This window comes from Streptomyces rishiriensis (genome assembly GCF_003112535.1).
GTDB lineage: Bacteria > Actinomycetota > Actinomycetes > Streptomycetales > Streptomycetaceae > Streptomyces > Streptomyces rishiriensis.
The window spans coordinates 1-44,680 of sequence record NZ_BEWA01000034.1 but is presented as its reverse complement, the minus strand read 5'-3'; the positions used below and the strand labels follow the sequence as shown (position 1 = coordinate 44,680).

Sequence of the window (44,680 nt, the reverse complement as noted above, 5' to 3'; positions counted from 1 at the left end):
AACCCGACGCCACCCACTCACCCGCGACACCCACCGACCGGCACTCGAACACCGACCGCGACCGCCACAACGACCACGCCACATCCACCGCGTCGACGGAGCCGGCCTCGGCGGCGAACTTCGTGAGCCGGGCCTCCTGCTCCGCGAGGGCGGACGGAGTGCGGGCAGAGACGAGCCAGGGCAGCGCGACCTCACGGGCACGCGGGCCCGCGACCGAGTGAGCCGGCTCCGTCACGGCCGGTTCGGTGAGGGCCGGTTCGGTCACAGCCGGTTCGGTCACGGCTTCGAGGACGACGTGGGCGTTGGTGCCGCTGATGCCGAACGACGACACCGCCGCCCGCCGCGGCCGGCCGTCGGTCTCCTCCCACGCACGGGCCTGCGCCAGCAGCTCCACCGCACCCGACGACCAGTCGACCAGCGGCGAGGGGGTCTCGGCGTGCAGGGACTTCGGCAGAACCGCCGCCCTCATGGCCTGCACCATCTTGATCACGCCGCCGACGCCGGCCGCCGCCTGTGCGTGGCCGATGTTCGACTTGAGGGATCCGAGCCACAACGGGCGGTCGCCGTCGCGCTCCTGGCCATAGGTCGCCAGCAGCGCCTGCGCCTCGATCGGGTCACCGAGCTTCGTCCCCGTGCCGTGCGCCTCCACCACGTCCACATCGGCCGCCGACAGACCCGCGTCCGCCAGCGCCGCACGGATCACCCGCTGCTGCGCAAGACCGTTCGGCGCCGTCAACCCGTTCGACGCGCCGTCCTGGTTGATCGCCGAACCCCGCACCACCGCCAGCACCTCATGCCCCAGCGCCCGCGCGTCCGACAACCGCTCCAGCAGCAGCACACCCACGCCCTCGGCCCAGTTGGTGCCGTCGGCGCCGGCCGCGAAGGGCTTGCAGCGGCCGTCGGCGGCCAGGCCGCGCTGACGGCTGAACTCGACGAACATGCCGGGGCCGGACATCACGGTGGCGCCGGCGGCGAGGGCCAGTGAGCACTCTCCGGAGCGCAGCGCGCGCACGGCCAGGTGCAGGGCGACCAGCGAGGAGGAGCAGGCCGTGTCGACGGTGACCGCCGGGCCCTCCAGACCCAGGGCGTAGGCGATGCGCCCGGACGCCACACTGGCCGTCGTGCCCGTGAGGAGGTGGCCTTCGACGGCTTCGCCCGCTTCGTGGAGGCGGGGGCCGTACTCGGGCGCGGTGACTCCGACGAAGACGCCGGTGGCGGTGGCGTGCAGGGCGCGGGGGTCGAGTCCTGCCCGTTCGACCGTCTCCCAGGCGGTTTCCAGGAGGAGCCGCTGCTGGGGGTCCATCGCGGTCGCCTCACGCGGGGAGATCCCGAAGAAGGCGGCGTCGAACTCGGCCGCGCCCGCCAGGAACCCGCCCTCGCGAACGTAGGTGGTGCCGGTGCGGTCGGGGTCGGGGTCGTAGAGGGCGTCGACGTCCCAGCCACGATCGGTGGGGAACGCGGTGACGGCGTCGGTCTCGTCGCGGACCAGGCGCCACAGGTCCTCGGGGGCGCGGACGCCGCCCGGGAAGCGGCAGCCCATCGACACGATCGCGATCGGCTCGTCGGCGGCCGCGTGGCGATCGCGTGAGGCGACTTCGGTGGAGGCGGAGGCGGAGGCGCTCAGGCTCGCGGCGAGCCGGGCGGGCGTGGGGTACTCGTAGACGGCGGTCGCCGCAAGGGTGAGACCGCCGACGGAGTTGAGCCGGTCGCGCAGCTCGACGGCGGTGACGGAGTCGATGCCGAGCTCTTTGAAGGTCCGCTGGGGGTCGACCTGGGCCTGGTCCGGGTAGCCGAGGACGACCGCGGTGCAGTCGCGGACGAGGCGGAGCGCGTCGTCGCTGCCGAGTCCGGCGCCCGTCCCTTCGTCGGAGGCCGTCGCGGTGGCGGTCGCGGGGACGGTCGCCGTGGCGGTCTCTGGGGCGTCGACGGCGGCGGCCGTCGCGGTGGGCATCGGCGCGTTCGCGGCGTCGTCCGAGGGGCCGGTGACCCAGTGGCGTCGGCGCTGGAAGGCGTAGGTGGGCAGATCGCAACGCCGTGGGGCCAGACCGGTGAAGACGGGGGCCCAGTCGACGTCGGCGCCGTGGCTCCACAGGGTTCCGAGGGAGGTCTGGAACCGGGTGGCTCCGCCCTGGCCCCTGCGCAGGGTTCCGGTGACGACCGCCTGCCGGGGGCCGGTCGCGGCCTCGACGGTCTCCTTGACCGGGGCGATGAGCACGGGATGCGGGCTGACCTCGACGAAGGCGCCGTGACCCGCGAGCGCCAGAGCACGCACGGCCGGTTCCAGGAGGACGGGGTTGCGGAGGTTGTCGTACCAGTACCGGGCGTCGGTGACAGCGCCTTCGAGCCAGTCTCCGGTGACGGTGGACAGGAAGGGCACCTTCGGCCGGCGCGGGGTGATTCCCGCGAGGAGGCCGAGCATCTGCTCGCGCACCGGGTCCACGTGCGGGGAATGGGAGGCGTAGTCGATTCCGACGCGGCGGGCGCGGACGTTCTCGCGCTCCGCGGTGGCGAGGATGTCGTCGACGGTCTCGATGTCGGCGGAGACGACGGTGGAGGCGGGGCCGTTGAGGGCGGCGACGGTGACGCGATCGTCCCATTTCCGCGTGAACCGGCGGGCGGCGTCCTCGGGGAGGGCGAGCGCGACCATTCCGCTGCGGCCCTCGAGCGGTACGAGGATCTTGCTGCGCAGAGCGACGACCAGGGCGGCGTCCTCCAGGCTGAGGGCTCCGGCCACGCAGGCGGCGGCGATCTCGCCCTGTGAGTGTCCGACGACGGCCGCGGGCCGGATCCCGTACGACTGCCACAGGGCGGCCAGGGACACCATGACGGCCCAGAGCACGGGCTGCACGACGTCGGACCGGTCCAGGGGCGGAGCGTCGGCGTCGCCGCGCAGCACGGCGGCGAGATCCCATGTGACGTGCGGAGCCAGCGCCTGGCCGCACTCGGTGAGGCGTGCTGCGAAGACGGGTGAGGACGCGAGGAGTTCGGCGGCCATGCCGGCCCACTGGCTGCCCTGGCCGGGGAAGACGAACACGGGCCGGTGGACGTCGCCGTCGACGGGGTGGGACGGGGCCGCCGCGGTGATGCCGCTGAGCAGACCGGCGGTGTCCGAGCCCACGGCGAAGGCCCGGTGCACGAGTGGGGTGCGGGTCGTCAGCAGGGACCACGCGGTGTCGACGGGGTCGGCGCCGGTGTCGCGGACGTGTGCGGTGAGGCGGTCCGTCTGGAGGCGGAGCGCGCCAGGGGTGGCGGCGGACAGCAGCCAGGGCACGGTGGCGGGGGTGGAGCGCGGCGGCCGCGGGTCCTTTTCGGCCGCGGGAGCTTCTTCGAGGACGAGGTGGACGTTGGTGCCGCCCATGCCGAAGGAGGAGACTCCGGCGCGCAGCGGGTCGCCGGGGACGGCCGGGGCCCAGACGGTGGTGTCGCGGTGGACGCGCAGGCCGAGGCCGTCGAGGTCGATGGCGGGGTTGGGCTCGTCGTGGTTCAGGCTGGGCACGAGTCGACGGTGGGACAGGCACAGCACCGTCTTGAGCAGTCCCGCGATGCCGGCGGCGCCTTCGAGGTGGCCGATGTTGGTCTTCACGGAGCCGACGGCCAGCGGGGCGCGCCGCCCCTCGGCGGTGCCGAGCACCGCGCCGAGGGCGGCGGCCTCGACGGGGTCGCCGACGCGGGTGCCGGTGCCGTGGAGTTCGACGTATCCGATGTCGGCCGGGTCGATCCCGGCGCGCAGGCACGCGGCGCGCAGGACGGCCGCCTGGGCGTCGGTGTCCGGGGTGGTGATGCTGGTTCCGGCGCCGTCGTTGTTGAGGGCGCCGCCGCGGATGACGGCGTGGATGTGGTCGCCGTCGGCGACGGCGCGTGAGAGCAGCTTCAACACGACGACGCCGCCGCCTTCGCCGCGTACGTAGCCGTTGGCGCGGGCGTCGAAGGTGTGGCAGGCGCCGTCCGGGGAGAGCGCCCCGAACTGGGCCGCGGCCAGGGAGCTTCGCGGGCTGAGGTTGAGGTGCACTCCGCCGGCGAGTGCCAGGTCGCAGTCACCGAGCCGGAGGCTGTCGCAGGCGAGCTGGACCGCGACCAGGGAGGACGACTGAGCGCTGTCGACGGTCACGCTGGGGCCGCTGACGCCGAGCGCGTAGGACAGCCGGTTGGCGATGAGGGAGCGGTGGAGGCCGGTGAGGGTGTGGTGTCCGGTTCCCTGTCCTGCGTCGCGGACGACGTCGGCGTAATCGCACACGTCGACGCCCAGGTAGACCGCGACGGCGCGCAGGGCGGCGGTGACCGGGACACCGGCGTGCTCCAGGGCCTCCCAGCCCAGTTCGAGGGCGAGGCGGGCCTGCGGGTCCATGGCGTCGGCCTCGCGCGGCGAGATGCCGAAGAACGCGGCGTCGAAGTCGGCGGGTGCGCTGATGTAGCCGCCACGCAGGGGTGCGGTGCCACCGTGCGGGGTGGGCCAGCCCTGCGCGGGTACGCCCGTGCGCCGGTCCTGCGGAGTGTCGGTGACGGCGCTGCGGCCCGCGGCCAACAGCTCCCAGTAGGCGGCCGGATCGTCGGCGCCCGGGAGCCGGCACGCGAGGCCGACCACGGCCACGGGCTCGTGACCCGGAGCGGAGTTCCGGACGGCGGTGGGCACCGGCTGGTTCATCGATGGCACTCCAAAACCGGGGGCGGGAGGCTGGGGGTGGCTCACACATTCGCACGCGGACAGGGGCCGTCCGGTGATCCGGGGAAACGCTCTAGGGGAATCTCTAGGCACGTCGGTGGGCCTTGCCCGGGCGGTCGCCCCGGCCGGCCGCGGCCACCGCCGCCGGACGCGGCGGCGCGCCATAGCCAGTGGCGGGGCCTGCCGCAAGGGGCGGCGGTCTAGGCGAATGCTCGAATGCGAACGGGCACCCTGTGGGGGCGGATTCGGCTGCGCGTCCTTCGGCGCGGGTGCGCGCGCGCTGGTGCGCTCGCCCTGGTCGATCACGCGCACGGTCGCACCCCCCCGGTCGAGAGAAGGGCTGATTGATGACTCCGACAGTCGCGCCTGCGGTGTCGCACGGCGAGGAGGCCCACACGTTGGCAGCGCTGGCGGCCTCCGCGGCGACCGTCGACGGCGGTGTGCTGAGCGACGTGGAACTCGCGGCGTGGCTGGAGGACAGGCGTCACGCGCAGCCGCAGAAGGTGGAACGGGTGCCGTTCGCGGGCCTGTCAGGCTGGCGGTTCGAGGAGGGGACCGGCGATCTGCGGCACGCGAGCGGCGGCTTCTTCTCGGTGCACGGGCTGCGGGTCCACTCGGACTTCGGTCCGGTGTCCGCGTGGGAGCAGCCGATCGTCGATCAGCCCGAGATCGGGATCCTGGGGATCGCCATGCGGGACTTCGGGGGAATACCTCACCTGCTGATGCAGGCGAAGTCGGAGCCGGGCAACGTGAACGGGATGCAGTTGTCGCCGACCGTCCAGGCGACGAAGAGCAACTACCGGCGGGTGCACGGAGGTTCGGCCGTCCGGTACCTGGAGTGTTTCCGCAGTCCCGCCCCGGGTGCGGTGGTGGCCGACGTCCTCCAGTCGGAGCAGGGTTCGTGGTTCTTCCGCAAGAGGAACCGCAACATGATCGTGCGGGTCGGTCCGGACGTGGAGGCGGGCGAGGACTTCGCCTGGCTGACTCTGCGCCAGGTGAACATGCTGCTCAAGCAGGACAACGTCGTGAACATGGACGCACGGACGGTCCTGTCGTGCCTGCCCGACTGGCGGGCGGACGCCTCCGCCCTGGCCGCGTCGCTGCACCCGGACGCCGAGATACGCAGTTGGATCACCCGGCGACGGGCGGAGCACGACGTGAGCGTGTCTCCGATCGGGCTCGCGGACACACAGGGCTGGCGGCATGATCCGCACGCCGTGTCCCACGTCCACGGCCACCACTTCAGCGTGGTGGCCGTGGACGTCGTCTCGGGCCGCCGTGAGGTGGCGGCGTGGTCGCAGCCGCTCATCGAGCCGCACGGGACGGGCATCGCGGCCCTGTTCGTACGCCGGGTCGAAGGCGTACGGCACGTGCTGCTGCGGGCGCGCGCCGAGGCCGGCTTCCTGACGGTGGTCGAGCTGGGGCCGACGGTGCAGTGCACGGTCCGGAACTACTCGCACCTGCCGCGCGCATCGTGGCCGCCCTACCTGGACGAGGTGCAGAAGCGGCGCGGCAGGGCCGTGTACGACGTGCTGCTGTCGGAGGAGGGCGGGCGGTTCCTCAACGCCCAGAGCCACTACGTCATCATCGAGGTCGAGGACGACATGCCTCTGGAATCGGAGGAGTTCCGCTGGGTGTCGCTGCGCCAGGTCGACGAACTGCTGCGCTACAGCCACAACTTGAGTGTCCAGGCACGTACGCTGATCACCGCGCTGAGGTCGCTGTGACGGCCCCGGCGGCGCGGCCGCTGCGCCTGGGAGCGATCGGCACCTCGTCGATGGCCGAGCGGCGGGTCCTGCCGACGGTGACCCGCATGCCGGAGTGGGAGCTGGTGGCCGTCGCCGGACGCGCGGCGAAGAAGGCGGCCCGCTTCGCGGAACAGTTCGGCTGCGCGGCCGAGGAGGACGCCGAGGCACTGCTGGAGCGAACGGACGTGGACGCGGTGTACGTGTCGACCCCGACGGCCCTGCACCGTCACTGGGCCGAGCGGGCGCTGCGGGCGGGCAAGCACGTGCTGGTGGAGAAGCCGATCGGGGTCGACGCCGCCGAAGCGCGTTCCCTGTGCGCGCTGGCAGCGGAACGCGGGCTGGCGCTGCGGGAGAACTTCATGTTCCTGCACCACCCGCAGCACGCCAGGGTGCGGGAGCTGATGGCCGACGGCCGTGTGGGCCGGCCGGCCTCCTTCCGTGCCGCGTTCTGCATTCCGCCCCTGCAACAGGACGACATCCGCTACGACACGCGGCTGGGCGGCGGCGCGCTGCTCGACGTCGGCGTGTACCCGCTGAGGGCCGCCGTGCACCTGCTCGGGCCGGAACTGGAGGTGGCCGGGGCGACGTTGCGCACCCGCGCCTCGGACGGCCTCGATCTGTCGGGTCAGGTACTGCTCACCTCACCGTCAGGGGTGCTGGCCGAGCTGGCGTTCGGCTTCGAGCACGCCTATGCGTCGACGTACACGGTGTGGGGCGATCGGGCCCGGCTGACGGTGACCCGGGCGTTCACTCCGCCGGCCGCCCATCAGCCGCTGCTCGTCATCGAGGAACAGGACCGCGAGGAGCGGCTGGTTCTGCCCGCCGCCGACCAGCTGGCGCTCCTGCTGGCGGAGTTCGCGTGCGCGGGCCGCTCGGGCGGCGGCGACACCCGCCGGCTCATGGACTCGATCGCCACGATGGACCTCGTCGACGCCGTCCGCAGGACGGCTCGACGGACGCCGGTGTGCTGACTGCCGGCCGCCCACGGCTGCCGGACCGACGGAGCCGGAGAAGGGCCCGCGGGGGACGGGGGGAGAGATATCTCAACGAGGCAACGAACCTCCGGACTCTAGGAAAATCACGATCAAGACCCGGTTAATCTGAGGTCATGACGGCCAGAACAGCCAAGGCGCACACCAGGACTTTCACGCAGAATGCGCGGCGGGCGCAGATAGTACAGGCGGCTATCGAGACACTCGCCGAATCCGGCTACACAAAGGCGTCGTTCAGCAGAATCTCGCAGCAGGCCGAACTCTGCAGTACGGGGATGATCTCGTACCACTTCTCCGGCAAGCCCGAGCTTTTCGCGGAAGCCGCCCGCGTCATCGTCGAAAAGGCCGAAAAGGTGGCCGGAAAGCGCATGGGCGACGAGCGGACGTACCGCGGCAAGCTGAGCGCGTACATCACGTCGAACTTCGACTTCATCGCGCGCTATCCGATGCACACCCAGGCGCTCACCGAGATCGTCAAAATGATCCGGGACCGGCAGATCACCGGCCTGGAGGACGTCGAACGCAGCATCATGTCCGTGGACCGGCTTGCCGACCTGCTCGAACAGGGCTGTGAGGCAGGGGAGTTCGGCAGCTTCGACTGCCTCACCATGGCCCTGGCCATCCGTGGCGCGATCGATGCCGTCCTGCGCCGTCATCTGTCCCTGGCGGAGGTGGACCTGGACCGGTGCGCTCGCGAACTGACGGTCGCGTTCGACCGCTGCACGACGCCCGTGTGAGACCACGTTCGGCCGGCATGCCCAAGGCCACCACTCTGGAGCACATTCCATGACCTCCCCCACACCCCGCCCCGAGTCCACGACGCCCGCGTCCGCACATTCCGCGACGGCATCCACCAACGCATCCGAGAGCCCCTCTTCACCCTGGGCTTTCGCGATCACCGTCGTCTGCGACATCGTGCTTCCCGTCGGGCTCTATTACCTGCTACGTGCGGGCGGAGTGGGTGAGATCACCGCTCTGCTGCTCAGCGGTTCCGCGCCCGCTCTGCACACGCTCCACTCCGCGATACGTCATCGAAGGCTGGACGCGATCGGGGCATTCACCCTCGTACTGCTCGCGGTGAGCGCGGTGGCCTCGCTGGTGACCGCGGAACCGCGCATCGCTCTCGCCCGCAACGGCCTGTTCACCGCACTGGCCGGAATCTGGCTGCTGGTCACCCTGTTCACCGGGCGCCCGTTCACCTACCAGGCGCTGCGCAGTCTCCTGCCCGGGAAGACTCCGACCCTGGAGCGGTTGTGGGAGTCCGACGCGTCGTTCCGGCGTGTGTGGCGCGGCTTGACGGTGCTGTGGGGCGTTGGTCTGCTGTGCGACGCCCTGCTGCGGATCGTCATGGCCTTCGCCCTGCCCGTCGACAGCGTCCCCGCGCTGGACGGCGTCCTGTACGCGGTCTCGTGGATCTTGCTCCAGGTGATCACTCAGGTCGTGCTGGTCCGCACCCGCACACTCGTCAAGATCTTCGGCAACCGCGGACCCGGCCGCGCCTTCGCGGGGACGTCCCAGCAGGACGAGGCGAACGACTGAGCGGACACGTAACACGATCACGCAGGTGACGGGGCTCCGGTGCGCGGGCCCCCGGGGCTCACCCCGGTTCTGGCCGCTTTCCGGAGCGGGCGTCAGCGGGACCACGATGGCCTCGGGACCGGACGCGTCGCGGCACGCTGTCGGACGCAAGGGTGACGCGCGGGCCTTCAGCGCATACAAGCGGCGCGTCGCGGGATAGGTATGCAGTCGCGCCAGGCGGTGTCCGGACGGTGCTTCGGGAGGGGCCCTCACCCGGCCTCTGCTCGCTGCCCGGACGGTCGGCCCGGGGCACTGCCGCTCAGCCCAGCCCGACCGGAAGGCAGCGACTTGAGGATCAACATCGTCGGCCCTGGCAACATGGGCCGGGCCATCGCCGTCCGCGCACTCACCGGCGGCCACGGCGTGTGCCTCGTCCACCCCGACGCCGACCGGGGCCGAGCGGCGGCCGCCGAGCTCGAGCAGCGCTTCCCGGAGGGCGAAACAGACTCGGCCACCGCAGCGCAGGCGGCCGACATGACCGTGCTGGCCCTGCCCTATGACGCGGCGCTGGAGGCCGCCCGATCCGCCCGTGCCACGCTGTCCGGGCAGGTCCTGGTGTGGACATCTGCAATCCCGTCGACTTCTCCACCATGGACGCGCGGGTGACCCCCGCCGACACGTCGGCGGCCGAGCAGATCCAGCAGATCGTCGGCACGGACACGAAGGTCGTGAAGGCGTTCAACACCACGTTCGCCGGGCTGCTCACGACAGGTGAGGGCCACGGCTTCCCGCTCGACGTGCTGATCGCCGGAGACGACTCCGCCGCCAAGGCCAAGGTCGCGGAGCTGGTCTCCTCCGGCGCGATGCGTCCCCGGGACGTCGGTCCGCTGCGCCGCGCCCGGGAGCTGGAGGCGCTGGGTTTCCTGCACATCTCCCTCCAGCAGCCCCTGGAGCTGAACTGGCAGAGCGCCATCAAGATCCTCCCCTGAGGGAGCCGGACGGGCCGGTGGGGCGGCCGGCCATCGAACGGGCGAGGTGACGACATCGGTCAGGAATCGAGAAGCCCCGGCCGCGCTGCAGCCCCTAGCGTGGAGGCCATGGCAACCACCGCATCCATCCCGTCCCTGGTGTCCGTCGCGTCCGTCACCCTGGAGGTGGCCGACGTCGAGGCCGCCCGCCGCTTCTACACCGCCTTCGGAGTGGACACGCACATACGCCTGCGGGCGTCCGAGGCGCCCTCCACCGGATTCCGCGGCTTCACCATGGCGCTCACGGTGTCCGGGCCGGCCACCGTCGACGGCTTCGTCGCCGCCGCCGTGGAGGCAGGCGCCGCGGTGCTGAAGCCCGCCGCGAAATCGCTGTGGGGCTACGGCGGCGTCGTCCAGGCCCCGGACGGGACGATCTGGAAGATCGCGACCTCGGCGAAGAAGGACACCGGCCCCGCCACCCGCGAGATCGACGAGGTCGTCCTGCTGCTCGGGGTCGAGGACGTGAAGGCCACCAAGCAGTTCTACGTAGGCAGGGGGCTGACCGTGGCCAAGAGTTTCGGCGGCAAGTACGCCGAGTTCGCCCCCGGTCAGGCGGGCCTCGTCAAGCTGGCGCTGTACAAGCGCCGCGGCCTGGCCAAGGACCTCGGCGTGCCCGCCGACGGCACCGGCTCGCACCGCCTCGTGCTCGGCAGCACCGCCGACGCCTTCACCGACCCCGACGGATTCGCCTGGGAGGCCGCCGCACCGCTCACTCCCGCGCCGTCCACGACGCCTGCACAGTCGTGACCCCCAGCCCCGCCCCTCAGCGCTGAGCCCGGCCCTGCGCCCCGACCTCGTCCGTCGCCATCTCCTGCACCAGAGGAAAACGAGTCCCGCGTGCGCTGTCAGGCACGCGCTCGGTTGTCGGACAGGGCGATGCGGGCCGTGATGCGCTTGCCGACCGGCTCCCGCTCGACGACCAGGGCCTCGCTGACGGCCTGGACGATCTCCAGGCCGTGGTGCCCGACCCGTCGGGGATCGGCAGCCCGGGCGGCAGGCACGAGGGGGTCGCTGTCCCACACGACGACGTCCACGGCATGGGTGTTGATGCCCAGTTCCACGAGAACCGGGCCCGGGGCGTACTTGCAGGCGTTGGTGACCAGCTCGCTGACCACGAGCTGGGTCAGGTCCCTCGTGCGGGTGGGCACCGACAGGGGGTAGTCCGCTTCGGCCTGGTCGAGGAATGCGAGGGCGCACCGACGGGCGTCGGCGATGCGGCCGTCGTCTGCGCCGAGGGTGTACCCGGCGCGGATGAAGTGGTCATCAGGTCCGCTGCGGCCGTCAGCTCTGGACCGAGACACCGTGGATGCCGCCCTCATTCTGCCTTCACAAGTGCGCCTCTACCCGCCATCTCGGCCTCCATGCCCGGGGCCTGTCGCCCGGCACAGCCGCCGTCCGGCCGGCCGGGCCGCGGTGCAGGCCCCGGCCGGCCGCAGGGCCGGTGACGAGATCCCCCCTTGCCTGCACCGCAGCGATGCCGCCGAGCTCAGCGGACGGCGATCCAGCGCCGGACGGCGTCGTTGACGGTGTCGTCGAGGGCGCTCAAGGCGTCCACCGCGTGCAGATCTCCGGCCTCGGGCGCGACTCCCGCTCGGATCAGTGCCGCCTGCAGCTCCAGACGCCGCCGGTCGGCCGCGGCCATCGGCATCGGCATCGGCATCGGCATCGGCATCGGGAGCCGACCGCTCGGGTCAGGTGCAGGCCACAGCGGCTCTTCCTCGGCCGCCCTCGCTTGAGGCGGCACTCGCCAGTCCTCGTCCCCCCACTGCTCCCCCGACTCCGGCCCGTCCAGAGTCGGCCGCGCGTCGAAACCGCAGCGGTAGGGGTCCAGGACCAGCTCGGGCACCGTCACGGCGGTCGGTGAGTACTGCCACTTCTGCATACAACCTCCAGCACTCGGCGTTCGCTCGGTGTCCAGGAGGCCGCCGGCCCGGCCGACAGTTGCAGGACCGGCGACGAACCACCCGAACGCTCCCAAACCCATCTCGTCACACCACCGCATCAACCTCGGGCGGGCGCGCCATACTTTGCATGCGGGCACCGTCCCGTGGTGGCCTGACAACGGGAGAGGCAGCAATCCGGTGAGCAGCGGCGGCAACGGGCTGGGCAAGGTCGAGGTGCGACTGAAGTGGGACCCGAGCCCTCTGGGTCAGCCACCTCATCATCTCGACATCATCGCCGCGACCTACTCGGCGGACGCCCCTTACGGCCGGCCGGTGTACATCGTCCACTTCGACAGCCGCTCGCCGGACGGCACCATCAACATGAGCCGGCACAGCCAGACCGGTCAGGGCTTCGGTTACGTCGAGGCGATGACCTTCGAACTCGACCGCTTGGCCGCCTCCTTCGCCCGGGTGGTCGTGGGGGTGGCGATCCACCAGAACACCGGACCCAAGGTTTTCGGGGATCTGTCGAACGCCGGAGTGCTGGTCGTCGACGGCTATACGGAGCTGTTGAAGGACGACTTCGCGCAGATCGCCGACTCCACCGCCGGGACGGTCGCGGAGTTCACCAAGGACGCGTCCGGAACGTGGGAGTTCCACGAGATGGTCCGGGGATTCGACAGCGAACCGGTCTTCTTCAGCGCGGAGATGGGCTCGGCCCCGCAACTCTGAGGGGAGCTGCGCTCGTCCTGTTGCGCGGTCCCGGGCCCGTGATCACTCGATGTGGCCGGACGAACCCGCAGAGACAAGTCAGCAGAGAATTGACGCCGGTTGCGGAAGGTGGCGAGAATGCAGCTCACCTCGCTGCTCCTGCGGTAAGCGGAACGGTCGCAGCGCGCGATCTCGCCTGCCTCGCCGCCGGGCCGTCTTCTCGGTGAACCCCTCCCCACCCCTCACGTTGAATCACAGAGGCTCCCTTTGTCGCGTTCACAACACCTCAGATCTCTGGCGCCGTTGGCTGCAAGCGCGTTCTTCGCAGCGGCCCTCCCCGTACTCGGAGCGGGAACGGCCTACGCCGGGACGGACAGCGCCTGCCAGTCGGCCACGGTCCAGTACCGGATCGTCGGCGCCGACGGAAACGTCGTAGGCGCCGACTGGACGTCCCAGGGCGGCTTCCACGCCTGGGACACGGTGCCCGCCGCCGTGGAGGTGCGGCTCGCACCTCGTCAGACCGTCGCAGAGGGCTGCACCTATCCGGTCTCGCTCGCCGAGTACACCACCGAGGGACCCAACTGGTTCGTCTCGGGGCACCAGACCCTGATCGACAAAGCCACCGTCCAGCTCACCGCGGCGGACGTCGCCGGGAGCGACGACGCCAAGCGCACCTGGCAGAAGCTCATCGTCCAACCGCCCACCTGCTACGGCCAGATCGACCTGTACGGCGATGACGTCAGCTACGACGGGAAGGAAGGGGACGGGCACGGCCCCGCCCCCTACGAGCCGGACAACATCGTCACCCCTTACCACCTCATAGCGGCGTGGAACGGCGGGGACCAGCCGTGCGCTCCCGGAGCGCCGGAGTCGCCGTCCCAGCCGACGCCGTCCGCCCCGGCGACGCCCTCCCAGCCGGGGGGCGGCGCGCCGCCGTCGAGCAGCCCGACGCCGCCGGAGACTCCCCAGCCTTCCACCACGCCTCCCACCACCTCGAAGGTGCCGCCGGCGCCGTCCACGCCGACGACGCCGGCTACGCCGTCCGACTCTCCTGAGCCGTCGCCCAGCGGCAGCAAGCCGCCCCTCGCCGAGACGGGGACCTCCGCGCCGGTCGGCCTGATCGCAGGGTGCGCGGCCGTCGTGGTCGCCCTGGGAGCGGGCTTCACCTTCACGGCCGGCCGGGCGCGTCGTAGCCGACGAGGCTGAACCGCTCGGGACGGCCCTCGCCACCGGCCGACGACAGGCGCCCGCTTCGCAGGAAGCGGGCGCCCTCACTGGATCCGGGACCGGTGACGAGCCGGTGGTCGACTCGCCGGACCCCTCGGGGACCGGTCATCTAGGCTGGCTCGGTGACTGATGAGCAGGAGCGGGTGCAGCCGTCGGGAGTGTGGGCCACGGCGGTGGGCGTGGCCAAGGTGCGGGCGCTGGAGACCGAGCGGGAGAACGCGCTGTTCCGCGACCCGCTGGCACGGGCCTTCGCCACCGCCGGCGGCCTGGGGCCCTCCTCAGCGCCGCAACCCGGTGACGAGGCCGCCCGACTCCGTCGGCTGGGCATCGCGTTCTCCATCGTCATCAGGACGAAGTTCCTCGACGACCTGTTGCAGCAGGCCTCCGCGTCCGGGGTCCGGCAGGTCGTGCTGCTCGGCGCCGGTATGGACAGCCGGGCCTTCCGGATGGACTGGCCCGAGGGCACCCGGCTGTTCGAGGTCGACACCGCCGCGCCACTGGACTTCAAGGCTTCGGTGCTGCGCCAGGAGCGGGCCGTCGCACGCTGCGAACGGATCACCGTCGCGGTGGATCTGCGCGAGGACTGGCCGGGCGCGCTGGCCGCCGCCGGGCACGACCCGACGGCGCCGACCGTGTGGATCGCCGAAGGACTGCTGATCTATCTGCCCGAGGACGCGGTGGAGCTGCTGCTGGCCCGGATCAGCGCGCGGTCGGCGGCGGGCAGCCGGATGGGGCTGACGCTGGGCTCACGCGGCGTGATCGAGCGCTTCGGCGCGGACGCCGTGCCGGGATCGGCAGCGTCCATGTGGGTCTCGGAGATGCCCGACGACCCGGTGGGCTGGCTGGCCGGGCACGGCTGGGAGGCCGACAGCCACACCCTGCGCGAGCGCGCAGCCGCCTACGGCCGCCCGGTCAGCACCCCGCCGCAGCGCGAGGAGGGGCCCGGCGGACTGATCTCGGCGGTCCGCCGCTAGCGCGTTCCCGCTTCGACCCGCGGCCCGGGCACGGCAGTCCACGGCGCAGGATCGCGGCCCGTCCGAGCGGGGGCGGACGCGCGGGCGTCCGTCCCGCGGGCCGCGGGGCTCCACCGGATCGGGCCGGCCGCGTGGAGTCCGAAGATCTTTCGGCAACCTTTTCGCCGCGGGCGGCCACTGAGCAGTGCACATCGGCCCGATCTTGCGAACGGACAGGCAATGAAGACAACGAGGCAGCTCGCGCGGCAGCGCAGGCAAAGGCGCAGACTCGTGCTGGGCGCGGGTGCGGCGCTGACCGCCGCGGGCGTTCTCGCCTACCTGGTCATGGCGTTGCTCCCCGGCCACGAGACCGACGCGGGGCCCGCCGCGGCCGCGCCCCTCGTCACCGCCCAGCCGAAGGCCGCAGGCGCCGCCGGGACGGGCTCCCCGGCCGTGACGGCGAGCCCGACGGCGAGCGCGAGCCCGAGCCCGACCGGCTCTGCCGGACCGAAGACCGCGACGCCCTCCGCGACACCGCGTCCGTCGTCCACGGGCGTCCCGCGGCCCCCGCGAGAGGCGTCCGGCACGACCTCGCTTTCGGGACGGATCCGGCCCGGCGCCTCCTACCAAGGCGTCGCCACCGCCTACGAGGCCGGCGTCGGGGACGGTGCCTGTCTGTTCGGGCCGAGCCCCGATCTCATGATCGCGGCGATGAACACCACCGACTACGAGACCTCCAGGGCGTGCGGCGCGTACGTGCACGTCCGCGCCGCCAACGGCAAGTCCCTCACCGTGCGGATCACCAACGAGTGCCCCCTGCCCTGTGCGCCCGGGCAACTCGACCTCAGCCAGCAGGCCTTCGCCGAACTCGCCGACCTCAAGGTCGGCCGGCTCCCCATCACCTGGAGCCTGGTGAGCCCCGGCTCGGTCGGGACGATGTCCATCAGGTACAAGACCGGGTCCAGCCCCTACTGGTGCGGCATCCAGGTGATCGGCCACCGGAATCCGGTGGCGCGGCTGGAGGTCAGCACCGCGGGCGGCTGGCGGCAGTTGTCCCGCACCGCCTACAACTACTTCCTGTCGCCCGACGGAAGCGGCTGCGGCAAGGCGATCAGGGTGACGGACATCTACGGCGAGCGGCTGACCGTCAACGGAATCGCGGTGCGGCCGAACGTGGTCCAGCCGACACAGGTCCAGTTCGCCCGGCACTGATCCCCCGGGGGCCCGGGGGCCGTTCGGGGTGACCCGGCGACGTCGGTACGACGGTCGGGGACGAACACCGGGGACAAACACCGGGGACGTCCCGACGGCGGGGGCGGTCTGTACGGCTTCACGCGGACCGGCCCCGGCGCTCGGCGCCGAGCCGGGCGAAGTGCTCGATCAGATGGGGGGCGTCCAGCGTGGCGGGGTTGACGACCTGTTCGACCGCGGCGCCCTGGAGGAGACGTTTGACGGGGACTTCGAGCTTCTTGCCGGTACGGGTGTGCGGGATGCCCGGCACCACGAGGATCTCGTCCGGGACATGGCGGGGTGAGGCGCCGCTCCGGATCGCTTCCCTGATCTTCTCGCGGAGGGCGTCGTCCAGGGCCGCCCCGGCGGCAAGGACGACGAACAGCGGCATCCAGTAGCCGCCGTCGGGCTCCTCCGCGCCGATGACCAGCGCTTCGGCTATCTCCGGAAGCCGTTCGACGGCGTCGTGGATGTCGGCGCTGCCCAGGCGTACGCCGTTGCGGTTGAGCGTGCTGTCGGAGCGGCCGTGCACGATCACCGAGCCGTGGGAGGTGAGGGTGATCCAGTCGCCGTGCCGCCACATGCCGGGGTAGGAGGAGAAGTAGGCGTCGTGGTAGCGGCTGCCGTCGGGGTCGTTCCAGAAGTACAGCGGCATGGAGGGCATCGGGCGGGTGACGACCAGTTCGCCGACCCGGTCGATGACCGGGAAGCCCTCGGCGTCGAACGCGGCCAGGGCCACGCCCAACTGCGGCGCTGACAACTCTCCCGCCCACACGGGGGTGTTGGGGGCGCTGCCCGCGAAGCCCGACACGACGTCCGTGCCGCCGCTGATCGACGCCAGCAGCACGCCGTCGCCGACGTGGTCGCGGACCCACGGGTAGGCGGAGGCCGGCAGGGCGGAGCCGGTGCAGCCGACGACGCGGATCGACGACAGGTCGTGGACGGACGGGTCGACGCGCAACTTGGCCATGCCGAGGAGGTACTGGGGGCTGGTGCCGAAGACGGTCACCCGGTGGCGGGCGGCCAGCTCCCACAGGATGTCGGGTTTGGCGAGGGGCGCCGGGCTGCCGTCGTACGTGCAGGTCGTGGCGCCGGTCAGCAGCGTCGAGGCGACCAGGTTCCACATCATCCAGAGCGTGGTCGTGTACCACAGCAGGCGGTCGCCCGGGCCGAGGTCGGAGTGCAGGCCGAGGATCTTCAGATGCTCCAGCAGCACGCCGCCGTGGCCGTGGACGATGCCCTTGGGCAGGCCGGTGGTGCCGGAGGAGAACACCACCCACAGCGGATGGTCGAACGGCACGGGCGCGCAGATGAGTTCCTCGCTGCGGGTGGCCGCGTCCCCCCACGGCAGTACCGGCGACGGGTACGCCTGCCGCGGCCACGGCAGACCCACGTGGTCCACCAGCAGCGTCGCCTTCACCGTCGGCAGCGCGTGGGCCAGTTCGAGGGCGGCGTCGCGGCGGTCGTGGACGGTGCCGTCGAAGAGGTAGCCGTCGGCGGCGATCAGCACGGTGGGTTCGAGCTGGGCGAAGCGGTCGGCGGCGGCCTTGGGCGCGTAATCCTGCCCGCACACCGACCACACGGCGCCCAGGCTCGCGGCGGCGAGGAACGCGACGATGGCGTGCGGGGTGTTGGGCAGGTAGCCGACCACCCGGTCGCCCCGCCCCACGCCGAGCTCGCGCAGGGTGGCGGCGACGGAGGCGACCTGGGAGCGCAGTCGGCCGGCGGTCACCTCATAGCAGGAGCCTGTCTCGTCGAGGGCGATGACCGCCACGTCGCCGGCGGCGAGGTTGCGCAGGGCGTGGTGGGCGTAGTTGAGGGTGGCGCCGGGAAACCAGCGGGCGCCGGGCATCCGCTCGTCGCCGAGGACGTGCTCGTACGGCGTGTCGGCGTCGATGTCGAAGTAGTCCCAGACCGCGCCCCAGAAGCCTTCCAGGTCGGTGACCGACCAGCGGTGCAGGGCCGCGTAGTCGGATCCGGCCCGCCCGGCATGCCGGGCGAAGTCCGTGATGTGGCCGGCCGCGACGGCCTTCGGGTCAGGTGTCGCGAAGGGTTCGGGCACGGTCATCGTGTGGCGCTCCTCAACAGGCGGTCGTCGGCGGTCCGTCGGGGCGGGAGGGGGCTGCGCGTGGTGTGCAGGAGGGACGCCCAGGCGGCGGTGCCGGTGAAGTCGTTCCCCCCGGCCGGGACGACGTCCATGACGACGCGGTCGGGGCGCAGCAGTACGGCGGCCGCCCGGCCCGCGCGCAGCCAGGCGGCGAGCGTGCCGTCGTCGCCCAGGTCGCTCACGGGGACCGCCCGGACGCCGAGCGCCTGGGCGAGGGCGTGCAGCGACGGCGGGGGTTCGGCGGCGGTCAGGACGGTGAAGGAGTCGCCGAGGACCTCGTCGAGGCGGGTGCGCCGCCCGTCGGCGGTGATCCACGGCTGCGGGCAGTGCGTGCCCGCCAGCCCCCCGCGCAGGCGGCGCCGTACGAGGGGGCCGGCGGTCAGGGCCGGGCTGAGGTCGCGGCCGGCCGCCGCGGTCAGCCCGGGGATGCGGCAGACCGCCGCCAGCAGCCTGCGGCGCAGTGTGGCGGCGCCGTCCTGGCCGCCGGTCATGGCCCAGCCCATGGCGACCGCGAGCCGGACGACATGCCGGGCGTGCGGCTTGCGCTCGCTCTCGTAGGTGTCCAGCAACCGCTCGTCGCCGCCCTGTCGCAGGACGCGGGCGAGTTTCCAGGTGAGGTTGTAGGCGTCCCTCAGGCCCGAGCACAGGCCCTGTCCGACGAACGGCGGGGTGAGGTGGGCGGCGTCGCCGAGGAGGAAGACCCGGCCGCCGCGCCAGCGGTCGGCGAGGCGTGCCCGGAAGGTGTACCGCGTCAAGCGGACGACTTCGAAGTCGTCGACGAAGGAGGACGGCAGCCACGGGGCGACCAGCTCGCGGACCGACTCGCCGTCGCCGTCGCCGCCCGTGGCGTCCGGGAGCCGGAACTCCCAGCGGTAGCGGTCCTCTCCGACGCGCATGAAGGTCGCCGGCCGGTGCGGGTCGCAGACCTGGTCGACGCCGTCCCAGCAGCGCACGTCGGCGGTGGTGCGAACGTCGACGACCGTCCAGCTCTCCTCGAAGCGCAGGTCCTCCCATACGGCGCCGATGGCGTCACGGGTGAGACTGTTCGCGCCGTCGCAGCCGAGGACGGCCTCGGCCCACACCTCGTGCTCGCCGTCGTCGTCGCGGTAGGTCACGCGCACGGGGCCCGCGGTGTCCGGGCCGACGCCGGTGACCTCCGCTCCGCCCCGCAGTGCGCACTCCGGGTGCCGGGCGAGGGCGTCGCGCAGCAGTCGTTCCAGCTCGGGCTGGTCGAACATGCTGGTCTGGGGGTAGCCGTGCCGGCCGTGTCCGGTGCGGCGGAACTCGGCCATCACCCGGTGGCGGGCGTCGAGCAGCCGTAGTCCGTTGGCCGGGCGGGCGATCGCGGTGAACTCCTCCCCCACGCCCGCGGCCTGGAGGATCCGGCGGACCTCGTCGTCGGTGGCGACGGCGCGCGGGAGGGGGTAGACGTCCTCGTGGCGTTCCAGGACGAGGGTGCGGACTCCGCGCCGGGCGAGGAGGAGGGCGGCGGTCACGCCCACCGGTCCGGCGCCGATGATCACTACCGGGACGTGCGGTGCGGAGTCCGGCCGTGCGGGCTGGTCTGCGGTCATGTGCGGCTCACCTCGGGTCCTGCTGCGCGTCCGTGACGGGCGTGCGCTGCTCGCCGAGGTCGATCCGGCCGTCCGGGGTCGCGATGGTCGCCGTGATCACGTCACCCGCGTGCAGGTAGTGCGGGTTCTTGGCCTGGGACGTGAAGAACGCCTTCCATTTCACGGTGGGCGGCAGCAGCGCGCCGATCTTCTCGACCGGCTTCGGCGGAGCCTTGAGGGCCGTGCCGCCGGGCGTGCCGGTGAGCAGCAGGTCGCCCGGGTCGAGGGTCTGGAACCGGGCCAGCAGGGTCAGGGCCTGCGCCGGACGGACGATCATGTCGGCGAGGGTGCGGTCCTGACGCGGCTCGCCGTTGACCGACAGCTTCAGCCGCAGGTCGGGGAGACGGTCGAAGTCCGCCGGCTCCAGCAGGGCCAGGTACGGGCCGGTCGGGGTGAAGGTCGGATACGACTTGCTCTCGTAGAACTGCGTCTTCGTCAGCTGGACGTCGCGCGCGCTGACGTCATCGGTGATCACCAGGCCGGCGACGTACGAAGCCAGGTCCCGCTCCTCGACCACCGTACCGACGGGCAGGGATGCCCCCATGACGAGCCCGAGCTCGACCTCGTAGTCGAGGAACCGCACATGCGAGGGCCGTATGACGGCGTCGCCGGGACCACTGACCGAGCCGGACGCCTTACGGAAGAAGGCGGGCGGAATGTCGCCCGTGAATCCGGAATCGCGGGCGTGGCTGCGGTAGTTGACCATCTGGGCGACGACCCGGCAGGGGGTGGTGACCGGCGAGAGGAGGGTCAGGGCGGCGACGGGCGTGCCCGGCTCGGCCGAGAGAGCCGCCTCGCGTACGGCGGCCCGGTCGGCGATCAGCTCGGCGGTGGTGGCGGCCTCGGTGCCGACGGGGACGGCCCGTTCGCCGCGGACCACCCACCATCCGTCGGCGGTGCGCAGGACGTTGGTGCTCATGTCAGTACTTTCGTGAGGGGGTGGGGGGGTTCAGGACGTGGCGGCCTTGAGCAGGCCCAGCAGACGTGCCGGGTCCATCTCGTTGTCGTCGCGCAAGGCCCGGACGACGTCGCGGATCCGTTGCGGGGAGGGGCTCGCGCCGAGGAAGTCGCGGGTGGCGGGCGGTCCCCACTGGGACAGACCGCTCGTCGACATGGGGGCCCAGCCGGGTTCGACGTCGTCGGAGAACAGGTCTCCGTCGGCGAAGTGCTCCAGCATGAAGCGGTCGGGGTCGCGCCAGTAGTCGAAGAGCTGGCTGCCCCGGACGTGCCGGCCGATGCCCCAACTGCGCCGGTAGCCACGCTCCTTGAGGTACTCGCCGCCGGCGGCGATCGAGTCCAGGTCGGTGACCTGGTAGGCGGAGTGGACGTATCCCGTGCCGGGCCCGAGGTGCATCGCCAGCGTGTGGTGGTCGGCCGGCACGCCGCCGAGGTCGCAGCGGATGAACGCCATGGCCGGCCCGCGGTCGCGCTGCCCGTCCAGGAACAGGAAGTCCGACACGATCATGCCGAGGGTGTCCAGGTACCAGTCCAGCGCCCGGCCGAACACCCGTGTCTCCAGGACGACATGGCCCAGCCGCTGAATGCGGGACGGCTCCCGCGGCGGACGCTGTGTGGCATTCGTACGACGGTGAGCGGCGCCGAAGTCGAGGAGCAGCGGCTGCTGGTCGGGCAGCGCCGGCAACCGCTCGCCGCAGTGCACCACGCGCACCGGGAAGCCGGAGGGATCGAGCAGACCGACCGCCTTGCCGCCGCCGGGCACGTCCGCGTCCCGTACGTCGGAGCCGGTGGCGCGGGCCAGGCGGTCCAGGTCGGCGCGCTCCGCCGCGCGGAACGCCGGGCCGATGAAACGGGAGGTCCGGCCGCGCCGGATCACCATGCACGGCGAGCCGGCGAAGGTGCCGCGCAGCCACAGCTCCCGCTCCGTGCGGGCGGCCACACCGAACCCGAAGTCCCGGGCGAAGACCTCCGCCCGGTCGAGGTCGGGCTTCTCGAACTCCAGTCAGGCCAGGTCCGCGACCTTGATCACGGCGTTCCGGGAGCGGCCGGGACGCTCGCCCCGCAAAGCTCCCCGTTCGCTGTGCAGGTCCTGGTGGGCCGTCTTGGCGTCAGGCCCGTGGACGCAGGTTTCAGACATGGTGCCCTCCGAGCGGCATCGCCTTGATGAGTAAATCATCAAGTTTGACACTCTCATCGTCAAGACGCCCACGGAAGGAAGTGATGAATTCATCAGACCGACTGACACTGCCGATCCCTGGTTGCACATCAATGGGCAGCTAGGTAATCTGCACACTGATGGGCAATTAATGGCCCCCGGCGCTTCCCGGGGATGGCCGCGCCCGCGCGCACCGATCACCCCACTCCTGAAGCCTTCGCTTCACCTGCTGTCCAGGAGCCCTCGATGCCGCTCTTCGCGAGCACACCCGCCGAGAAGATGACCGAGCCGTACCCGAGGCGCTGGTGGGCCCTGCTGGTGCTCTGCCTGAGCCTGCTGATCGTCGTGATGGCGAACACGTCACTGGTCGTGGCCGCGCCGGACATGACCCGGGACCTGGGCCTGTCCAGCAGCGACCTGCAGTGGGTCATCGACGGCTACACCGTCCCGTACGCCGCGCTGATGCTGGTGCTCGGCGCGGTCGGCGACAAGTACAGCCGTCGCGGCGCGCTGGTGCTGGGCCTGCTGATCTTCGCCGGTGGTGCGGTGATGGGCGGCCTGGTCGACGGGACCGGCCTCGTCGTCACCGCCCGCGCCGTCATGGGTGTCGGCGCCGCCGTGGTCATGCCGGCCACCCTCTCCCTGCTCGTGGCGATCTTCCCGAGGGCGGAGCGCGCGAAGGCCATCACGGCCTGGTCCGCCACCTCCGGACTCGCCATCGCCGCCGGCCCCCTGGCGGCCGGCTGGCTGCTGGAGAGCCACGCCTGGGGCTCCGCCTTCCTCATGAACGTGCCCGTCGCCGTCCTCGGCGTCATCGGCACGCTGGCACTCGTGCCGCCGTCGAAGGCGGCGGGCATGGGCCGCATCGACTACGTCGGCGGTCTGCTGTCCATCGTCTCGGTCGGCTGCCTGGTCTACGCGGCCATCGAGGGCCCGCACTTCGGCTGGGGCGCCGGTCCGATCAGCGCCGCCGTCGTGGCCGGCGTGGGCCTGCCGGCCTTCGTGGCCTGGGAACTGCGCCACCCCCACCCCATGCTGGACGTGCGCAAGTTCGCCGAGCGCCCCTTCAGCGGCTCGATGACGGCGGTGCTGTTCTTCTTCTTCGGCGCCTTCGGCTCGATCTACTACTCCACGCAGTTCCTGCAGTTCGTCCTCGGCTACGACGCGCTGGAGACCGGCATCCGGCTGCTGCCCCTCGCCGGAGCCGTGTTCGTCGGCGCCGCGGTCACCGGCACGCTGGCCCCCAGGCTGGGCGTGAGGCTGACGGTCGGCACCGGCATGGTCATCGGCACGGCGGGCGTCTTCCTCCTCACCCGGATCGAGTCGGGCTCCTCGTACACCGACTTCCTGGCTCCGCTGCTGCTGCTCGGCTTCGCCATCGGACTGAGCCTGTCCCCCGCCACGGACACCGTCATGAGCTCCTTCCCCGAGAGCGAGCTGGGCGTCGGCGGCGGCGCCAACGACACCGCGCTGGAACTCGGCGGCTCCCTGGGCATCGCCGTCCTCGGCTCGCTCCTGGCCACCTCGTACAAGGACAGGCTGACCGAGCTGGTCGGCGGCCGGCTCCCGGCCTCCGCGACGGACACCGCCGGCGACTCGGTGGGCGGTGGCATCGCGGTCGCCGAGCACCTCGCGCAGAACCCCCGGGGCGGCGCCGGACAAGCCCAGGCCCTGCTCGGGGCCGTGCACGAGTCCTTCGCCCGTTCCATCGCTCACACCAGTCTCGTCGGCGGCGTCATCATGGCCGTCGGCACGCTCGTCGTCATCGCCGTCCTGCCCGGTCGCCGGCACGTCGCGAAGCCTCGTCAGGAGCAGACGGAGCAGACGAAGCAGACCGAGCAGACCGAGCAGTCGGCGTCGAGCGGCGGCGCCACGGGCCCGCGCGTGACGTCCTGACACGCGGCCATCAGCTGCTCGGCGGTCAGGGACGCGTCGCGACGTAAAGGGGGATGCCCTCGATTCCCCTCCCTTGTCCTCCACCCCGTCCGACATTTGACGTCAGGAACCCCGGCCGGCGCACGGCTGGGGTTCCCCGGTGCGGTGAGCATCGGTCAGCTGGTGGAGCCGCCCAGGCGCAGCCCGCTCGGGCATGCGTCGGCGGACCGCGCCACGGCGCGATGACCGTGGATCGGGCGGGTCAGCGCTGCAGGGTCAGGACGCCCGGCCGGTACGGCAGTTGCTCGTAAGGGGTGTTCGCGGGTGTGGCGGGGGACTTGCCCTGGTACAGGAACTGCAGGTTGCAGGGGTCGACGGTCATGGTCTGGTCGGGGTTGTCGCGGACCAGGTCACCGTGGCTGATGTCGTTGGTCCAGTTGGCGCCGCTGTTCGCCTTGCCCGCGAAGGGGTTGTTCTCACTGGCGGCCTGCGGGGTCCACGAACCGTTCAGGCTGGAGGCCGTGAACGAACGGAAGTAGCGCACCTGGCTCGCTCCCTTAGCCTCGACGATCATGAGGTACTGGTTCTGGCCCTGGACCTTGGAGACCTGCGGCGCCTCGAACAGGTTGTCCGCCGTGTCGCTCATGACGGTCGTGTACGAGGAACCGAAGTCGCCGGGGAAGTTCCCGATCGGCATGCTCGCCCGGTAGATCTTGCCGTTGTCGCCGGCGAAGAACAGGTACATGTTCTGGCCGTCGGCGATCAGGGTCTGGTCGATCGGGCCGGTGCCGGAGCCGGAGACGCTGCCGGTGAACAGCGGCTGGGGCGCGGACCAGCGGTTGGGGTTGGTGGGGTCACTGGACGTGCGGTAGATGAACGGCCACGCACCCCACTGGTACGCCAGCACCCAGATGTTCTTGGGCGCGAAGTAGAACAGCGTGGGCGCCACCGCGGACTGGCTCATGCCGGCCTGGCCGGCCGAGGCCATGTCCGACCAGTTCGTGAAGGGACTGAACATCATCGAACCCCACGACGATCCCGAGTAGTTCGTCCCGTAGACCAGGTGCTTGCCGTTGTAGACCACGTCGGTGAAGTCCTTCAGCGAGGCCCAGCCGTTCCCGGGCTGCGCCAACGCGCCCGTCGACGTCCACCGGTACGTCGACGGAAGAGAACACGTGCCACCCGACGACGGGGAGAGGCCGGTCCACTTCTGGTTGCTGCCGCCGTTGCACGTCGAGATCTCCACCGGCGTGGTGTTGGCCGTGCCCGCGCCGGTGACGCTCAGGCACAGCCCGGAGTCCGCTCCGACGACCGTGCCGTCGGAGTTCACCCGCCACTGCTGGTTCGCACCGCCGTTGCAGCTCCAGATCACGACCCGGGTGCCGGACGCGGTGGCGTGGCCCGGAACATCCAGGCACTTGGTTCCGTACACGGTGAGCTGGCTGCTGTCCGTCGACGTCCACTGCTGGTTGGTCCCGCCCGAGCAGTCCCAGATCTGCAGGTTCGTGCCGTCGCTCTGGCCGGCGTTCGGCACATCGAGACACCGGCCGGAACCCCCACCGCGCAAGGCGCCGCTGGTGGCCGCCCGGGCCGGGGCGGCGACGAGCATCGCCGCCAGCGTGACCAGGACCGCGACCGCGGCGGCCGGGGCCGCGGACAGATGCCCATGGCAGAAACTTCCACTGTGCATGGGGACCTCGTGACCCTTGAGTGAGCGGGCTCCGGTCGACGCCGTCGAAGACCGGTCGAACTGTCGAAGCGATGGGGCCCGACTCCGCGCGTGCGTCGACCGGGCCGGTGGCCCGTGGGGCTTCGCGGTGCGGGCCACCGGGCGAGCGAGGGGGACGTGAAGACGCCCGCATCCCTGTCGGGGTCGGGTCAGCCGGTCACGCGGAAGGTGGCGTCACTGCGGCCGGTCGCGGTGGTGATCGGGTCCAGCCGCAGCTCGTAGGCGTAGTGGCGGATGTACCGGTCCGGGTAGTTGTACGACTGGAAGGACGACCAGGTGGAGTCGGCGAGTCCGGCGACCTGACGGAAGGTCGCGTCCTGGGCGAACTGGCCGCTGCCGTCGTTGTAGGCCAGCTGGAAGTCGTAGTCGGAGTGGCGCAGGAAGTAGCCGGGGAAGTTCACCGACTCGAAGGAGACGGTGCCGGCGCCCGCGAGGCCCGTCCTGAGCCGGAACTGGGAGTCCTGGACAGGGCTGACGTTCGCGTCGATGCGCACGTCGAAGTCGGTCTGCCGCACGTACCGGTCCTGGAAGTTGTACGACTGGAGCCGGTTGGTCGCGGTGTCGGGCCAGCGTGCGAGCACACGGCTCTCCTCGGCGGCCGTCAGGTTCAGGATCCAGCCGTGACGCTTCTTCGTGCCGCCCATGGTGTAGTTGCTCGCCGCCTGCTTCTGGTAGGCGGCGGGATTGGACGGGTCGGTCGTGAGAACCGGCATGTAGCCACCGCCGGACGCGTACTGGTCGAGATAGAGGGCCCACTTGCCGGTGCCGTTGAACTTCATCCACATCGGGCCCTCGACCTGGGAGCCGGTGAGGCCGATGCCGGAGAGGTTGCCGAGGTTCGTCCACGTCCCGAGGATCGAGTTGCTGCCTTCGAGCGTGATCTGACCGTCGCCGGAGGCCCGCACGTAGCGGTAGTTGCCGACGCCCGCCGGCACCTCGATGATCTGCGTGTCGATGATTTCCTGTGTGCCGGGGCGGTCGATGTAGATCTGCGGGGTGGTGATGGTGCGGAAGTCGCGGGTGTGGGCGTAGAAGATGCGGTGCTTCGTCGCGCCGTTGAAGGGCACGTTGGTCGCCCAGTACAGGATGTAGTCGTTGCCGGCCGGGTCCCAGATCGCCTCCGGAGCCCACGCGTTGCGTCCGTCGGGGATGGCGCCGGCGACGTTCAGCAGCCGCGGCTGCGACCAGGTGACCAGGTCCGTCGACTCCCACACCACGAGGTTGCGGCTGCCGTCGTTGATGGACTGACTCCAGCTCTGCCCGCAGGAGATGCACAGGTCGGTCGCGATGATCCAGTACTTGCTGCCGTCAGGCGATCTCACGAACGCGGGGTCGCGCACGCCTTTCGTGCCGACCGTGGAGCGCAGGACCATCCCGCCCCCGTTGAGGTCGTTCCAGTGCACGCCGTCCGTGCTGTGCGAGAGGTACATCTGCTGGTTGGTCGCCCCCTCCCCGGTGAAGTGGACCATCAGGTAGCCGGGGTCGGCGGCGGCGGCCGGTTGGGGTGTGGTCAGGGCCTGGCCCGTGAAGAGGAGGCACGCGGCGAGCAACATCGCCGACAGCCGTGCGCGCAGCGCGGACATATACGTCTCCTGTCGTTGTGCCGATGCCGCCGTCGGGTGGAAGGGCCAAGGCGACGCGGCAGGGGGAGCCCGGTCTCAGCGGGGGGGGGAGGGCGTCCGCCTCCAGGTCCTGACTGCTGTCGCACCGTGCCGGTGTGCTTCCAGGGCGAGCCGGGAAGTCTGCGCAGCCGACTCCCGTTCCGCCGAGGCGAGTTGTCCGATATATAGAACGACGTTCGTAGGGTCGGGCAGACGTTAAGTGGGGGACGCAGGGTGCGTCAATGCCTCCGGCAGGAGTGGTCCGCGGTAGCGCAGAAGGCGGGTCGCGCGCTCGGCGAACGTGTCACGCACGGCGTTCCTGCCGGAGCACGGCCCCACGCCAACCCGGGCCCGACCACCGGGCCACCGGGCCACCCGGCCACCCGGCCACCCGGCCACCCGGCGACCCGGCCACCCGGCCACCCGGCCACCCGGCGACCCGGCGACCCGGCGAATCGAATCCGAGAGGGAACCCCGGGGCGAGCGGTGTCGCCAGACATGCGATGTCTAGCAGTGAACGAAACGTGTCATTATGGCTTTAACAGTCAGAATGGCTTGGCCTGGACGGCAGTTCATCCCTGCACGCCCGTTGACACAGACGGGTCACATGGCCGAACTTCATGCGTAACATCCGTAACCCAACACCCAGGAAGCCCATGCCGTCAGGAAGACTGTCCCGTCGCACACTGCTGGGCGCCGCAGGTGCCGCCGTGGCCGCGACCGCGCTGCCCATGATCCCCGCGCTGTCGCCCCTGCTGGCGAAGGCGGCCGCCGCGGACTCCCAGACCAATCTGGAAAACCTGGTGAACATGCGGTTCGGCATGTTCAACCACTTCAGCCTGGGCACGTTCACCAACGAGGAGTGGGCCGCCCCGAACCAGAACCCCGCCCTGTTCGCGCCCACTGCGGTGGACTGTGCCCAGTGGGCGGCCGCCGCCGCGGCGGCGAAGATGAGCTACGGAATCCTGACGACCAAGCATCACGACGGCTTCGCCCTGTGGCCGAGCGCCTACGGCACCCAGAACGTCGCCAACAGCTCCTACAAGCACGACGTCGTCCAGGCGTACTGCGACGCCTTCCGGGCGAAGGGACTGAAGGTCGGACTCTATTACTCGATATGGGACCGCACCTTCGGCGTCGAGGCATGGGAGAACCGGCACAAGGTGACCGGGCTCGACACCACCGACGCCATCCAGCCGGGCGACATGACCTTCATCCTGGGTCAGATCACCGAACTGCTCACCAACTACGGCACCATCGACATGTTCGTCACCGACGGCTACGCGTGGCAGATGGGCCAACAGGCCGTCTCCTACCAGCGGATCCGCAAGCACGTGAAGTCACTCCAGCCGGACATCGTCATGATCGACCACGGTGGACTGTCGGTGCCCTTCCTCGGTGACGCGATCTACTTCGAGGAGCCGCTGGGCATCACCGCGCCGGCCGGGAACACCTACGCCGCCACGCAGGGACAGACGATCAGCAACGGCTGGTTCTGGCATCCCTCCACGCCGACCGAGGGCCTGCTGAGCAGGGACGCGATCCTGTCTCATCTGGCGGACCTGGAACCGAAGTACACCTCGTTCATCCTCAACTGCCCACCCAACCGCAACGGCAAGCTGGACGCCAATATCGTCAACCGGCTCGCCGAAGTCGGTGCGGCATGGAGCCCGAACACCTCCCGCCCGCCACTGCCCGCCCAGACTCCCCGCACCGAACACCCCGTGACCCCGGTCAGCGCCTACGCCACCGGCTTCCACACCGGCGAGGGGCCGCTCAACGCCATCGACGGGCTGAGCGACAAGGGCTACCAGACCTGCTGGTCGACGTGGGGACTGTCCCCGGCCCTGCCCCACTCGATCACGATCGACCTGGGCGGGGTGTGGAGCAACGTCTCCACCCTGGAGTACCTGCCCAAGCAGTGGAACCGCGACAACGCCACTGACGGCGACATCACCTCGTACACCGTCTCCACCAGCACCGACGGCACGAACTTCACCCAGGTCGCCACCGGCTCCTGGGCCGGCGACCGCGCCACCAAGGTGGCCGAATGGCCCTCCCGGAACGTGGGTTTCGTACGGATCCAGGCCAACGCGGCCACCGGCGGCTACGCCAACATGGCCGGCGTCAGGATCGGCGGCCGGACGGCCGAGCCGGCCCTGGTGTCGAGCGTCCTCCCGGGCGACGGCACGGTCTACCGCATCGTCAACCGCAAGAGCGGCAAAGTCGCCGACGTCTACAACTTCGGCACCGCCAACGGCGCCAACATCCAGCAGTGGCCGTGGCTGAACAACACCGCCCAGAAGTGGACCTTCGCCTCCACCGGAGACGGCTACTACGAGATCAGGAACGTGAACAGCGGCAAGCTGATGGAGGTGGCCGGACTCTCGCGGGTGGACGGCGGGAACGTCTCCCTGTACAGCGACAGCAACGTTCCCCAGCAGCACTGGGCGGTCACGCCGACCGGCGACGGTCACTACTACCTCACCAACCGGTTCAGCGGACTGTCCCTCAACGTCGACGGAGGCTCGACCGCCGACGGCGCCAACATCAACCAGTTCGCCTACAGCCGCGCGCCTGAGGAGCAGTGGCAGATCATCGCCGTCTGACGCCTCCGACGACGGGGACCGGAGGGGCTGTCATGCGTCAGCATGTCTGTTCATGAGTGAGATTTCCGAGCTGGTGGTGCGCCTTGGACTGGAACCGCATGTCGAGGGCGGCTGGTTTCGGCAGACATGGCGGACCGGACCGACAGCGGTTCCGGACGGGTACGCAGGGCCGCGCCCTTTCGCGACCGGCATCTACTTCCTCCTTCACCCCGGCGAGGTTTCCCGCTGGCACCGGGTGCGTTCGGACGAGCTCTGGCTGTGGCACCGGGGCGGCCCGCTGACACTGCGGCTCGGGGGCGGCGGGGCCGCTCCACAGGAAACGGCCGTCGCCGTGGTGGGGCCCGATGTCGAGCACGGTCAGCAGCCGCAGTTCCTCGTGCCGGCCGGCGTCTGGCAGACCGCACAGCCGGCCGGCGACCAGCCGGTCCTGGTGACCTGCGTCGTCGCGCCGGGCTTCGAGTACGAGGACTTCGAGATGCTGTGACACCGCACGGAACGCGGCTCGCCCGGCACGGCCCGGCACGGCAGGCATCTCGGGGTTTACGATCAGCCGTCCGAGGGCGAGTTCGCCTTGACGGCGGTACGGCCCTGGAACGCGGAGGACCCGCAGGTCTTCGAGGTGTACCTGGCCACCGACAGCGAGCGGATCCGGATCCGGCTCGCGTCCGCCGGGCCCTCACAGATACGGTCCGACCCGGCATCCCCGAGTCGGGATGCCGGGTCGGACCGAGGCCGGCGTCAGGCGGGGCGGATGTTCTCCGCCTGCGGGCCCTTCTGGCCCTGGGTGACGTCGAACTCGACCTTCTGGCCCTCCTGCAGCTCACGGAATCCCTGGCTGGCGATGTTGGAGTAGTGGGCGAACACGTCGGGGCCGCCACCCTCCTGCTCGATGAAGCCGAAGCCCTTCTCGCTGTTGAACCACTTCACAGTGCCCTTGGCCATGACTGTCTCCTTCGAGGGAAACCGGGCGCGCACCCTGCGCGACCGGGAGGTGATCGCCCTGGTCCGGAGAGGCGCTGAACAGCAAGAACGCCCGCGACGGCGATCACGGGCGAACAGAACTTCGGAACCACGACTGCTGATCACAACGGTATAACGGCAGCGCGCCGATCGCCACCGACACACGCCGGTTTCCCACCCGGGGTTTTCCGTCATGTCCGACATACCGGACGAGTGGACGCTTTTGCCCGCCACGGCCGGCACGAAGCTGGTCGACATCACCTGCGCCGACGGCTCCGGCACCCCCCGAGGGCGACCATCCAGGTCAACGGCCAGTTCACGTACGTCGTGGCCTTCCCGCCGACCGGTCGGCCGCCGCCTACCGCACCGTGTCCGTGCTCGCGCACCTGGCCGAGCACGGCCGACGGCACCAAGGTCATCATCCGGGACCGCACAGGCGGCCCCCACCAGAAATGGACCGCACACCCCCCCGGTGTCAGGCGACCGGGCTGAAAATCCACAGCAGGTTGGTGCTCTGCTGCCACGTCCACTGCTTGGTCACGGACCCCTGCGACGACCATTCCACCGCCGTCGAGGACCAGGCCCGTGCCGCGGTTGGCGATCGAGTACTGGCCCTGGCCCCGGTGGGTGATCCGCCACTGCTGGGTGTCGCTGCCGTCCCATGCCTTCTGCCGGGCCGGGTCACCGTTGCCGGTGGAGCCCCAGCCGTCGGCGACCATGCCGTTGATGCGGTTGACGAGCCTGTAGTACGTGTAGGCGCCCAGGGGCAGAACGGCGCGGGCGCCTTCGTAAGCGACGTCCCGGAACACCGTCGCCGACACGCTCACCGGCATGCCCTGGACCTCGACGCACACCACGGAGTCGTCGGCGTTCGGCGCGGCGGCCGGTCCCGGGAGTGCCCCCCCGTCAGCCGGTTTCGCCCGGCTTCGGGTGCTTCTCCCCTTTCGACGTCACCTTCTCGACTTTCTCCGCCTTCCCGGTCTTATCAACTTTATCGGCCTTATCGGATTTCTCGGTCTTATCAGCCTTCTCGGCTTTCTCCGGGTCGCCGGACTGTTTGCCGGGCGCCGTCGGCTTCCGCCCGGCCTGTGCTCCGCTGCCGGACGTGCTGTCGAAGGACGTGACTGTCGCGTTGACCGGCCTCGGGCTCGCGCTGCCGGACGGAGGCCGGACACTCCGTGCGGAAGTGGCGTCGTGGAGGAGTCCGTCGGAGGTGTCCGGGGCCGAAGCCGAGGGCATCTCGGGGCTCGCGGAGGCGTCGTCCCTGCCGGCGGAGCGACCGTCGGGGCCGGTGCTCTCGGCAGGCCGGGTGACCGCCCGTGTCGTGTTCCCGTCGCTTCCGTGGTGCGGGAAGCCGTCGGTGACGGCGAAAGCGGCGGCCATGACCGTGGCCAGCGCGACGGTTCCGCCCACCACGAGGACCCGGCCACGTGCGGGAGCGGCCTTCGCGGCGGCTCGCTCCGGAGCCGGCAACGCGTCCAGGTGCGTCGCGTCGTCGTACGCCGGTTCCCCACTCCGTGCCGAAGCCGTGGCACCGGCCGCCGGAGCGGTCGGCGCGGCGGGCGCGAAGGGGGCCTCACCGGCCAGGCCGGCCAGCATGCGGGCGCAGTCGAGGGCCGACGGACGGCTCTGCTCGTCCAGAGCGGTCATGTCCCGGAGCAGGACGGCGAGTTCGCCGGGCAGCGCGCCGGGCAGCTCGGGCGGGCGGTGGAGTCGCGCTATCGCCGCTTCGAGAGGGCCGCCGCCGTACTCGAGCCTGCCCGTGAGGCATTCGAGGAGCACGAGTCCGAGGGCGTAGACGTCCGCGGGCCGGCCGACGGGCCGGCCGAGCACCTGTTCCGGCGAGAGGTACGCGGCGGTGCCGACGAGGGTGCCGGTGGCGGTGCGGGTGGTGGCGTCGACCAGCCGGGAGATGCCGAAGTCGGTCAGGTAAGGGCGACCCGAGGCGTCGAGAAGGATGTTGGACGGTTTGACGTCACGGTGAACGACCCCCGCCTCGTGGGCGTGAGCCAGGGCCCGTGCGAGGTCGGCGCCCAGCGACGCGGTCTCTTCGCAGGACAGGGCGCCTTCGGCGATGCGGGCTTTGAGCGTGGAGCCTTCGATCAGTTGCATGACCAGATAGGCGCGGCCGTCATGCCGTCCTGCGTCGTAGGCCGTGACCAGCCCGGGATGCTGCAGTCGGGCGAGGATCACCGACTCGCTCTCGAGGCCCTTCTCCGATTCGAGCCCGGTGCCGGGCCGGAACACCTTCACCGCGACCGCGCGCCTCAGCCGCAGGTCGAAGCCACGGTGGACGTCTGCCGCGCCGCCCGAACCGATGGGAGCGTCCAGGCGGTATCGGCCGGCCAGTATCTCGGCGGTACACCGGGAGGCCAACGCCAGAGCCGACTCGCGGAGCCGCATTCCATCTCCTCTTGCTTCGAAGCACCATTTGCCGCGGGCTCCCGTCTGCCGAGGCACGCCGGACGCGGGTACCCGCCGGACGCCGGACTACCCCTGGACCTTCTCGGCGGCCGGCCCCGGGCGAGATCGCCAGGTCGGCGCCAGGCTGTTCAGCGACCGCGCCGCCTCCGTGCCCGGAGCGGTCCTCCCGGTCGGCGGCGGCCCGGGCAGACGGTGGGCGGGCGGGTCAGCGCAGTCCGGCGAAGAGGTCGTTCTCGGGGACGGCCGCGCCGGTGGTGTCCTGGACGCGTACGAAGGTCTCGACGCCCATCAACTCGGTGAACTTCTCCTGGCCCATCTTGAGGAAGAAGATGTTCTCGCCCTGGCTGGCGTGCGCGGCCAGCGCATCGAACTTCTGGCCGCCGAAGGCGGACGTGTCCACCCAGGTGGTGATCTCCTCGTCGGGGAGTCCGATCTCGGCCATCGCGGCGGCCTCGGCGGGATCCGGCTCCTGTCCCTCCATTCCGAACTCGCGCATGACCTCCCCGAACCGCTGCATCATCGAGCGGGGAGCCGTCGTCCAGTACACCTTCGGTGTCAGCTCGGACATCGCCAGCGCCGCCATCGTGATGCGGTTGGCCTGAATGTGGTCGGGGTGACCGTAGAAGCCGTTCTCGTCATAGGTGACGACGACATCGGGACGGTAGCGCCGGAAGAGTTCCGCGAGTCGGGCGGCGCCCTCCGCCACGGGGGTCTGCCAGAAGGCCCCGGGGGCGTCATTGGTCGGCCAGCCCATCATCCCGGAGTCGGCGTAGTCCAGCATCTCCAGGTGGCTGATCTTCAGGATTCTGCAGCTCGCCTCGAGTTCCTGACGTCGCATGAGGGCGACCGCCGCCGGATCGTGCCCGGGATCGCCCGGCTTGACACCTCCGGGCCCGTCACCGCAACCGCCGTCGGTACATGTCACGAGGACCGTGCGCATGCCCTCCGCCGCGTATCGCGCGAGGACGCCTCCTGTTCCCGTGGCCTCGTCGTCGGGGTGGGCGTGTACCGCCATGAGCGTCAAGGGTGAGTCGGTCATGAATCAGTCCTCCTGTGTGAAAAGGCCCCGGTCCGAGTCCGCGGCGGGCGTCGAGGGGGCGCCCCTCAGTATCGGACGTCGGACGACGGGCGTACCGCGGACCCGGGGCCGTGGATCACGTCGGGACAGCCTGCCGATCTCGGGGCGCCCGCCGTCCACCACGGCGGTCTCGTACCACTGCAACGACGCCGGGCGCACCGGCTGTTCCCGGTGCACACCGGCGGTGAGGCGTCATCGACCTCGGTGGGTCCCGGTCACCGAAGCGCGGTGACCGGGACCCGAGGATCAGCCGTCGCGTCAGGCGCCGAGCCCCGCCCCGCCTGGTCCTGTCGTCCGGATCAGGTCACAGGGCACCGGCGGGACCTGTCAGCGGGGTGATCCGAGCGGGCAGCCGCTAGTTCCGGTACCGGAAGACGATCCGGCCGCGCGTCAGGTCGTACGGCGGGAGCTCCACCAGCACCCGGTCTTCCAGCATGATCCTGATGTAGTTCTTGCGGATCTTCCCGCTGATGTGCGCGAGCACCTGATGGCCGTTCTCCAGCTCCACGGTGAACATGGCGCTGCGCAGACACTCGACGACCCGGCCCTCGACCTCGATGACGTTCCTGTTCCCGGTCATCGCACCAGCTCCAGGTTGCTGCCCGTCGGCCGGGCGCCGATGCCTTCGAACAGCGCCGAGGCCGCCCGGTTGGACTCGTGTACCTCGGTCCAGGCCTCTGCGGCCCCGGCGCGGTGCAGCGTGCCCAGCGTGTGGGCCAGCAACGCCCGCGCGATGCCGCGGCGCTGCTCGTCGGCCCGGACCGCGACCAGCCCGATGCGCGGCCGTTTCACCCTCACCACCCGGATCAGGCCCAGGTAACGGTCCGGCGCCGCGGCCACCGCGTACTTCGACGGGTCGACGACGGTGTCGCCTTCGAGGCCGGCAATGACCTCCGCGGGCATCGACCGCCAGCCGACGGTCGCCTCGACTTCCGCACGGACGGCGCGGTCCACCGCCCTCAGCAGACGCTCGTCCGCCTGACCGGCGGGCACGATCGTCACGCCCGAAGGCGGCAGGACCGCTTCGAGCCCGGTGACGCGCGGGTCGGTCGGCACGACGTACTCCCACTCGCGGCGCCGGACCGCGAACCCGGCTCGCCGCCAGCCCGCCGTCAGCTCGGCGTCGGCTTCGTCGACCACCGTGTACAGCGGCGCCGGCAGTTCCGTCAGCATCGCCTCGGCCAGCCGGTCGAAGGCGGCCTCGTGCCAGGCGTCGATGCTGACGAACAGGCGTCCGTCGGGCCGGTGCTGCGCATGCCCCCGGCCGACCACCAGGTCGTCATCCAGTGCATGCCACTGCCGGTCTGCGACGCGCGTGATCATCACCGCGTTCTCGCCACGGCCTGCGGTGCAAATTTTTGCATTCATCGGAGTCCCCTTCCAGGAGTGCCTCGATCTCAGGCGCTCCTGGCGACACCGAACGTCAGCCGCCGGACCGTGACGGGTTGAGGGAGCACCCACGGGTAACTGTGTTCACGGGGGCTCACCTCCATACGACGATGTCACGGTCCACCGGGAAAGTAGCAGCGGGGCGCGGCCGCCTCAAATCCTTTTCCACGACGGTCTCCAGGCGTCTGCTCGGATGCACGGCGTTGACGTCGATGCGCCGAATCGCGGCAAGCTGCGCTGGCCCCTTGCCCGGCGGGCAGCAACGACCTCCCGATGCCGATCCGCGGCGGCCTCATCACGGCCCAGCACGTGCACGCCGAACTGGGCGAACTCGCCCTCGGCAGGAAAACGGGACGCGGCTCGACGCACCAGATCAACCTCTGCAAATCGGTCGGCGAGGTAGTGCAGAACGCCGCGGCGGCGGCCCTGGTGATCACCGCCGCCCTCGAGCAGCAGCGCACAGGATGGCTGGGCATGTTCGCCATCCGCCTCCCCCTCCTCCGTGATCAGGTGCGCCGGCGGTGCCGCGCGAGCGCGACCGTGGGGACCCGAGCAGCCGTCGACGCGCCGGTCCGACCCGCGACGCACCGCTTCCGCGGCGCCACCGCGCTCACGGCGCCGGCGGTCGGGCGGTGCTCTCCCGGATCATGAGTTCAGTCGCCACCTCCACGCGGGTCGTCTCCGGTTGTTCGCCGGCCAGCAGGCGCAGCACCATCCGGGCGGCCAGTGCGGTCATGTCGGCCAGGGGGGTGCGGATCGTCGTCAGGCGGGGGGTGACCCAGTCGGCGAAGGGCAGATCGTCGAAGCCGACCACGCTGACGTCGACCGGGACGCGCAGCCCCAGTTCGGCGGCGGCCCGGTAGGTGCCGAGGGCCTGGTGGTCGCTGCCCGCGAAGATCGCCGTCGGACGGTCGGGCAACGCCAGCAGCTCAAGGGCGTGTTGGTGCGCGAGGCCGTGGGTGAAGTCGCCGTAGCGCACGAGCCGCGGGTCGAAGGGCAGGCCGGCTTCGGTCAGTGCCGAACGGTAGCCGTCGACCCGTGCCCGTGAGGTGAGCCGACGCTCCGGGCCGCTGATGATCGCGATGCGGCGGTGGCCCAGCTCGACGAGGTGGCGGGTCGCGGCCAGTCCGCCGGGCCAGTTGGTCGTGCCCACCCAGGGCGTGCCGGGGGCGGGCTCGTCGATCGGTGCGACCAGCGCGTACGGAATGCCCAACCGGTTCAGCTCGTCGTGCTGTTCGGGCGTCAGGTCGGGCACCACGAGGATTGCTCCGCGGGTCGGACGGGTGGCCAAGGAGTCCAGCCACTGCCGGGCGCGTCTGGTGCGGCCGTGCGTGGAGGAGACGACCATGCCCATTCCGGCGTCGTGCAGCACGTCCTCCGCGCCCCGGATGAGTTCCACCGCCCAGGGGCTGTCGAGTTCGTTGATGACGAAGTCGATCAGTCCGCCGGGCGGGGCCGCGGTGGCCGACGGGCGGTGTTTCGCGAGATAGCCGTGCTGTTCGAGCAGGCGCTGCACCTTGGCCCGCGTCTCCGCCGAAACATCGGACCTATTGTGCAGCACTTTGGACACTGTGGACACCGACACGCCTGCCTGTTGGGCGATTTCGGCCAGCGTCCGCCGCCTCGCCTGGTCGGATCTTGTCCCAACCGTTGACGTCATCCGATGAATCTCCTACGTTTCCGGGGCGATCGCGTTTTGCGAAACTTATCGCAATCCTCGTTCCCGGAATACGGCTCCCCCGTGAAAAGGTGGTCCCCCATGAAGAGACGGCGCGCGGCTTCCCTGGCCGCGGCCCTGGCTCTGGTGCTCTGCGGATGCGGAGGAACCGGTGGCCATGCCGACGGCGGTTCGGGCGGCGGCGAAGGGGAGTTACTCGTCTGGGTGGACAACACCCGCATGCCCGCGGCCCAGCAGTACAGGAAGGAGCACCCCGACCTGAAACTGCGGATCGTGACGATCCCGCCGGACGCGGGCTACGTGCCCACCAAGATCTCCCTCGCCAACCGGACCGGCAGCGGCTGGCCCGACGTCGTCTTCCTCGCCAACCCCGCCGAGGCGGCCACCCTCGCCGGCCGGAAGTTCGGCTACGCGGCCCCGCTCGACACCCTGGTCCCGAAGTCCGTCCGCGACGGCTTCACTCCGGGGTCCCTCGACACCTGCACCTTCGGCGGCAGGACGTATTGCCTGCGCAACGACATCTCCCCCACCGTCCTGTGGTACGACAGGACTCTCATGCGGCGGTACGGCTACTCCGTGCCCACCACCTGGGCCGCTTACCAGCGGACCGGGCTCAAGGCGGCGAAGGAGCACCCCGGCACCATCGTCGGTGCCGTCAACGGCAAGTACGGCGCCGGTATCTACTTCGGCAGCAGCGGCTGCCCCACCCGCGACACCCTCAGCCTCACCAAGGTCCACATCGACCTGACCCGACCCGAGTGCACCCGGGTCGCCGACCTGCTGCAGCCCCTCGCCCGGGAGAAGGCCGTCACCACGGTCGTGCCCATCGACCCCGCCTTCTCCAAGTTCGGCGAGGGCGAGAAGATCCTGATGCTGCCCGCCCCCGCCTGGTTCGGCGACTTCATGTTCGGCCCCGCGTTCAAGGTGCCCAAGGGCAGGATCGCGGCCGCCCCCATGCCGACCTGGCCCGGCGAGAGCAAGCCGTACGCCGGACAGGTCGGCGGCGGCGCCCTCCTCGTCTCCGCGCACGCCGGTGAACGCACCAAGGACGCCGCGGACCTGGTGCGCTGGATGACCACCGACGTGAACCTCCAGTCCAAACAGCCCACTTACCCCGCCTTCGCGGCAGCGGCGAGGAAGTGGGGTGAGGCCAAAGTCGTGCGGGCCACGGCAAGCATGAACGGTGACCGGCGTCTGCGTGATCTCGCCGCCGCCGGCGCCTGATCGACGGCTCGGTCCCGCCGTTCCTCAGCCCCCGGCGGGACCGATGGCTTCCCGACGGCCCGTGGACGCGGCCACCTCTGCGCCCCTCCCTCTGGGAGTCACATGGCGCTCCAACCGCCGAACAGGGGGCAAAGCTTGATTGCCGGCGCGCACGGGGGCGGCGAGATGCCGCCCCCGTGCGCGTCCGTCAATGGCGGGCCTGGATCTTCAGGTCGCCGCGGGTCTGTACGCGGATGTGGTCACTGGCGAGCATGGCGTGGGGGAAGCCGAGATCTATCGCGCTGACCTCGTCCAGGCGCGCCATCTGGGACGTGGTGAGGTCGACCTCACGTCGTCAGCGAGATCCGGTCGATGCGCGCGGAGGACTTGGCGATGTCCGCGCCGGTGAGGTAACCGCTCGACTGCCGCGGCGTACGGCGCGTTCCCGCTGTCGGGCCGGGACCTTGGCAGACGTCCCTTGGCCTCGCCGGCCCGGCAAGCAGACCAAGAGACGTCGCCGATCCGTTCGACGCGCGGCGGCGCGGTCCAGGGCGGGGTGGGCCGTGGTCGTCATTGCGGTGCCGCCTCGGCGTCTGTGTCCTCGTAGGCCCGGCTGGTGAGGAAGGTCAGGAGGTCGCGGACGGACAGTCCGGTCTCCGCCGGGTGCCTCAAGGTGCGGCGAGGTGGCCGTGTACTGGGTGCGCCGGTCGACTCGTTCGGGCAGGGGCGGCGTTCGACGTCGTCAGCGTCCGCCGGGTCTGACGTGGAAGGGTCTTGAGGGCCCGTCATGACGCACGAGCCTCTTCTGCGTTCTCGGGTCACGTCTGGCTGAGCGCTGGGTCAGTCCGGCAGGTGGGGAGGGCTTGAGCGGCGCGGCGCGTTCTGTTCTCACGGCGTCGGACCGATCTCTGGTCCTGTGGTGCGTGCGGCGCGAGCGTAGCGGGCGGCGAGGTCTGCGAATGCCGTGGCCAGTTGAGGTGGGCCGATGACTTCGATATCGGTGTCGAAGCGGCCGATGGCGGCGGCGAGTCCGGTCCATGACCAGGAGCCGAGGATAAGTCGGCAGTGGCCGGGGCTGAGTTCCTCGACGATTCCGTCCTGGGCGAAGGGTGCGACGTTGGCGGCCGGGAGGTGGAGGATGACTTCGCCGTGGCAGGGCCAGTCGGTGGTGGTGCCGTCGTTGCCGCGGAATCGGCTGGTGATGAAGGTGGAGACGTTGCCGCCGGGCAGTTCGCGCGGGGCGAAGCGGGGGCCGGTGGGTGTGCGGGGCCGGATGCGGCCGACGCGGAAGGTGCGCCAGTCCTCGCGGTCGAGGTCCCAGGCTACGAGGTACCAGCGATTACGCCAGGTGACCAGGTGGTGGGGTTGTACGCGGCGGGGGTCATCGGCTGAGGCGCTCGGTCCTGGGGTGTAGTCGAAGCGCAGTTCCTCGCGGGCGCGGATGGCGCGGCTCAGGTCCACCAGGACCTGAATGTCGGCCTGAGGAGTGTCGCGGGTCGCGGGCGGTTGGACGGCGGTGATGCGCAGCAGGTCGATGCGGTGACGTAGGCGGGGTGGCATGACCTGGCGGAGAGTGGCCAGGGCGCGGGTGGCGTCTTCGGCGACGGTGGTGCCGGTGGCTGCGGTCTGCAGCGCGACGGCCAGGGCGACGGCCTGGCCGTCGTCGAACAGCATGGGTGGCATGTGAGTGCCGGCCCCCAGTCGGTAGCCGCCGGCCGGTCCTTTGACCGTCGTGATCGGGTAGCCGAGTTCGCGCAGCCGGTCGATGTCACGACGCACGGTGCGCGAGGTGATGCTCAAACGCCCGGCGAGATCCTCGCCGGACCAGTCGCGGTGCGTCTGAAGCAGCGAGAGCAGCGCGAGCAGCCGGGAGGAGGTTTTATGCATGCGATCCATTTTCACTGCAGTAGAGGACACAACCTGTCCTCTACCTCCGTCAGGGTGGCACACGAGCCGTCCGGGAGGCATCGCTCCTGGTAACGGCGGCCGCCGGGCTTGGACGGTCGGCGGCGTATTCGCCACATCGAGGCAAGGAGCAGGTCATGTCCGTCACGACCACCACTCACCTGAACTTCCGGGGCGCTGCACGTGAGGCGCTGGACTTTTACCAGTCCGTCTTCGGCGGACGTACTGTCGCGGTCACCTACAAGGACGCGGGCGCCGTGCAGAACGAGAGCGAGGCGGACTGGGTGATGTGGGGCGAGGTGGCCGGCGACAACGGCTTCCACGTCATGGCCTACGACGTGCCCTCGCCACTGCCCTGGAACCAGGGCGAGAACCCGTTCTTCGTCTCCGTACGCGGTGACGACGCCAAGGAGATCAGCGCCCTGTGGGGCAAGCTCGCCGAGGGCTCGACCATCGTGCGTCCGCTGGAGCCCGCGCAGTGGGCACCGCTGTACGGCATGCTCAGCGACCGCTTCGGCGTTACCTGGGTCCTGGACGTCACCGCCCCGTACAACGGCTGATCCAGCCGATCTGACGTGCCTGCGCCGTCCGGGCCGCCGACGGCCTCCAGGCGATCGAGCAGGCCACCGCCCACCGCATCGACGTCGCACTCGTCGACGTGCGCATGCCCCGCATGGACGGCTTCACCGCGCGCCGTCAAGGCGCACGTCAGCCGCATCCTGACCGCACTGGACGTCACCGACCGCGTCCAGGCCGCCCTCCTGGCCCATGACGCGGGATTCACCGCCGGAGAGAGCCGGGACCGGAAGCGCGAAGGGCGGCCCGCGGCGGCCGCGACGCGGTGGTGCGGCGGTACGCACGTGGTTCCGCCGGGTCCGCTCCTCCGCGAGGACCGGACCCGGCGGACGCTCACCGCGTCAGGGGGTCACGGCAGCGGCGGGTAGGCGTTCTGCATCAGCTGCTGGAACTGGGCGGAGAACCAGTGTCCGGCGAGCGGCGAGTTCGGCAGTGCGCCCGTGGGGTTGTTGCCGTTGCGGGCGTTGCCGCCGTAGGTGGGGTCGCACATGCGGTCGAAGCCCTTGCCCTCGTCGTTGGGGACGGCGGCGCTGTTGCCGTCCGACTCCCCCGGCGGCTTCACCCACACGTAGGCGTCCACGCCGGCGGCCGGGGCCGCGGTGGGCCGCTGCCCGAGTCCGGCGCCGCTCTGGTTGCACCAGTTGCCGGCGTGGATGCGCCGGTCGATCCGGCTGCCGTTGACATAGGCGTCGACGGAGGTCGTCGGGCCGGGACCGGCGGGCCGGGCGGAGCCGCCCCAGCCGTCGCGGGAGGTGTCGATCAGCATGCCGAGGCCGGAGTCGAACCCGGCGGCGACGAGCTTGTCCCGCAGTCCCTGCGCGAACGACTGCTCGTCCACGTACTGGTTCCAGTCGACCCACTTCGACTGGCGGACCGTCTGACCGCCCACCGTGTCGGTGACCTTGAAGTTGGGCTCCTTGACGGGGCTGTAGTTGGCGGTGTTGACGATGAACCCGGCCACGTCGTGGACGCTCGCGCCGTTGCTGGTCGCCACCTTGGCGAACTCCTGCACCGACGGGGCGAGGTTGCTGTCCCAGCCGAGCCAGCCGTGGTGGCCGGCGTCGATGTAGTTGTAGACGTTCGCGAGGGCGCCCAGCTTGTCGAGCGCGTAGGAGACGCCCTTCTCGTAGTTGCCGTTGCTCTTCATCGTCACGCAGGCGTCGGTGGTGGTGTTGGTGCCGCCGGCGTTGGTGACCAGGTTGGGCAGCGAGTCGGGCTCGATGACCGTGGCGATCCGCAGGCCCGCGTACTTCGGGTCGGACAGGATCGAGGCGATCGGGTCGATGTACTGGCTCTTGTACTTGTCGAGGTCGTTCGGCCCGAGTTCGCCGTTGGAGGCCAGGGCGGCGCAGTCACGGCCCGGCAGGTCGTAGATGACCAGCTGGACGACGAGCTCGCCGGAGCCCTTCTGCTTCAGCGCCTCGTCCAGGTGGGCGCGCAGGCCCATGCCGCCGGCGACACCGGTGATGGCGGCCATCCGGTCCAGCCAGACGGCGGTGGGCTGGTTGGCGATGCGGCTGCCGCCCGGCTCGGCGGCGGCCTTGGCCGACCACTCGGGGTTCGCATAACCCTTGGCGCCGACATAGGGGTTGGCGACACGCCCGTCCGTGCCACCGCCGTCGTCGCCTCCCGTGCCCCCGCCCGTACTGCCGCCGGTGTCACCACCGGTGTCACCACCGGTGCCCCCGCCCGTACTGCCGCCGGTGTCACCACCGGTGCCTCCTCCCGTGCCGCCGCCGGTGCCGCCTCCCGTGCCTCCGCCGGTACCGCCGCCCGATCCGCTTCCGTCATCGGCGTTGCAGGTCACGCCGTCGAGGCTGAAGGTGGCGGGAACGGCGTTGGCGCCGCTGTAGGCGGCCTGGAAGCCGAAGCTGACGGAACCGCCGGTGCCGAGCGTGCCGTTGTAGCTCTCGTTGGCGGCCGTGACGGCGGCCCCGCTCTGGGTGACCTTCGCGTTCCAGCCGTTGGTGATCCTCTGGTTGCCGGCGTACGACCACTTCACCGACCAACCCGACTTGGCAGCGCCGTTGTTGGTGATCGTCACGGCGGCGGTGAAGCCGGTGTCCCACTGGTTCTGCACCTTGTAGTCCACCGTGCAGGGCACGGCGGCGGCGGCCCCGGCCGGCGCCGTGAGGAGCGCGGCTCCTGAGGCTCCGGTCAACAGCGCCAGCGCGGCGAGCAAGGAGGTGTTGGTGCGACTCATGAGAGTGGTTCCTTCTGCTTTGGGGATTTCTCCACGGGTTGAGCAGGCGCAGGTGATCGCGCGGCTCGGTGCCCCACGACGCCGGTGCGGCTCGTGGTCGGTGATCAGGAAGGGCTCACTGGTGCAGTCCGGTGGTCGCGGACCGGCCCGTGCGGGGTCGTTCGGGGTCGTTCGGGGTCATTCGGGGTCGTCGGACCGCTTCGGGCGGCCCTTGCGCGGCACCATGGCACGGGAGGCCACCGGGTACGGCTCCGGCTCGGGGTGCTGCCGACGCTCCGTCAGCAGGTGAGTCGGTCCGGCTTCGCGTGCCCGGTGGTTCTCCCGCCGTCGGCGGCGGACGGGAGCGGGCTTCCCACTGCCCGCTTCCGCATGCTCATCGGTGACTCTCACCGATCCCTGGATGCCGTTGTGCCGCCGGCCGGCGACGGTGTGCTCCACCGCGCGGGGTGTCGCTCCCTGCTGCGGGACCATCGGGACGGCCGACGTGCCGACGAGCGCGTCTGCGGCTGCGGCAGCTGAGCGGTGTGAGGGTGGGGGGTGTCGCATGAGCGACTCCTTGCAGCTTGGCGCGCCGTGATCGGTGCGTCGACTGATTGGAACCGCTCCCACTGGTGCGAAGGAAGTTAGCGCCAAGCGGCGCGGTTGCACAGAGGGAACGCTCAACTTCCTTTGAACTGAACGCTTCTGTGCTTTCGACTCTTCAAGCTCCTTGACCGCCGCCACCCGCATCCCCATTATGGGAGCGCTCCCACTGGCCAAGACTTGTCCTTCCCCGAGCCGCAAGCCGCTAGGAGGAACCAGTTCATGGATCCCGGACGCAAACGCAGGACCCTTCGGCGGGTGTGGACCGCCGCCGCGGCCGCACTGGCCCTGCCCCTGTCGATGCTGGCCACCGGCGCGACGGCCGCGCGTGCAGCAGGTGTTCAGTGCAGCGTGGACTACAAGACGAACGACTGGGGCTCCGGCTTCACCGCGGACGTGACCCTCACCAACCGCGGCACGGACGCCGTCAACGGCTGGACGCTGACGTACGCCTACACGGGCAACCAGAAGCTGTCGAACGGCTGGAACGGCAGCTGGGCGCAGTCCGGTCAGCAGATCACGGTGAACAACGCCTCGTACAACGGGACGATCGCCGCGGGCGCGGCGGTCAGCACGGGCGCGCAGTTCACCTACAGCGGCACGAACGCCGCTCCCGCGAGCTTCTCGGTCAACGGCTCCCCCTGCGTCGGCGCGCATCAGCCGCCGATCACCGTGCTGACCAGCCCGACCGCGGGCGCCGTCTACACGCAGGGCGAGGCGGTGCCGCTGGCGGCCACGGCGGCGGCCGCGGACAACGCGACGATCAGCAAGGTGGAGTTCTACGACGACACCAAGCTGCTGGGCACGGACACGAGCGCGCCGTACACGCTCTCCGCCACCGACCTGGCCGTAGGCAGCCATTCGCTCATCGCCAAGGCGTACGACAGCCTGGGCGCGTCCGCCGAGTCCACCCCGGTCGGCGTCACGGTCGCCTCGGGCCCGACCGTGGTCACCACGCCCACCCAACTGGGCGTCCAGCAGGGCAAGACGGCCACGTACGAGGTGAAGCTGTCCAAGCAGCCGAGCGCGAACGTGACGGTGACGACGGCTCGCGCGAGCGGCAACTCGGGCCTGTCGATCACAGG

38 protein-coding genes and 1 pseudogene are annotated in these 44,680 nt (G+C 70.9%); 19 read left to right on the top strand and 20 right to left on the bottom strand.

The window, feature by feature from the left end; translation table 11 throughout:
- Positions 1-4,642, bottom strand: a 4,642-nt coding sequence (locus Sri02f_RS39115) for a type I polyketide synthase (protein ID WP_159106865.1), incomplete at its 3' end; no start/stop codon positions are given.
- A 365-nt stretch (positions 4,643-5,007) separates the two neighbouring features.
- On the opposite strand from Sri02f_RS39115, the gene Sri02f_RS39110 reads away from it, so the two are divergent.
- From Sri02f_RS39110 to Sri02f_RS39085, 7 genes are all read left to right on the top strand, one after another.
- Positions 5,008-6,387 (top strand): NDP-hexose 2,3-dehydratase family protein, encoded by a 1,380-nt coding sequence (locus tag Sri02f_RS39110; RefSeq protein WP_109006048.1) that lies wholly within the window; start codon positions 5,008-5,010, stop codon positions 6,385-6,387.
- A complete protein-coding gene (locus tag Sri02f_RS39105) occupies positions 6,384-7,379 on the top strand; it encodes a Gfo/Idh/MocA family protein (protein WP_245971000.1) in 996 nt (331 codons plus the stop codon). The genes Sri02f_RS39110 and Sri02f_RS39105 overlap by 4 nt, the downstream gene beginning before the upstream one ends.
- 137 nt (positions 7,380-7,516) lie before the next feature.
- Positions 7,517-8,137 carry a TetR/AcrR family transcriptional regulator gene (locus tag Sri02f_RS39100; RefSeq protein ID WP_109006047.1) on the top strand — a complete coding sequence of 207 codons (621 nt, stop codon included), beginning with the start codon at positions 7,517-7,519 and terminating at the stop codon, positions 8,135-8,137.
- Between the two features lie 49 nt (positions 8,138-8,186).
- Positions 8,187-8,939: a VC0807 family protein gene (locus Sri02f_RS39095; protein ID WP_109006046.1), complete on the top strand. Its 753-nt coding sequence runs from the start codon at positions 8,187-8,189 to the stop codon at positions 8,937-8,939.
- A 327-nt stretch (positions 8,940-9,266) separates the two neighbouring features.
- Positions 9,267-9,584, top strand: a complete 318-nt coding sequence (locus tag Sri02f_RS43445) for an NAD(P)-binding domain-containing protein (RefSeq protein WP_245970999.1) — start codon at positions 9,267-9,269, stop codon at positions 9,582-9,584.
- Positions 9,536-9,907 (top strand): NADPH-dependent F420 reductase, encoded by a 372-nt coding sequence (locus Sri02f_RS43440; protein WP_245970998.1) that lies wholly within the window; start codon positions 9,536-9,538, stop codon positions 9,905-9,907. The genes Sri02f_RS43445 and Sri02f_RS43440 overlap by 49 nt, the downstream gene beginning before the upstream one ends.
- A gap of 108 nt (positions 9,908-10,015) precedes the next feature.
- Entirely contained in the window at positions 10,016-10,693 is a 678-nt protein-coding gene (locus tag Sri02f_RS39085; protein ID WP_109006051.1) for a VOC family protein, read from the top strand.
- Positions 10,694-10,791: 98 nt separating this feature from the next.
- On the opposite strand, the gene Sri02f_RS39080 is transcribed toward Sri02f_RS39085, so the two are convergent.
- Both Sri02f_RS39080 and Sri02f_RS39075 read right to left on the bottom strand, forming a co-directional pair.
- Positions 10,792-11,247: an ATP-binding protein gene (locus Sri02f_RS39080; protein ID WP_245970997.1), complete on the bottom strand. Its 456-nt coding sequence runs from the start codon at positions 11,245-11,247 to the stop codon at positions 10,792-10,794.
- 185 nt (positions 11,248-11,432) lie between these two features.
- Positions 11,433-11,828 (bottom strand): hypothetical protein, encoded by a 396-nt coding sequence (locus Sri02f_RS39075; protein WP_109006044.1) that lies wholly within the window; start codon positions 11,826-11,828, stop codon positions 11,433-11,435.
- A 199-nt stretch (positions 11,829-12,027) separates the two neighbouring features.
- Between Sri02f_RS39075 and Sri02f_RS39070 the strand changes: the two genes are divergently transcribed.
- The 4 genes from Sri02f_RS39070 (at position 12,028) to Sri02f_RS39055 (ending at position 15,932) form a co-directional block, all read left to right on the top strand.
- Positions 12,028-12,561 carry a TerD family protein gene (locus Sri02f_RS39070; RefSeq protein WP_109006043.1) on the top strand — a complete coding sequence of 178 codons (534 nt, stop codon included), beginning with the start codon at positions 12,028-12,030 and terminating at the stop codon, positions 12,559-12,561.
- A 282-nt stretch (positions 12,562-12,843) separates the two neighbouring features.
- Positions 12,844-13,746 carry a hypothetical protein gene (locus Sri02f_RS39065; RefSeq protein ID WP_245970996.1) on the top strand — a complete coding sequence of 301 codons (903 nt, stop codon included), beginning with the start codon at positions 12,844-12,846 and terminating at the stop codon, positions 13,744-13,746.
- A 143-nt stretch (positions 13,747-13,889) separates the two neighbouring features.
- Positions 13,890-14,741 (top strand): class I SAM-dependent methyltransferase, encoded by an 852-nt coding sequence (locus Sri02f_RS39060; RefSeq protein WP_109006041.1) that lies wholly within the window; start codon positions 13,890-13,892, stop codon positions 14,739-14,741.
- 219 nt (positions 14,742-14,960) lie between these two features.
- On the top strand, positions 14,961-15,932 hold the full coding sequence (locus Sri02f_RS39055; protein ID WP_109006040.1) for an expansin EXLX1 family cellulose-binding protein: 972 nt from the start codon (positions 14,961-14,963) through the stop codon (positions 15,930-15,932).
- A 118-nt stretch (positions 15,933-16,050) separates the two neighbouring features.
- Here the strand turns inward: Sri02f_RS39055 and Sri02f_RS39050 are convergent, their stop codons facing one another.
- Genes Sri02f_RS39050 through Sri02f_RS43765 form a run of 5 tightly spaced genes read right to left on the bottom strand, consistent with a single transcriptional unit; the run spans position 16,051 to position 21,765 of the window.
- Entirely contained in the window at positions 16,051-18,018 is a 1,968-nt protein-coding gene (locus tag Sri02f_RS39050; protein WP_174855798.1) for an acetoacetate--CoA ligase, read from the bottom strand.
- On the bottom strand, positions 18,015-19,631 hold the full coding sequence (mhpA, locus tag Sri02f_RS39045) for a bifunctional 3-(3-hydroxy-phenyl)propionate/3-hydroxycinnamic acid hydroxylase MhpA (protein WP_109006039.1): 1,617 nt from the start codon (positions 19,629-19,631) through the stop codon (positions 18,015-18,017). The genes Sri02f_RS39050 and mhpA overlap by 4 nt, the downstream gene beginning before the upstream one ends.
- 7 nt (positions 19,632-19,638) lie before the next feature.
- Positions 19,639-20,589, bottom strand: a complete 951-nt coding sequence (locus tag Sri02f_RS39040) for a fumarylacetoacetate hydrolase family protein (protein ID WP_109006038.1) — start codon at positions 20,587-20,589, stop codon at positions 19,639-19,641.
- Between the two features lie 30 nt (positions 20,590-20,619).
- Complete coding sequence (locus Sri02f_RS39035; protein WP_245971002.1) at positions 20,620-21,630, bottom strand: VOC family protein; 1,011 nt, start codon at positions 21,628-21,630, stop codon at positions 20,620-20,622.
- Positions 21,631-21,765 (bottom strand): hypothetical protein, encoded by a 135-nt coding sequence (locus Sri02f_RS43765; RefSeq protein WP_281261925.1) that lies wholly within the window; start codon positions 21,763-21,765, stop codon positions 21,631-21,633.
- A 264-nt stretch (positions 21,766-22,029) separates the two neighbouring features.
- Between Sri02f_RS43765 and Sri02f_RS39030 the strand changes: the two genes are divergently transcribed.
- Positions 22,030-23,679, top strand: coding sequence for an MFS transporter (locus Sri02f_RS39030; protein WP_109006037.1), 1,650 nt, complete (start codon positions 22,030-22,032; stop codon positions 23,677-23,679).
- A gap of 241 nt (positions 23,680-23,920) precedes the next feature.
- On the opposite strand, the gene Sri02f_RS39025 is transcribed toward Sri02f_RS39030, so the two are convergent.
- Both Sri02f_RS39025 and Sri02f_RS39020 read right to left on the bottom strand, forming a co-directional pair.
- On the bottom strand, positions 23,921-25,348 hold the full coding sequence (locus Sri02f_RS39025) for a non-reducing end alpha-L-arabinofuranosidase family hydrolase (RefSeq protein WP_109006036.1): 1,428 nt from the start codon (positions 25,346-25,348) through the stop codon (positions 23,921-23,923).
- 188 nt (positions 25,349-25,536) lie between these two features.
- Positions 25,537-26,970 carry a glycoside hydrolase family 43 protein gene (locus Sri02f_RS39020; protein WP_109006035.1) on the bottom strand — a complete coding sequence of 478 codons (1,434 nt, stop codon included), beginning with the start codon at positions 26,968-26,970 and terminating at the stop codon, positions 25,537-25,539.
- A gap of 749 nt (positions 26,971-27,719) precedes the next feature.
- Between Sri02f_RS39020 and Sri02f_RS39010 the strand changes: the two genes are divergently transcribed.
- On the top strand, positions 27,720-29,597 hold the full coding sequence (locus Sri02f_RS39010; protein ID WP_245971001.1) for an RICIN domain-containing protein: 1,878 nt from the start codon (positions 27,720-27,722) through the stop codon (positions 29,595-29,597).
- A 52-nt stretch (positions 29,598-29,649) separates the two neighbouring features.
- Positions 29,650-30,081, top strand: a complete 432-nt coding sequence (locus Sri02f_RS39005; RefSeq protein WP_109006032.1) for a cupin domain-containing protein — start codon at positions 29,650-29,652, stop codon at positions 30,079-30,081.
- Positions 30,082-30,335: 254 nt separating this feature from the next.
- Here Sri02f_RS39005 and Sri02f_RS39000 read toward each other — a convergent pair whose 3' ends face one another.
- From Sri02f_RS39000 to Sri02f_RS38975, 6 genes and pseudogenes are all read right to left on the bottom strand, one after another.
- Positions 30,336-30,539, bottom strand: coding sequence for a cold-shock protein (locus Sri02f_RS39000; RefSeq protein WP_069768673.1), 204 nt, complete (start codon positions 30,537-30,539; stop codon positions 30,336-30,338).
- A 493-nt stretch (positions 30,540-31,032) separates the two neighbouring features.
- Positions 31,033-31,306, bottom strand: a pseudogene (locus Sri02f_RS38995) (RICIN domain-containing protein); the annotation flags it as partial.
- A gap of 157 nt (positions 31,307-31,463) precedes the next feature.
- The gene (locus Sri02f_RS38990; RefSeq protein WP_109006031.1) at positions 31,464-32,960 is read right to left on the bottom strand and encodes a serine/threonine-protein kinase; all 1,497 of its coding nucleotides are present in this window, start codon (positions 32,958-32,960) and stop codon (positions 31,464-31,466) included.
- A 226-nt stretch (positions 32,961-33,186) separates the two neighbouring features.
- On the bottom strand, positions 33,187-34,020 hold the full coding sequence (locus Sri02f_RS38985) for a PIG-L family deacetylase (RefSeq protein WP_109006030.1): 834 nt from the start codon (positions 34,018-34,020) through the stop codon (positions 33,187-33,189).
- Positions 34,021-34,414: 394 nt separating this feature from the next.
- Positions 34,415-34,639, bottom strand: a complete 225-nt coding sequence (gene infA / locus Sri02f_RS38980; protein WP_109006029.1) for a translation initiation factor IF-1 — start codon at positions 34,637-34,639, stop codon at positions 34,415-34,417.
- Positions 34,636-35,427, bottom strand: coding sequence for a GNAT family N-acetyltransferase (locus Sri02f_RS38975; protein ID WP_109006028.1), 792 nt, complete (start codon positions 35,425-35,427; stop codon positions 34,636-34,638). Before Sri02f_RS38975 ends, infA begins: the two co-directional genes overlap by 4 nt.
- A 294-nt stretch (positions 35,428-35,721) precedes the next feature.
- On the opposite strand from Sri02f_RS38975, the gene Sri02f_RS38970 reads away from it, so the two are divergent.
- Positions 35,722-36,099 carry a hypothetical protein gene (locus tag Sri02f_RS38970; protein ID WP_109006027.1) on the top strand — a complete coding sequence of 126 codons (378 nt, stop codon included), beginning with the start codon at positions 35,722-35,724 and terminating at the stop codon, positions 36,097-36,099.
- Here Sri02f_RS38970 and Sri02f_RS38965 read toward each other — a convergent pair.
- On the bottom strand, positions 36,059-37,108 hold the full coding sequence (locus tag Sri02f_RS38965) for a LacI family DNA-binding transcriptional regulator (RefSeq protein ID WP_167467702.1): 1,050 nt from the start codon (positions 37,106-37,108) through the stop codon (positions 36,059-36,061). The two genes, Sri02f_RS38970 and Sri02f_RS38965, sit on opposite strands and share 41 nt — an antisense overlap.
- A gap of 99 nt (positions 37,109-37,207) precedes the next feature.
- Between Sri02f_RS38965 and Sri02f_RS38960 the strand changes: the two genes are divergently transcribed.
- Entirely contained in the window at positions 37,208-38,350 is a 1,143-nt protein-coding gene (locus tag Sri02f_RS38960) for an ABC transporter substrate-binding protein (protein ID WP_109006026.1), read from the top strand.
- Between the two features lie 867 nt (positions 38,351-39,217).
- Here the strand turns inward: Sri02f_RS38960 and Sri02f_RS38950 are convergent.
- Positions 39,218-40,216, bottom strand: a complete 999-nt coding sequence (locus tag Sri02f_RS38950; RefSeq protein ID WP_109006025.1) for a helix-turn-helix transcriptional regulator — start codon at positions 40,214-40,216, stop codon at positions 39,218-39,220.
- A gap of 155 nt (positions 40,217-40,371) precedes the next feature.
- Here Sri02f_RS38950 and Sri02f_RS38945 point away from each other — a divergent pair, with 155 nt between their 5' ends.
- Positions 40,372-40,794 carry a VOC family protein gene (locus Sri02f_RS38945; protein WP_109006024.1) on the top strand — a complete coding sequence of 141 codons (423 nt, stop codon included), beginning with the start codon at positions 40,372-40,374 and terminating at the stop codon, positions 40,792-40,794.
- Between the two features lie 53 nt (positions 40,795-40,847).
- On the top strand, positions 40,848-41,006 hold the full coding sequence (locus Sri02f_RS44305; RefSeq protein ID WP_373865172.1) for a response regulator: 159 nt from the start codon (positions 40,848-40,850) through the stop codon (positions 41,004-41,006).
- Between the two features lie 153 nt (positions 41,007-41,159).
- Here Sri02f_RS44305 and Sri02f_RS38930 read toward each other — a convergent pair whose 3' ends face one another.
- Together Sri02f_RS38930 and Sri02f_RS38925 are read right to left on the bottom strand one after the other, a co-directional pair.
- Entirely contained in the window at positions 41,160-43,013 is a 1,854-nt protein-coding gene (locus Sri02f_RS38930; RefSeq protein ID WP_109006023.1) for a glycoside hydrolase family 6 protein, read from the bottom strand.
- Positions 43,014-43,190: 177 nt separating this feature from the next.
- Positions 43,191-43,559, bottom strand: coding sequence for a hypothetical protein (locus Sri02f_RS38925; RefSeq protein ID WP_159106864.1), 369 nt, complete (start codon positions 43,557-43,559; stop codon positions 43,191-43,193).
- Positions 43,560-43,817: 258 nt separating this feature from the next.
- Here Sri02f_RS38925 and Sri02f_RS38920 point away from each other — a divergent pair.
- Positions 43,818-44,680 (top strand): cellulose binding domain-containing protein (locus Sri02f_RS38920; RefSeq protein ID WP_174855797.1); only part of this gene is annotated, 863 nt, incomplete at its 3' end.

Coding starts and splice junctions, on each gene's coding strand:
- Sri02f_RS39085 (WP_109006051.1), top strand. CDS start 10,016: ATGGCAACCACCGCATCCATCCCGTCCCTGGTGTCCGTCGCGTCCGTC.
- Sri02f_RS38990 (WP_109006031.1), bottom strand. CDS start 32,960: ATGCGGCTCCGCGAGTCGGCTCTGGCGTTGGCCTCCCGGTGTACCGCC.
- Sri02f_RS39055 (WP_109006040.1), top strand. CDS start 14,961: ATGAAGACAACGAGGCAGCTCGCGCGGCAGCGCAGGCAAAGGCGCAGA.
- Sri02f_RS39030 (WP_109006037.1), top strand. CDS start 22,030: ATGCCGCTCTTCGCGAGCACACCCGCCGAGAAGATGACCGAGCCGTAC.
- Sri02f_RS39040 (WP_109006038.1), bottom strand. CDS start 20,589: ATGAGCACCAACGTCCTGCGCACCGCCGACGGATGGTGGGTGGTCCGC.
- Sri02f_RS38950 (WP_109006025.1), bottom strand. CDS start 40,216: ATGCATAAAACCTCCTCCCGGCTGCTCGCGCTGCTCTCGCTGCTTCAG.
- Sri02f_RS39110 (WP_109006048.1), top strand. CDS start 5,008: ATGACTCCGACAGTCGCGCCTGCGGTGTCGCACGGCGAGGAGGCCCAC.
- Sri02f_RS38925 (WP_159106864.1), bottom strand. CDS start 43,559: ATGCGACACCCCCCACCCTCACACCGCTCAGCTGCCGCAGCCGCAGAC.
- Sri02f_RS39025 (WP_109006036.1), bottom strand. CDS start 25,348: ATGCACAGTGGAAGTTTCTGCCATGGGCATCTGTCCGCGGCCCCGGCC.
- Sri02f_RS39100 (WP_109006047.1), top strand. CDS start 7,517: ATGACGGCCAGAACAGCCAAGGCGCACACCAGGACTTTCACGCAGAAT.
- Sri02f_RS38960 (WP_109006026.1), top strand. CDS start 37,208: ATGAAGAGACGGCGCGCGGCTTCCCTGGCCGCGGCCCTGGCTCTGGTG.
- Sri02f_RS39005 (WP_109006032.1), top strand. CDS start 29,650: ATGAGTGAGATTTCCGAGCTGGTGGTGCGCCTTGGACTGGAACCGCAT.
- Sri02f_RS39000 (WP_069768673.1), bottom strand. CDS start 30,539: ATGGCCAAGGGCACTGTGAAGTGGTTCAACAGCGAGAAGGGCTTCGGC.
- mhpA (WP_109006039.1), bottom strand. CDS start 19,631: ATGACCGCAGACCAGCCCGCACGGCCGGACTCCGCACCGCACGTCCCG.
- Sri02f_RS43765 (WP_281261925.1), bottom strand. CDS start 21,765: ATGTCTGAAACCTGCGTCCACGGGCCTGACGCCAAGACGGCCCACCAG.
- Sri02f_RS39020 (WP_109006035.1), bottom strand. CDS start 26,970: ATGTCCGCGCTGCGCGCACGGCTGTCGGCGATGTTGCTCGCCGCGTGC.
- Sri02f_RS39075 (WP_109006044.1), bottom strand. CDS start 11,828: ATGCAGAAGTGGCAGTACTCACCGACCGCCGTGACGGTGCCCGAGCTG.
- Sri02f_RS39010 (WP_245971001.1), top strand. CDS start 27,720: ATGATCCCCGCGCTGTCGCCCCTGCTGGCGAAGGCGGCCGCCGCGGAC.
- Sri02f_RS38970 (WP_109006027.1), top strand. CDS start 35,722: ATGCCGATCCGCGGCGGCCTCATCACGGCCCAGCACGTGCACGCCGAA.
- Sri02f_RS38965 (WP_167467702.1), bottom strand. CDS start 37,108: ATGACGTCAACGGTTGGGACAAGATCCGACCAGGCGAGGCGGCGGACG.
- infA (WP_109006029.1), bottom strand. CDS start 34,639: ATGACCGGGAACAGGAACGTCATCGAGGTCGAGGGCCGGGTCGTCGAG.
- Sri02f_RS38930 (WP_109006023.1), bottom strand. CDS start 43,013: ATGAGTCGCACCAACACCTCCTTGCTCGCCGCGCTGGCGCTGTTGACC.
- Sri02f_RS38945 (WP_109006024.1), top strand. CDS start 40,372: ATGTCCGTCACGACCACCACTCACCTGAACTTCCGGGGCGCTGCACGT.
- Sri02f_RS39050 (WP_174855798.1), bottom strand. CDS start 18,018: ATGACCGTGCCCGAACCCTTCGCGACACCTGACCCGAAGGCCGTCGCG.
- Sri02f_RS38975 (WP_109006028.1), bottom strand. CDS start 35,427: ATGAATGCAAAAATTTGCACCGCAGGCCGTGGCGAGAACGCGGTGATG.
- Sri02f_RS39095 (WP_109006046.1), top strand. CDS start 8,187: ATGACCTCCCCCACACCCCGCCCCGAGTCCACGACGCCCGCGTCCGCA.
- Sri02f_RS38985 (WP_109006030.1), bottom strand. CDS start 34,020: ATGACCGACTCACCCTTGACGCTCATGGCGGTACACGCCCACCCCGAC.